The sequence below is a fragment of the Rhodococcus sp. BP-261 genome, assembly GCF_019835205.1.
Lineage (GTDB): Bacteria > Actinomycetota > Actinomycetes > Mycobacteriales > Mycobacteriaceae > Rhodococcoides > Rhodococcoides kyotonensis_B.
The window spans coordinates 57,672-115,342 of the sequence record NZ_JABUCO010000002.1; the positions used below are offsets into that span (position 1 = coordinate 57,672).

The window sequence follows — 57,671 nt, forward strand, 5'->3', positions numbered from 1 at the left end:
AGACCTGCAGCAGGGCGCCGAGACGCTCGTCGCGACGCTGAACGTCCCGGTCTACCGAGCTCTCGTCGAGGGCCGCGGCATGAACCAGGAAGTCATGCTCGGGTACTCGGACTCCAACAAGGACGGCGGGTACCTCGCGGCCAACTGGGCGCTGTACCGCGCCGAACTGGATCTGCTGGAGGCGTCGCGCACCACGGGAATTCGACTGCGGCTGTTCCACGGTCGCGGCGGCACCGTGGGACGCGGCGGCGGCCCCAGCTACGACGCGATCCTCGCCCAGCCGCCCGGCGTCGTCCAGGGCTCGCTTCGACTCACCGAGCAGGGCGAGATCATCGCGGCGAAGTACGCCGAACCGTCGATGGCACGGCGCAACCTCGAATCGCTCGTCGCGGGCACGCTGGAATCGACGTTGCTCGACGTCGAAGGTCTGGGCGACGGGGCCGAACCGGCCTACGCCGTGCTCGACGACCTGGCGGCCAGAGCCCGTGCCGCCTACGGCCGTCTGGTGCACGAGGAGCCCGGGTTCGTCGAGTACTTCCGGACGTCGACGCCCGTCGCCGAGGTCGGGGAGTTGAACATCGGTAGCAGGCCCGCATCGCGGAAGCCCACCAACTCGGTCTACGACCTCCGGGCGATCCCGTGGGTCATGTCCTGGAGTCAGTGCCGCGTCATGCTTCCGGGGTGGTACGGAACCGGCTCGGCGTTCGAGGAATGGGTCGACGGCGACGACGAGAAGCTGGCCGTGCTGACCGACCTGTACCGGAAGTGGCCGTTCTTCCAGACGGTGCTGTCCAATCTCGCTCAGGTCATGGCGAAGTCGGATCTCGGCATTGCCGCTCGATACGCCGAGCTGGTGCCGGACACGGCTTTGCGTGATCGCATCTTCGGCATGATCGAGACCGAACACGCGAAGACCATCGAGATGTACCTGAAGATCACCGGTCATTCCCGATTGCTCGAGGACAACCCGGCGCTGGAACGGTCGGTGCACAACCGGTTCCCGTATCTCGAGCCGCTGAACCAGATGCAGGTCGAAATGCTGCGGCGCTTCCGTGCAGGCGACGACGACGAGCGCGTCAAGCGCGGAATTCTGTTGACGATGAACGGTCTAGCGACGGCGTTGCGCAACAGCGGGTAATAGTTCTCGATGGGCTGTCGAGGACCGAAGCCGTCCTCGACAGCCCATACCGTGCGTGGCATGACTTCGTTCAAGGCATCACCGTTCCGTGTCGACATTCCTCAGGCCGAACTCGACGACCTTCGACGGCGTCTGACCGGCACCCGCTGGCCGGACGACCTTCCCGGTGTCGGATGGGAGTACGGCGTCCCTGTCACGTATCTGCGCGAACTCGCCGAGTACTGGGCCACGGCGTTCGACTGGCGTGCCCACGAGAAGAGACTGAATCGGTACCCGCAGTTCGTCGCAGACATCGACGGCCGAACGCTCCACTACGTCCACGTCGCGTCGCCGGATCCCGACGCGGTTCCGTTGGTTCTCGTTCACGGATGGCCGTTCGAGGACTTCGGCGACGTGATCGGACCGCTCACGGATCCGCGTGGCCACGGCGACGATACGGCGCAGGCGTTCCACGTCGTGGTGCCCACACTCCCCGGATTCGGCTTCTCGGGCCCCACGACCCGGCGCGGTGACGCAGACACGGTGTGTTCGGCCGAGCTGATCGCGCGGCTCATGGCCGAACTCGGCTACGACCGCTACGGTGCACAAGGCGGAGACGCCGGTTCGTTCATCGCCCCGCAGCTCGGGCGGATTGCGCCGGACAAGGTCATCGGAGTGCACATGAACGGACCGATCACCATCCCGTCGTGGGACGACGACGGTAGCGGATACAGTGCCGAGGATCGGAAAAAAGTTGCGGCGCTGGCAGATTGGAGCAATTCCGAGACAGCGTCGTATGCGTCTGTTCATTCGACGCGGCCCGCAACGCTTGCACCCGCACTGACCGATTCACCGGTCGGATTGCTGTCCTGGGTGATCGACGTCGTGAACACCTACATCGACCCGGCGAAGACCCTATCCGACGCGATCGACCGCGACATGCTGCTCGCGAACGTCAGCATTCTGTGGTTCACCGAGACCATCGGGTCGTCGATGCGCCTGTACAAGGAGTCGACGCAGTGGGGAGCAGAGCTGACCTCGTCGGGTGTGCCTACCGCTGCCGCAGTGTTCGCGCGTGACAACAGTATTCGTGGAATCGCCGAGAAGCAGAACCACATCGTCCGGTGGACCGAGTTCGATCACGGCGGACATTTCGCAGCGATGGAAACGCCGGGCGAGTTGATCGACGATCTCCGGACCTTCTTCTCGTCGCTGTCGCGGTGAGTCCGCTGGTGGAACCGTTTCCTCGGCGGCCGCGTCAGAAGGGATAGGAAGCCGGGTCGAGGCAAAGGGGGACAAGGCCGTGGCACAGTGCTCGAGCGACGCCCGATCGTGGCGTGACGGGACCGCGTATCGCGTGCACGGACGTCGGTCTCTCGGTGGTCGCGCGCAGATGTCGGCCGGCACGGACGCCACGGATTCGAGCCTTGCGACGCCGCCCGCCGGGGACCTGTCGAGAGACGGCGACGGCGTCGAACCTGCTTGACGGACAAGCAGATTCGACGCCGTCGTGGTTCTCGCCGCTCGTACTACGTGTCCAGCTTCGACGCGGCCGCCGTGTCGACGAACCACACCGTCGACTCGGATCCGACGGCTCCGGCCGATGGCACGTCGTCCGGGGAGGCGCCGCCGACCGCTGCAGCCACGGCCTCGGCCTTTGCTTCGCCGGACACCAGTAGCCAGACATGCTTCGCACGTCGAATCGCGGGCAGAGTCAACGTGATTCGCACGGGTGGCGGCTTGGGGGAGTCCTCGACCGCGATGACGTACTGCGTCGTCTCGCGCACCGCGTCGGTATGGGGGAACAGGGAATTGATGTGTCCCTCGCCTCCCATGCCGAGCAGGTGCACGTCGAACTCCGGCGCCCGCTCACCCTCGTCGGCGTGGGCTGCGAGAACCCGGGCGTACGACGCCGCAGCCACCTCGGGGTCGCTCTCGTGCGGACCGTCCGACGCGGCCATGCGGAACACTCGATCTGGGTGCACGTCGACGTGATTCAGCAGGGCGTCCGACGCTTGAACTTCGTTGCGTTCGGGATCGCCCGCCGGCAGGAACCGCTCGTCGCCGAAATAGACGTCGACGCGGCTCCAGTCGATGTTCCCCGAGTCCTTGCGCAGAGCTTCGAGCAGTGCGATGCCGGTTCCACCACCGGTCAGTACGACCGAGGCGGATCCACGCTCGGCCTGCGCCGAGGTGACGACGTCGACGAACCTCGAACGTGCCGCGTCGACGAGCGCGTCGGCGTCGAGAAAATGCAGAACCGATGTCTCACTCATAAGTCACCTTCGACAGTCCGTTCAGGGCCAGTTCGTAGATCTCGTCCGTGTCGAGGCGACGCAGCTCCTCGGCGAGGCATTCACGCGTGTCCCGACGCGCCAGCGCGACCTCGGCGTCGGGCTGTCCCGTGCGCCGAAGCGTGGCAGTCTTGCCGGTCTGGGGCCGGGTGATCGAGATGCTGCTGTTCTCGCGATGCAGCTCGACTCTCAGCTCGCCCGTCGTCCGGTGGACCGGCACGTCGAGCTTCGCGGCCAGCCAGCCGGCGAGGATGTCCAACGCGGGCTCCTCGGCCAAACCGGAGACCGACACGGACACGACCTTCTCGTGCGGCGGCTGGTCGAGTGCCGTCGCGAGCAGCCCACGCCAGTACGTGATGCGGCTCCACGACAGGTCGGTATCGCCCTGCCGGTAACTGGTGACGCGGCTCTTGATCGCCGCGGTCGTGTCCGGAGCGTTCGTCGCGTCGGTGATGCGACGAATAGCCAAGCGGCCCAACGGATTCTTCGCAGGAACCGCAGGAGCCTCGTCCGGCCACCACGCCACAATCGGCGTGTCCGGCAGCAGGAACGGGATGACGACGCTGTGTTCGTGATCCGCCAGTTCGCCGTTGAGCCTGAGCACGACGACCTCCGACGCGCCTGCATCGCCTCCGACGCGAATCTGGGCGTCCAGACTCGACTCGGCGGCGCGGTCACCGTGGGTCAGCACGATGACACGACACGGGTGCTCACGACTGGCGTCGTTCGCGGCCTCGATGGCACGCTCTGCCTTCTCGGCGTCCGGGCTGGCGACGATGAGCGTGAGTACGCGCCCGATGGTGACGGCACCACCGGACTCGCGCAGCTCGACCAGCTGTTTGCCGACCTCGGCCGTGGTGGTGCGGGGGATGTCGACGATCACGGCCTTCTCCATTCGCGTCCGGTGCGGTGCATCATCTCGTCACCGGAGGTCGGTCCCCACGTGCCGGCCTCGTACGGCTCGGCGGTGCCGCCGGACGCCCAGTACTCGAGAATCGGGTCGAGAATCTTCCAGGACAGTTCGACCTCGGCGTTGACGGGAAACAGCGACGGCTCGCCGAGCAGAACGTCGAGGATCAGACGTTCGTAGGCCTCGGGGGACGACTCGGTGAACGCCTGCCCGTAGCTGAAGTCCATGCTGACGTCGCGCACCTGCATGCTCGAGCCCGGCACCTTCGATCCGAAGCGCATGGTGACGCCCTCGTCCGGCTGGACGCGGATGACGAGCGCGTTCTGGCCGAGTTCCTCGGTCATGGTGGCGTCGAACGGCAGGTGCGGTGCACGCTTGAACACCATGGCGATCTCGGTGACCCTGCGCCCCAACGCTTTTCCGGTGCGCAGGTAGAACGGGACGCCGCCCCAGCGCCTGGTGTCGACCTGCAGGGTGATCGCCGCGTACGTCTCGGTGTTGGATTCGGAGTCGAATCCCTCTTCTTCCTTGAGCCCCTTGACCTTCTGGCTGCCCTGCCACCCCGCGGTGTACTGGCCGCGGGCGGTGGTTTCCCCGAGAGGGAGTGCAGGCTTGGTCGCCGACAGCACCTTGATCTTCTCGGACTGCAGTTCCGACGGGCTGAAACTGACCGGTTCCTCCATCGCGGTGATCGCGAGCAGCTGCAGCAGGTGGTTCTGGATCACGTCACGGGCCGCGCCGATGCCGTCGTAATAGCCTGCGCGGCCGCCCAATCCGATGTCCTCGGCCATCGTGATCTGAACGTGGTCGACGTAGTGCGCATTCCAGATCGGATCGAACAGCTGGTTCGCGAAGCGCAGCGCCAGGATGTTCTGAACCGTCTCCTTGCCGAGGTAGTGATCGATCCGAAAGACGGTGTCCTCCGGGAACACTCGGTTCACGACGGCGTTGAGCTCCTGAGCGCTCCGAAGGTCGTGGCCGAACGGCTTCTCGATGACGACGCGTCGCCACTGGTCGTCCTTGCCCTGGGACAGCCCGGAGCGAGAGAGCTGTTCGAGGACGACGGGAAACGCGCCGGGTGGGATCGACAGATAGAACGCGTGATTGCCGCCCGTCCCGCGGGTCTCGTCCAGCTCGGTGAGCGTGCGGGACAGTTCGTCGAATGCAGCGTCGTCGTCGAAGGACCCCTGCACGAACCGGAACCCTTCGGCCAGGGTGTTCCAGACTTCTTCGCTGAAGGGTGTACGCGCGTGATCCCGGACCGCGTCGTGCACGATCGTGGCGAAATCTTCCTTGCCCCACTCACGTCGAGCGAAGCCGACCAGGGCGAAACCGGGGGGCAGAAGCCCCCGGTTCGCCAGGTCGTACACCGCAGGCATGAGCTTCTTACGAGCGAGATCGCCAGTGACGCCGAAGATCACGAGACTGCACGGTCCGGCGATTCGCGGAAGACGCTTGTCACTTCGATCGCGGAGCGGGTTGGTCCACTCCGAGGAACTGTTCTGCGCAGGATCCTTGTGTTCGGTGTCTGCGGTGGTCACGTCTCTAGCTCTTCTGGCCCGCTTGGCGGAGCTGTTCGCCGGTGGCGTCGAGCAACTCGGTCCACGACGCCTCGAACTTGGCGACACCCTCGTTCTCGAGCGTCAGGAACACGTCGGTGACGTCGATGCCGATGGCGGAGAGCTTGTCGAAGACTTCCTGCGACTCCTGACCCTTGCCCGAGATCGTGTCACCGGTGATCTCACCGTGGTCGGCGACAGCATCGAGAGTCTTCTCGGGCATCGTGTTGACGGTGTTCGGCGACACCAGGTCGGTGACGTAGAGCGTGTCCGGGTACGCGGGGTTCTTGACACCGGTCGACGCCCACAGCGGGCGCTGCGGACGTCCGCCGGATCCGGCGAGCTCGTGGAAACGCGGTCCGACCTCGAACGCCTGCTGGTACGCGACGTAGGCCAGGCGAGCGTTCGCCAGAGCAGCCTTGCCCTTGAGTTCCTCGGCCTCGGGGGTGCCGATCTTGTCCAGGCGTGCATCGATCTCGGTGTCGACGCGCGAGACGAAGAACGAAGCGACCGAGTGGATTCTGGACAGATCGTGGCCTGCGGCGCGCGCAGCCTCCAGTCCCTCGAGGTAGGCGCCGATGACCGCCTCGTACCGCTCGACGGAGAAGATCAGTGTGACGTTGACGCTGATGCCCTCTCCGATGACCTTGGCGATCGCGGGAATGCCGGCTTCGGTCGCGGGAATCTTGATGAGCACGTTCGGGCGGTCGACGATCTTCCACAGCTCGACGGCCTGCGCGACGGTCTTCTCGGTGTCGTGCGCCAGGCGGGGATCGACCTCGATGGAGACGCGGCCGTCGACTCCTGCCGTCGACTCGAAGACGGGAGCGAAGATGTCGCACGCGTTGCGCACGTCGTCGGTGGTGACCGTGCGGATGGTGGCGTCGACGTCGGCGCCTCGCTCGGCCAGCTCACGAACCTGCGCGTCGTAGGCGTCGCCCTTGCTCAGCGCTGCCTGGAAGATCGACGGGTTGGTCGTCACGCCGACGACGCTCTTGCTCTCGATCAGCTCCTGCAGGTTGCCGGAGTTGATGCGGTCGCGGGACAGGTCGTCGAGCCAGACGGATACGCCTGCTGCGGACAGATCTGCGAGGTTCTTGTTCTGGGTCATGGGTTATCCCTTCACATTGGTGATCGAGCGCTGTGCGGCAGCGACCACGGCCTCGGCCGTGAATCCGTACTCGCGGAACAGCGTCTTGGCGTCCGCCGACTCGCCGTAGTGCTCGAGCGAGATGATCTCGCCGAAGCCGCCGACGATCCGGTACCACGGCATCGCGATGCCCGCCTCGATGGAGACGCGCGCCTTGACGGTGGGCGGAATGACCTGGTCGCGGTAGTTCTGGTCCTGGCTGAAGAACCACTCGACACACGGCATGGACACGACGCGAGCCGCGATGCCCTGCTCCTCGAGAGTCGTCTGCGCCTCGACGGCGTACTGCAGTTCCGAGCCGGTGCCGATGAGGACGACGTCCGGAGCCGCCTTCGAGGACTCGGAGAGGATGTAGGCGCCCTTCGACACACCCTCGTAGCTCGTGCCCTCGAGAATCGGGATGCCCTGACGGGTCAGTGCCAAACCGACGGGGCCGCTGCTGCTGGAGCGCGCCAGCACGGCCTGCCAGGCGAACGCGGTTTCGTTGGCGTCGCCCGGGCGGACGACGGACAGGTTCGGAATGGCACGCAACGCGGCGAGGTGCTCGACGGGCTGGTGCGTCGGGCCGTCCTCACCGAGGCCGATGGAATCGTGGGTCCACACGTAGATCGGATCGATGTCCATCAACGACGCCAGACGCACCGCCGGACGCATGTAGTCGCTGAACTGCATGAACGTACCGCCGTAGGCGCGGGTCGGTCCGTGCATGACGATGCCCGACAGGATCGACCCCATCGCGTGCTCACGGATACCGAAGTGCAGCGTGCGTCCGTAGGGCTCGGCGTCCCAGTCGTCGGTGGAGATCGACGTGGGGCCGAAGGACTTGGCGCCCTTGATGGTCGTGTTGTTGCTGCCCGCGAGGTCGGCGGATCCGCCCCAGAGTTCGGGAAGGACCGGTCCGACGGCGCTCAGCACCTCGCCGGACGCGGCGCGCGTCGCGATGGCCTTGCTACCGGGCTCCCAGGACGGGAGGACGTCGGTCCAGTTCTCGGGCAGGGTGCCCGCGGTCAGCCGGTCGAGCAGCTGCTTGCGCTCGGGCTCACGTGCGGCCCATGCGTCGAACTGGGTGTTCCACTCGGCGTGGGCCTTGCGTCCGCGTTCCTGCAGCGACCGGGTGTGCGCGATGACCTCGTCGGAGACCTCGAACTTCTTCTCGGGGTCGAAGTCGAGCGCCTGCTTGACCTTCGCGACCTCTTCGTCGCCGAGAGCGGCACCGTGCACGGCGCCGGTGTTCATCATCGTCGGAGCAGGGAAGCCGATGATCGTGCGCAGCACGATGATCGACGGCTTGTCGGTGACGGCCTTGGCCTTCTCGATGGCCTCTTCGATCGCCACGACGTTCTCGCCGCCCTCGACGACCTGGACGTGCCAGCCGTACGCCTCGTACCGAGCTGCCGTGTCCTCCGACAGCGCGATGTCGGTGGCGTGCTCGATCGAGATCTTGTTGTCGTCGTAGAACAGGATCAGGTTGCCGAGCTGCTGCGTTCCTGCGAGCGACGACGCCTCGGACGTCACACCTTCTTCGATGTCGCCGTCGGAGGCGATGACGTAGATGAAGTGATCGAAGGGGCTGTCACCGAGCGCGGGCTCGGGGTCGAACAGGCCGCGTTCGCGTCGCGACGCCATGGCCATACCGACAGCGGACGCGAGACCCTGGCCGAGGGGACCCGTCGTGATCTCGACGCCGTCGGTGTGGCGGAACTCCGGGTGGCCGGGGGTCTTGGACTTGAAGGTACGCAGCGACTCGATGTCGATGAGCTCGAGACCGAATCCGCCCAAGTACAGCTGCAGGTAGAGCGTCAGGCTCGAGTGTCCGCACGAGAGGACGAAACGGTCGCGTCCGATCCAGTGGGTGTCGTTGGGGTCGTGGCGCATGGTGCGCTGAAAAAGCGTGTAGGCGAGCGGGGCCAGGCTCATGGCCGTGCCGGGGTGCCCGTTGCCGACCTTCTGTACCGCATCCGCAGCGAGGACTCTGACGGTATCGACCGCCCTGGTGTCCAGGTCCGTCCAGTCGCTGGGGTGGTGCGCCGTGGTGAGGACGTCAATATCGTCTGTGATCGACACGAGCAGAGATCTCCTGACATTGGTACGAGTAAGGCCAGTTGCGCGCACCGATTTCAGCGCATCGGAAACACGTCGCCCACCAGCCTAGTTCCGCGGCGGTCCGATGTCGTGCCTTCCCCCTCCCGGTCGCGTCGGCGTAACCGGGGAGCGACGCATTGCTCACTTTGGGTGCCCTGAGAATTGGAGTCGGGATGGTCGACGTCTACCATCGCTTGTAGTAGTACGCATCCGCACCGAAGTTCTCGGTGTCGACGTGTGCGTGCAGTAGTTCGAGTGTTCATGTGTTTCGAGCCCGTGCAAGGAGACGTAGTGCGAATGGGGCAGCGGCCGGGCGGCCACGGATTCGCAGGCGGCCCTAGCCACCCCGAGGACGACGCACACGGTGCGGACGCCCCGTCGCAGACCACCGGAGAGAAGTCCGCGACCAAGCGGGCGATCGATCTGGTGTTGGCGTACGTCGCGCTGACCAAGCCGCGGGTCATCGAGCTTCTTCTCGTCACGACGATCCCGGCCATGCTGCTCGCCGACCGTGGACACGTGCAGCCGTGGCTGATCCTGACGACGTTGTTCGGCGGAATGATGGCAGCCGCCAGCGCCAACTGCCTCAACATGGTGGCCGACGCGGACATCGACAAGGTCATGGCCAGGACGGCGAAGCGTCCGCTCGCACGCGGCGCGATGCCGGTGTCGCACGCGTTCGTCTTCGGCGTGACACTGGGCATCGTCTCGTTCTTCTGGCTGTGGGCGACGACGAACCTGCTCAGCGGCATTCTCGCCGTCGTCACCATCTGCTTCTACATCTTCGTCTACACGCTCGTCCTCAAGCGGCGGACGTCGCAGAACGTCGTCTGGGGCGGTGCCGCCGGCTGCATGCCCGTGATGATCGGCTGGTCGGCCGTCACCGGGACGATCGGCTGGCAGGCGATCGTCATGTTCCTGGTCATCTTCCTGTGGACGCCGCCGCACACATGGGCGCTGATGCTGCGCTACAAGGAGGACTACCAGGCCGCCAACGTGCCGATGTTGCCTGCGGTTGCGTCGGAAACCAAGGTCACCAAGCACATCGTGATCTACGCCTGGGCCACGGTTCTGGCGACGTTCGCGTTGGCCCCTGGATCCGGCGTCATCTATGCGGCGGTCGCACTGGCGGCGGGCGTGTGGTTCCTCGTCGTCGCGCACCGGTTGTACGCGGGCGTTCGCGGCGGCACACCGGTCAAGCCGCTCAAGCTCTTCATTCTGTCGAACGAGTACCTGGCGCTGGTGTTCTGCGGACTCGCGGTCGACTCGGTCATCGGCTGGGACACGCTCGCACAGCTGTTCTCCTGACGCGCATGTGAGCAGAAATGCGTACCCCGGTACGCATTTCTGCTCACGGGGCGCGCAGCGCCCTCCACGCGTGCACGAGGTTACCGAGCGGTATTGTCGTGCAATGGCTACCGATTCTGAGAAGACGCTCGAAGACATTTCGGATCAGGCTGAGGACGCGCCCCAGACGGAGGTGCCCGCGGGCGCGCTGAAGGCGGTGCGTGAGTTCGTCGGCGAGCACGGGGGATCCGGACATGTCGTCGTTCAGCCGATCGGCCGCGCAGGCACCCGGGTGACCCTCGTGGGCGCCGACGGCGTGTTGGGGGACCAGGTCGTCGCGAACGACGAGATCGCCCGGGCGCTCGTCGACCAGGTGGACAGTCTCAGCGAGTCGGAATGGGACCGTGACCTCGTCAGTTCGGTCAATCCGGCCCCGGGGCACTACCGCCGGATGGCGGGATGGGTTGCGCGCCAGACCCGTTTCCCGAAGGCGCGTAACGCAGCGCTCGAGAAGTAATCCGAACCCGCGAAATTTTCCCCGAAACCGGGGAACCGAATGTTTCCGGGTCGCGTCGAATATGAGTGGAGAGGTAGTCGGTCGTCTGAGGGGGAGACCGGCTGCCTCTCCCCTCGTGAGGTCTGACTTCCAGCTCTAGATCGCTGCGCTGTCCACCAGCTCGTCGGCAGGAGTACGAGCCCGGCATGCCGCCCACACGGCCGCGGTCGCTGCGGTGCAGGCGCCCGCTCCGGCCACGTGCACGGCCACCAGTGCGGCGGGCACGTCCGTGAAGTACTGGACGACACCGACGAGGGCTTGTGCGACGACGGTCGCGATGAGCACCCAGAGGCGCTTCTTGACCGTGTCGGAGGCTCGCACGGCGTACAGCGCGAATCCGAGTCCGACCAGAAGGGCGAGGTAGGCAACGAGCAGCTGTGCATGCAGGTGCACCAGCGTGACGATCTCGATCTCGAGACGCGGAACCGGCTCGTCGATGCTCTTGTCGCCGGCGTGCGGGCCTGCGCCGGTCACCATCGTGCCCGCGACGAGCACGGCTGCGAGCACGATGCCGGACAATCCGGCGAGCATGCGCAGAGGCTCGGGCACGGTTCGCGTGGACACGACGTTCTCGTCGGGTTCGGCGACCTTGAAGTACAACAACGTGGCCAGCCACACCATCGCCATCGAGACCACCAGGTGGATGGCGACGGTCCACCACAGCAGACCGGTGAGAACGGTGAATCCGCCGATGATCGCCTGCACGACGGTTCCGAGCGGCATCAGCCACGCGAAAAGAAGTACGTTGCGACGACGACGCGCCCGCGTCACGGCGAGGACGATCGCTGCAGCGGCGAGCACGACGACGAACGTCAGAAGCCGGTTTCCGAACTCGACTGCCTGGTGCAGCACCGGTACTTCCGACACACCGACCGGCGTGAAACTGCCGGGGAAGCACTGCGGCCACGTCGGGCATCCGAGTCCGGACGCCGTGACGCGCACGATCGCGCCGGTCACGGCGATGCCGCCCTGGGTCAGGATGACGATGAACGCCAGGATCTTCTGCACTCGAAGCGAGGGCAGCGGAAGACGGTCGACGACGCTCAGAAACGCTCGATACAGCACGTGGTGATCGTAGTGGTCGATCAACTACAGGCTGTCGTTGACCCCGGTCAGACGAACTTGAACAGCCGAACGGCCAGCCAGGAACAGACGACGGTCCAGCCGGCGAGCACGGCGACGCCGAACCAGTCCCACGAACCGGACACCGCGTTGCCGAGTGCTTCCGCAAGGGCCCCGGACGGGACGAACCGCGCGATGGTGTGCAGCGCGACCGGCAGGTCGTCGCTCAGCACGACGAGCGAGCCGATTCCGAGCATCACGAACCAGAGGATGTTGGCGAGCGCGAGCACGATCTCCGCGCGCAGAGTTCCGCCGAGCAGCAGACCCATCGTCGCGAACGTGACGGTCCCGAGGGCGATGATCACCGCGCCGAGTACCAGTCCGCCTGCGCCGGGGCGCCACCCCAGCAACGCCCCGATGGCGCCGAGCAGTACCGACTGCAGGACGACGACGAGTACGACGGCCACGGCCTTGCCGCCGATGATGCCCCACTTGGGCAGCGGCGTCGCACCCAGACGTTTCAATGCGCCGTAACGGCGATCGAATCCGACTGCGATGGCCTGTCCGGTGAACGCCGTCGACATGATCGCGACCATCATCACCGCGGGCACGACCTGGTCGACGGGTTCCTTGCCCATCGCGCCGAGGGGCAGAAGAGTGAGACCCACGAGCAACGTGATGGGGATGAACATCGTCAGCAGAAGCTGTTCGCCGTTGCGCAGCAACAACTTCAGCTCGAGCATGGACTGCGACGTCAGCATCGTGAGTGGCGAGTTCGGCGACGGGTCGGGTGTGAAGAGTCCCGCGTCGAAACGGTTGTCGCTGCGTGCGTCCTTGCGCACCGTCATCGTCTGAGCTCCCTGCCGGTCAATTCGAGAAACACGTCTTCCAGGCGACGTTGATCCACCTGGAGTTCCGTCGCGAGAACGTTCTGCTGTGCGCACCACGACGTCACCGTCACGAGGATGTCCGGTTCGATGACGCCCTCGATCACGTACGAGCCGGGCGACTCCTCGGACGGTCGATAGCCGACGGGGAGGGCGGCGTCGAGAAGCGAGAGCTCGAGGCCAGGGGGAGCGGTGAAGCGAAGGCGTCCCTCGGCGCCCTGCTTCGTCAGTTCCGATGCCGTGCCCGACGCCACGATACGGCCGTGGTCGACGATGACGAGCTGGTCGGCGAGCTGTTCGGCCTCGTCCATGAGGTGGGTCGTCAGCAGCACGCTGACGCCGTCCCGCCGCAGCGCCTCGACGAGTTCCCAGACCAACAGACGCGCCTGCGCGTCGAGACCGGCCGTCGGTTCGTCGAGAAAGACCAGTTCGGGCCTACCGACGATGGCGCACGCGAGAGCGAGCCGCTGCTGTTGACCGCCGGACAGCCGTCGATACGGCGTCTTGACGGTGCGGTCCAGGCCGAGACACGTGAGCAGCCAGTCGGGGTCGAGCGGATTCGCGGAGTACGACGCGACCAGGTGCAACATCTCGCCGGCCTTGGCGCCCGGGTAGGCGCCGCCTCCCTGCAACATGACACCGATGCGGGGGCGTAGCTGGGCCGATTGCGTGATCGGGTCGAGGCCGAGCACTCGGACGGTTCCCGAATCAGGGGTGACGAATCCTTCGCACATCTCGACGGTGGTCGTCTTGCCTGCTCCGTTGGGTCCGAGCAGAGCGAGCACCTGACCACGTTCGACGGTGATGTCGAGTCCGTCGACGGCCAGAAGTCCGTTGTACGACTTCCGCACATCGGTCAGCTGTACGGCAGGTTGCGTCGAGGAGTTCGACGAGCGCACGATCACGAGGAACCAGCGTATTCCCCTGCCGATGTCCGGCGTGTCTGCGGTCCGACCTCGGACCGCCACGGCAGCGTCGAGCGGGTCAGGAGATACAGGACGCCGATGGTCAGGATGGTCATGACGGCTGCCTGGACGATCTGGAACGGCAGATACTCGCTGCCGTTCGGCATGAGGATGACGCTGACGATCGTCGAGAAGACGATCGCAGGAACACGGAACGCAGGCCGTGTCGCCCACGCCGCGAGCGGGATGACCGCCCACAGCAGGTACCACGGCTGGACCACCGGGAACAGCAGTACGAGCGCACCGAGCGAGACGCCGAGCGCGCCGACCGGGTGCAACCGTCCCTTCAGGACCGCGACCAGCATCCTGATCGCGACGAAGCCTGCGACGACCGACGCGATCGGTCGTGTGAGACTCAGCATAGCCGTCGTGTGGTCGCCGAGGCCGAGGAGCACGCCGACGAACCCGGTGCCGACGCCCAGGATGGTCGGGATCGACATCCAGCTGCGCACGACGCTCGCGGTCCCGAGGGTGTGCACCCACCCGAAGCCGAGGCCACTCGCGAGACTGACCCCGACGTGCACGATCACCGCCACGACACCGAGCAGCGCTGCCGCCGAGACGACGGCCTTGACCGTTCCGCCCCATCGTCGGGCGAGTGCCATCCCGACGAACCCGAGCGCGAGCAGCGACGGGATCTTCACCGTCGACGACAGGGCGATCAGCGCCGCGCCGGACAGCAGAAGAGCCAACGACGCGTTCCTGATGGGCGACGCGGATTCGATGGCGCGCAACGCGAGCTCGGTACCGGCGAGCATCAGTCCGATCATCAGGGCTTCGTTGTGGATGCCCGCCACCAGGTGGAAGAGCAGCAGGGGGTTGGCGGCACCGAGCCACAACGCGCTGACCGCGGCGACACCGCAGCGCCGAGCGAGGCGGGGTAGCGCCCAGACGATCAACGCGACACCGACGAGGGCAAGCAACCGATGCAGGAAGATGCCCGCGACGATGTTCTCACCCGTCAGCCACGTGATGCCGCGCCCGATCCAGAGGAAGAACGGGCCGTACGGCGCAGGCGTGTCTCGCCAGATGTTGGGAACGGTCCGCGTCAGGACGTTGTCGACGCCGAGTGCCCCTGCCGGCCCGATCTCGTAGGGGTCGAGGCCTCGCGCGGTGATCTCGCTCTGGGCGAGGTAGGAGTAGACGTCGCGGGAGAACATCGGCGGTGCGACGCACAGCGGAAGGATCCACAGCAGCAGGGTGCGATCGAGTTGGGAACGCGTCATTCGTCGGGGGACCGATCCGTCGCGCAGACGCCCGACGGCGAAGCGGCCGAGCAACAGCCATGCCAACACGACGATGACGGTTCCGGTCATGGTGATCGTCAGAGCCGAGCTCGCCATGCGCGACGGCAGGCTCAGCACCCGGACTCCGGCGACCGGATTCTGCAGGACCGGTTGCGCTCCTGCGCCGAGCGCGCCGACGGCCATGAGAATCGCGCCTGCCGCGCCGAACCGTCGTATCGCCCGTAGCTGCGACGTTTCCGACGCGTTCAGACCGGGCGCCTCGGGCTCGTCACCGTGCAGCGCAGCCACACTCGCCGACGACGGGTGGCGTGTGTCGAGGCCGACGAGTCGCCGCGCCGAGTGGACTACCGTGCGCGGGAGTTGCCCGAGGCGTCGTCCGGGATGATCGGTCGGGGTGACCGAGGAGTCCGCGAAGTTCTCGTCGTCGGCGGTCTGTGGCACGTGTGAAGCGTAACCGTGCGGGCCGCACGCGCGGTCGGTCCGGTCCGAGGGCACTCCAACAACGGGTGGACGACGGATATTCCCTGGTGCCGCCGGTCGGTGAAGAAGGGCACCCTTGGTGGACCGGTGCGGGTAATTCCGTCACACTGGTGTTGTGAAAACATCCGTCAGTCGCATGCGCGCCGCCGAGAACAGCCGTTCTCGTGCCGACGTGTCCGCGTCCGAGCAGGCTGTCGTCACGTCGAGTTCGCCGTCGTCGGTAGCCGCGCCCGTCGGTCACGAGGGGCAGACGCGGAACGCCGTCGTCACATTACTGCTCGAAGAAGGACCGATCACGGCGTCGGACATCGGGTCGCGGCTCGGTGTGAGCGCGGCAGGGGTCAGGCGCCATCTCGACGCACTCATCGAGACCGGCGAAGCGCGCGTCGCATCCTCGGCAGCCGTTCGGCATCGGGGCCGCGGTCGCCCCGCGAAGCACTTCCAGCTGACGGCCGTCGGACGGAACAGGCTGGGCCACACGTACGACGACCTGGCCGGTGCCGCGATGCGTCAGCTGCGCAAGATCGGTGGCGACGCCGCGATCGAGACGTTCGCCCGGCAACGCGTCGACGCCATCGTCGCCGACGTCGAGCCCGCGGCAGGTGAACGTGCAGTCGACGTCACCGAGGCAGCGGACCGGATCGCCGACGCGTTCACCGCCGCCGGTTTCGCCGCGTCCACCCGAAAGGTGGGCAACGGGGTGCAGATCTGCCAGCACCACTGCCCGGTCTCGCACGTGGCATCGGAGTTTCCGGAGTTGTGCGACGCCGAACGTCGTGCATTCTCCGAACTGCTCGGCACGCACGTCCAACGACTCGCGACCATCGCCAACGGCGATTGCGCATGCACCACCCACGTTCCACTGAACACCCCGCACGTTCGTTCCACCCCCTCCAGAACATCCGGTGCACAGCCCAGTGCCGGAGAACGTACAAGCCTCCGGAAGGAGCTCGCATGACCGTCTCACCAGACCAGGTGACCCCAGCTGCGCCCGCAGCCCCGCTGACGCAGGACGAGACCATTGCGTCACTCGGTAACTACGGATACGGATGGGCGGATTCGGACGTCGCCGGGGCAAGCGCTCAGCGCGGACTGTCCGAAGCGGTGGTTCGCGACATCTCGGCCAAGAAGAACGAGCCCGAGTGGATGCTCGAGGCCCGGCTGAAGGCCCTCAAGACCTTCGATCGCAAGCCGATGCCGTCGTGGGGTTCCGACCTCGACGGAATCGACTTCGACAACATCAAGTACTTCGTCCGCTCCAGCGAGAAGCAGGCAGCGACGTGGGACGATCTGCCGTCGGACATCAAGAACACCTACGACAAGCTCGGCATCCCCGAGGCCGAGAAGCAGCGCCTCGTGTCGGGCGTCGCGGCACAGTACGAGTCCGAGGTCGTCTACCACTCCATCCGTGAGGATCTCGAAGCTCAGGGTGTGCTGTTCCTCGACACCGACACCGCTCTGAAGGAGCAGCCGGAGCTGTTCCGCGAGTACTTCGGAACCGTCATTCCCGCCGGTGACAACAAGTTCTCGGCGCTCAACACGGCCGTGTGGTCGGGTGGCTCGTTCATCTACGTGCCGCCGGGCGTCCACGTCGACATCCCGCTGCAGGCGTACTTCCGCATCAACACCGAGAACATGGGTCAGTTCGAGCGCACGCTGATCATCGTCGACGAGGGTGCGTACGTGCACTACGTCGAGGGATGCACCGCGCCGATCTACAAGTCGGACTCGCTGCACTCCGCCGTCGTCGAGATCATCGTCAAGAAGGGCGGTCGCTGCCGCTACACGACCATCCAGAACTGGTCGAACAACGTCTACAACCTCGTCACCAAGCGCGCCAAGGCAGAAGCAGGGGCGACGATGGAGTGGATCGACGGCAACATCGGTTCCAAGGTCACGATGAAGTACCCGGCCGTCTGGATGACGGGCGAGCACGCCAAGGGCGAGGTTCTGTCGGTGGCGTTCGCCGGTCCGGACCAGCACCAGGACACCGGGTCGAAGATGCTGCACCTCGCGCCGCACACGTCGTCGAACATCGTCAGCAAGTCCGTCGCACGCGGTGGTGGACGCACGTCCTACCGCGGTCTGATCCAGATCAACAAGGGCGCACACGGCTCGCGTTCGACGGTCAAGTGCGACGCACTGCTCGTCGACACGATCTCCCGCTCGGACACCTACCCGTACGTCGACATCCGTGAGGACGACGTCTCGATGGGACACGAGGCGACGGTCTCGAAGGTCAGCGACGATCAGCTCTTCTACCTGATGAGCCGCGGCCTCACCGAGGACGAGGCGATGGCGATGGTCGTTCGCGGATTCGTCGAGCCGATCGCTCGCGAGCTCCCCATGGAATACGCGCTCGAGCTCAACCGGCTCATCGAGCTTCAGATGGAAGGATCGGTCGGTTAAGTGACCAACCCCGCAACAGGCGCGCAGGGTCCCCTCACGGGAGTGCAGGGCGCAGTGGCGTCCGAGAACCCCGGCGCGAAGGAAGACAAGTCGAAGCTGGTCGCCAACAAGGGCGCTCAGTTCACCTCCTACGACGTGAACGCGTTCGAGGTGCCGTCGGGACGTGACGAGCTGTGGCGGTTCACGCCTCTGCGTCGACTCCGTGGCCTGCACGACGGTTCCGCTGTCGCCACCGCCGGCTCCGACATCGCGGTCACCGCGGTGGACGGCGTCACCGTCGAGAAGGTCGGTCGCGACGACGACCGTCTCGGCGTGGCCGGTGTGCCCGCCGATCGTATTGCGGCGCAAGCGTTTTCGTCGTTCGCCGATGCGACCGTCGTGACCGTGGCGCGCGAGCAGGAGATCGCCGAGCCGATCGACGTCACCGTCACCGGCCCGGGTGCCGACGCGATCGCATTCGGTCACCTGCAGATTCGGCTCGAACCGTTTGCGAAGGCAACCGTCGTCGTCGACCAGGTCGGCAGCGGCACGTATGCCGAGAACATCGAGTTCGTCGTCGGCGACAGCGCGCAGCTCACCGTGGTGCTGCTGCAGAGTTGGCAGCAGGACGCCGTCCACGTCGCGGCACATCACGCTCGGCTCGGGCGCGATGCGGTGTTGCGGCACTTCAACGTCAGCCTGGGTGGCGATCTGGTTCGCGTCAGCCCGACGGTGCACTACGACGCACCCGGTGGCGACGCCGAACTCCTCGGCCTCTACTTCGCCGACGCCGGCCAGCACCTCGAGCAGCGACTGCTGGTCGATCACACGGCGCCGAAGTGCAAGTCCAACGTTCTCTACAAGGGTGCGCTGCAGGGCGAGACCGGTCCGGGCAAGCAGGACGCGCACACCGTTTGGATCGGCGACGTGCTCATTCGCGCCGAGGCCGAGGACACCAGCACGTTCGAGTTCAACCGGAACCTCGTTCTGACGGACGGTGCGCGCGCCGATTCGGTGCCGAACCTCGAGATCGAGACCGGCGAGATCCTCGGTGCAGGACACGCCAGTGCAACGGGACGATTCGACGACGAGCAGCTGTTCTATCTGCGCGCTCGCGGAATCTCCGAGGACGCAGCCCGACGTCTGATCGTCCGCGGCTTCTTCCACGAGATCATCGAACGTATTCCGGTGCCCGCCGTGCGCGAGCGTCTCGACGCCGCCATCGAGATCGAACTCGCCGTCACCGGCGCTTGAGCCCACCTCTCACACTTCGAAGGAACTACAGATGTCCACGCTCGAAATCCGCGACCTGCACGTCAGCGTCGCGCAGTCGGATCCGACCGCCCCGTCCATCGACATCCTCAAGGGCGTCGATCTGACCGTGAAGTCCGGCGAGACCCACGCGATCATGGGTCCGAACGGATCCGGCAAGTCGACGCTGTCGTACGCGATCGCCGGCCACCCCAAGTACACCGTGACGTCGGGCAGCATCACCCTCGACGGTGAAGACGTGCTCGAGATGTCCGTCGACGAGCGGGCTCGCGCAGGACTCTTCCTGGCGATGCAGTACCCGGTCGAGGTGCCCGGCGTCTCGATGTCGAACTTCCTGCGCACCGCCGCGACCGCGGTCCGCGGCGAGGCGCCGAAGCTGCGTCACTGGGTCAAGGAAGTCAAGACCGCCATGGGCGAACTCGAGATCAAGGAAGAGTTCGCCGAGCGCAGCGTCAACGAAGGCTTCTCCGGTGGCGAGAAGAAGCGCCACGAGATCCTGCAGCTCGGTCTGCTCAAGCCGAAGATCGCGATCCTCGACGAGACCGACTCCGGCTTGGACGTCGACGCGCTGCGCGTCGTGTCCGAGGGCGTCAACACCTACCGGGAGCGCGAGGACGGCGGCGTTCTGCTGATCACGCACTACACGCGAATCCTGCGCTACATCAAGCCCGATTTCGTGCATGTGTTCGTCGGCGGCAAGGTCGTCCAGTCGGGCGGCGCCGAGCTGGCCGACGAGCTCGAGACGAACGGATACGCAGGATTCACGCAGACCGCGACATTGTGAGGACGGAGGCACCGGTGGCTTCGAAGGACGATGCGTTCGACGTCGACACGATTCGCGCCGACTTTCCGATCCTCGGGCGAACCGTCCGCGACGACAAGCCTTTGGTGTACCTCGATTCCGGCGCGACATCGCAGCGTCCGGTACAGGTGCTCGACGCCGAACGTGACTTTCTGGTGACGTGCAACGCCGCGGTTCACCGCGGCGCGCATCAGCTGGCCGAAGAGGCAACCGACGCGTACGAAGGTGCCCGCGCGGCCATCGCGTCGTTCGTCGGCGCCGACGTGAACGAGTTGGTGTTCACCAAGAACGCCACCGAGTCGTTGAACCTCGTCACGCATGTGTTCGGAGACGATCGGTTCGAGCACCGGGTCGGTCCCGGTGACGAGATCGTGATCACCGAACTCGAGCACCACGCCAACCTCGTTCCGTGGCAGGAACTCGCGCGTCGAACGGGTGCCACACTGCGCTGGTACGGCGTCACCGACGACGGACGCATCGATCTCGATTCGCTCGAGCTGACCGACGCCGTCAAGGTCGTCGCGTTCACTCACCAGTCGAACGTGACCGGTGCCGTTGCACCGGTGGCCGAGCTGGTTCGCCGTGCTCGAGCCGTCGGCGCGCTCGTCGTGCTCGACGCGTGCCAGTCGGTTCCGCACATGACCGTCGACTTCCATGCACTCGACGTCGACTACGCGGCGTTCTCCGGGCACAAGATGCTCGGCCCGTCCGGCGTCGGCGTCCTGTACGGCAAGGCCGCCTTGCTCGACGCGATGCCGCCGTTCATCACCGGCGGGTCGATGATCGAGACCGTGACGATGGAGAAGACCACGTACGCGCCGCCGCCGCAGCGTTTCGAGGCCGGCGTGCCGATGACGTCGCAGGTCGTCGGTCTCGGTGCCGCGGTCGACTACCTCGGCAAGATCGGTATGTCACGCATCGCCGGTCACGAGCACAGCTTGGTCGGCGCGACCTTGGAGCGGTTCGCCGCACTCGACGGGGTACGGGTCGTCGGCCCGACGGACAACGTCGATCGGGGTTCGGCCATCTCGTTCGTCGTCGACGGAATCCACGCGCACGACCTCGGTCAGATTCTCGACGACGAGGGCGTCGCCATCCGCGTCGGACATCACTGCGCGTGGCCACTGCATCGTCGATTCGGGGTCGCGGCCACCGCCAGGGCGTCGTTCGCGCTCTACAACACGCTCGACGAAGTCGATGCCCTGGTCGCCGCCATCGAGCGAGCGCAGAGGTTCTTCGGAACCGGTGAGGTGGCCTGAGATGCGAATGGAACAGATGTACCAGGACGTGATCCTGGACCACTACAAACACCCGCACGGCCGCGGCCTACGTGAGCCGTTCGGTGCCGAGGTGCATCACGTCAACCCGACGTGCGGTGACGAGGTCACTCTCCGCGTGCACATCGACGACGCGGGCACCGTCGCGGACGTGTCCTACGACGGTCAGGGCTGCTCCATCAGCCAGGCGGCGACGTCCGTCCTCACCGATCAGGTCGTCGGATTGGCGGTCCCCGAGGCTCTGCGCATCGTCGACGCGTTCGGCGAGATGGTCGGAAGCCGGGGTAGCGTCGAGGGTGACGAGGACGTCCTGGGCGACGGAATCGCATTCGCCGGAGTGTCGAAGTACCCCGCACGCGTCAAGTGCGCGCTGCTCGGGTGGATGGCTTTCAAGGACGCGGTTGTTCGAATAGTAGAAGAAGCTCCCGCTCGATCCGGAGGACAGGCATGACCGAACCACAAGCACCCGAGACAGCAGCAGAGGACACGACCGCCGCTGCTCCGCTCACCCCCGAAGAGATCAAGGTTCTCGAGGACCTCGAAGAAGCCATGCGCGACGTCGTCGACCCCGAGCTCGGCATCAACGTCGTCGACCTGGGCCTCGTCTACGACATCAAGGTCGACGACGAAGAGATCGTCACGATCGACATGACGCTGACGTCGGCGGCGTGCCCGCTGACGGACGTCATCGAGGACCAGGCCCGCGGTGCTCTCGTGCGCAGCGGCCTGTGCGCGGATCTGAAGATCAACTGGGTCTGGATGCCGCCGTGGGGCCCGGACAAGATCACCGAGGACGGACGCGAGCAGCTCCGCGCACTCGGCTTCACCGTCTAGCGATCGAAACGCTTCACCTCAGCACGAGAAACGCTCCGCGTCGGAAACATGACGCGGAGCGTTCTTCGTTCTGCCACTACGTTCTGCTCAGGCGCCCTTGCGCGTCTCGCTCGTGCCACCGGACGACTTCTTGGCGGCAGTTTTCTTCGCTGCCGTCTTCTTGGCGGGGGCCTTCTTCGCGGGTGTCTTCTTCGCCGCTGCCTTCTTGGCAGGTGCCTTCTTCGCGGCGGACTTCCCGGACGATTCCGTGGACGAACTCTTGGCGTTCCGGCCCGCGGCCTCGACACTGCGCTGCAGTGCCGCGACCAGGTCGACCACCTCGGCGTCCTCGCCGTCGTCGGACGTCTCTTCCTCGGTGTGGATGACCTTTTCACCACCGTTCGCGATGGTGTCGTCGAGCAGCTTGCGGAGTTCGATCTGGTAGTCGTCGGTGAACTCGGTCGGATCGAAGTCCGACGACATGCTCTCCACCAGCGACGTCGCCATCTTCACTTCCTGCGGACGTGCCTCGGGTGCGTCGTCGAGCGACGGGAACTCCGCTGCACGCACCTCGTCGGGCCACAGAAGAGTTTGAATGACCAGTGTCTCGTCGCGGACGCGCAGCGCGGCGAGCCTGGTCTTCTGGCGCAGCGTGAAGTGCACGAGCGCGGTCCGTTCGGTTTCGAGAAGGGTCTGCCTCAACAGCACGTAGGCCTTCGGCGACGTCGAATCGGGCTCGAGAAAATAGCTCTTGTCGTAGAGAATCGGATCGATCTGATCGGTCGGAACGAATTCGAGCACCGGTATCTCGTGCTTCTCCGCTGCCGGTAGTTTGTCGAAGTCCTCGTCGGTCAGGACGACCCGATCACCGTCGGGGGAGTCGTACGCCTTGTCGATGTCGGCGAACTGCACCGACTTTCCGCATTCGGAGCACACCCGGTCGTACTTGATGCGGCCGCCGTCCTTCGCGTGCACCTGGTGGAACCTGATGTCGTGGGTCTCCGTCGCCGAATAGACCTTCACCGGCACGTTGACGAGTCCGAAGGCGATCGATCCTTTCCAGATGCTACGCATGGGGTTCATGATTCCCGAGAAACGACAGCCGTGTCGAGCGAAGGGACCGATTCATCTGCCGGCGACCGTTCTCGCGATCGCCAACCGCGCACTCGGGGGCAGCGTCGGAAACATGCGCATCATGGCGCCCAGCGTGCCGCGCAGGTCGTTTCCGCCCGACAGATAGGCCGTCTGAAGGGGTACCGACAACTCGAAGAAACTCGCGAAGAAATCCGGAATCTGACGAGCCTCCAGATTCAGCGCCGTCCGCAGGCCCAGGTTGCGCAGACGTTGAACGGCCCAGATGGACGGCGAATGTCCAGAGCGGCCGCTCGTCACCGTGGCGAGGAATGCATCCGTCGTCGCGAGCGATGCGGCGACGCTGTATCCGGTGGCCGGGTGCATCGACGCCGAGCGTGCTCCGAACCGCCGCACCCCGCGATCCGCCCGGTCGCGCGGAGGGGGCTGGACCGCGAATTTCACGCGTTCGACGGCTTCGTCGCCGGTCAGGTCGAGTCCGCGTGTGCTCAGGCGCTGGACAAGCCTGTCGCGCAACACATCCGACGTGAGCGCAGGCGCTCCGACGAGGCACGTCTCCTCGAGCAGGATTCGGTGTTCGTCGAGCGCGACGGCGTAGAGGAAGCTCGGTGTGTCGGCGGGGTCGGATCCGTTGTCGGACCGCCAGTCCATGAACCAGGCGCCCTCACCTTCGAGCAGTTTCTCGCCCACATGCCGCTCGACGACGACGCCGTATGCCGTTTGTTCCGCGAGGCCGGCCATTCCGACCGAACCCCGCGCGTCGACGACGGTGCGCCCGTGGATGACTCGTCCGTCTGCGAGCGTCACCTGATGGCAGCGCACGTCGGTCGCGGTGGCGGCGACGACCCTGGCGGGATCCACGACGAGAGCACGCTGCAGCGCCGGCGTGTCCAGGACGCAGTAGGTGCGCTCGATCGCCTGCCTGCGCGTCGTCCATGCCGCCGGCCGCGTGGTGGACGACGCCGCAACGGACAGAGGAAGCCAACTCGGTAGCTCGTCCGCCCACGCGGAATAGGTGGGAGTCCACGTTCGATTCGGATGCGCGTCGATGCCCAGGACATCGATGCCGGACGCCTCGGCGCGGTGCATCAGAGACCGGCCTGCCGGCCCCATGCCGATGACGACGAGGTCGGCCGATCGCCGGTGCGGTGCGGGCTCGTTCACAGCCCGCCGGTTGCCAGCAGGCCGCCGTCGACGCGAATCGTCTCGCCGGTGATCCACGACGACGCGTCGGACACGAGGAACCCGACCAGCGACGCGACATCCTCGGGAGTCCCGAGCCTCTTCATCGGGTACATCGCCGCGGCCTTGTCCTCGCCCGCCGCGACCAGCGCCTCCGCGAACTTGGTCTTCACGACGCCGGGTGCGACTGCGTTGACGCGAATCGACGGGCCGAGCTGCCAGGCGAGTTCTTCGGTCAACCGGATCAGCGCAGCTTTCGACGCACCGTAGGCGGCGATCACACCGGTGGACCGAAGGCCTGCCACGCTGGCGAGATTGACGACCGCCCCGCCGTGCTCGCCCATCCACTGGCGATAGGCCTCCTGCACGAATCCGAGGGTGGCGACGACGTTGGTGTCGAAGATCTTCTTGACGCCGTCGAGGTCGGCGTCCATCAGCGAGCCGTACACGGGGTTGATGCCGGTGTTGTTGACGAGAATGTCGATCGAGCCGAACTGCTCGATCGTCTGCGTCACCGCGTCACGTCGTGAATCCGCGTCGCCCGCGTTTCCCGGTACGGCGTGCACCCTCGCTGCGTCGCCGGCCTCGGCGCCGAGGTCGCGGGCCGCGTCGGCCAGCGGTTCCGGCTTTCGCGCGGTGATCGTGACCGAGGCGCCGCGGGCGAGCAACTCGGCCGCTATCGCCTTTCCGATGCCTCGACTCGCCCCTGTGACCAGAGCAACTCGTCCGGCAAGGTCCTTCTCGTCTGCTGTGTTCGCGGTGGTCATGCGCCAGACGTTACCGGGGTCACGGCCCATAGTGGCGGGAGCACACTCCGGGAGCGGCTAAAATGAGTGGTTGCTCGGGTCACCGTCCGGGCACCATTCGTAGCAAAGCCGATCGCGTCGACGTTCGGACCTGCCCGCTATCGCTAGGAGCTCATGCGTGATCACCGCCACCGACTTGGAAGTTCGTGCCGGTGTCCGCACGTTGCTCTCAGCCCCTGGACCTGCACTGCGCGTCCAGGCAGGTGACAGGATCGGTCTCGTCGGCCGTAACGGTGCAGGCAAGACCACCACGCTCCGGATTCTGGCGGGCGAGGGCGAACCGTACGCCGGCCAGGTCGTGCGTACGGGCGAGCTCGGGTACCTGCCGCAGGATCCGAAAGAAGGAGACCTCGACGTCCTGGCCAAGGACCGGGTGCTCTCCGCTCGCGGCCTGGACACGCTGCTGCGCCAGATGGAGAAGCAGCAAGCTCTGATGGCCGAGCTCGTCGACGACAACCGCCTCGACAAGGCCGTGCGCAAATACAGCTCCCTCGAAGAGCGGTTCGCGTCGCTGGGCGGGTACGAGGCGGAGAGCGAGGCCGCACGCATCTCGAACAGTCTCGGTCTGCCCGACCGCATCCTGGCTCAGCCGCTGCGCACATTGTCGGGTGGTCAGCGTCGTCGCGTGGAATTGGCGCGCATCCTGTTCGCGGCGTCCGACGGTAGCGGCGGTCGATCCACCACCACGTTGCTGCTCGACGAGCCGACGAACCACCTCGACGCGGACTCGATCAACTGGCTTCGTAGCTTCCTGCAGAACCACGAGGGCGGTCTGATCGTGATCAGCCACGACGTCGAACTGCTGGGGGACGTCGTCAACCGTGTTTGGTTCCTCGACGCCGTCCGCGGCGAGGCCGACATCTACAACATGAACTGGAAGAAGTACATCGACGCCCGGGCGACCGACGAGCAGCGTCGACGCCGCGAGCGCGCCAACGCCGAGAAGAAGGCGGGCGCGCTGCGCGCCCAGGCGGCCAAGATGGGCGCCAAGGCGACGAAAGCCGTTGCAGCACAGAACATGGCGAAGCGGGCCGACAAGTTGCTGGCCAACCTCGATGCCGAGCGCGTGTCGGACAAGGTCGCCCACATCCGCTTCCCCGAACCGGCACCGTGCGGCAAGACCCCGCTGATGGCCTCGAACCTGACGAAGATGTACGGATCGCTCGAGATCTTCGCCGGTGTCGACCTCGCCATCGACCGCGGCAGCCGCGTCGTCGTGCTCGGACTGAACGGTGCGGGCAAGACGACGCTCCTGCGCATCCTGGCCGGATCGGAGAAATCCGATTCCGGTCAGCTGGAACCCGGCCACGGTCTACGCGTCGGGTACTTCGCGCAGGAGCACGACACCCTCGACGACAACGCGTCGGTGTGGGAGAACATCCGACACGCGGCGCCGGACACGGGGGAGCAGGAGCTCAGGTCGCTGTTGGGTGCGTTCATGTTCACCGGCCCGCAGTTGGAGCAGCCCGCAGGCACGCTGTCCGGTGGTGAGAAGACTCGCCTCGCCCTGGCGGGTCTGGTGTCGTCGGCCGCCAACGTGCTGCTGCTCGACGAGCCCACCAACAACCTCGATCCGATCTCGCGAGAGCAGGTTCTCGACGCGCTGCGCAGCTACAAGGGTGCCGTCGTCCTCGTGACGCACGACCCGGGTGCAGCCGAGGCGCTCTCGCCCGAGCGTGTGATCCTGCTGCCCGACGGTACCGAGGATCACTGGTCTCAGGACTACCTGGAGCTCATTCAGCTGGCCTGACCGGTCGCTTCGGACGATTCGGCTGTTCTCCGATGGCGTCCGGTGACCTCCTCTACCCTGAAGTCACGGGGGGTTTTCGGTGAGTGAGGTTCGCTGACTGGAGGACGCCATGGGCCGCGCACAACCACGAGGGACCATCCCGAACGGTGATCCACGTGCGGGAGCTGTGTCCGCGGTCGGTGCCGAGTACACGAAAGGCACTCGTATCACCGGGGATTCGCGTGATCGGCTGCGGGCGATGCTCGTGGACCGGTACGCGTCGGGTGCGAGCATTCGATCGCTCGCCGAGCAGACCGGTCGCTCCTACGGATTCGTGCACAAGGTGTTGGCCGAGTCGGACACACCGCTGCGTACGCGCGGTGGTCCGAACCGACGTAAGTCCGCGCGGCCGGATTAGTTGTTCGTGTCCGACTTCCGCACGGACTCCTCGACGAGATCGAGAACTGCGGACAGGTTGCTGCCGTTCTGTCCCGACGCGATGCGCGCGACGAGGCCGTCCAGCACCAGATCCAGGTATTCGAGCACCACATCTTTCGGGACGTCGTCGCGTAGACGGCCCGCGGTCTTCTGCCGCTCGAGGCGGGCGAGAGTCGCATCGGTGAGTTCGGCCGACTGTTCCGACCAGCTCTCCCGGAACTCGCGGTCGGTCCTCAGTCGGCGCGCGATCTCCAACCTGGTTCCGAGCCACTCGAACCGATCGGGCTCGGCGAGCATGTCTCTCATGACCTGGACGAGACCCTGGTTCGCCGCGACCTCGGCCATGCGTCGGGCATCCTCCTGCGCAAGCGCGAGGAACAGGCCGTCCTTGTCCTTGAAATGGTGGAAGATCGCCCCTCGCGACAGCCCGGTGGCCTCTTCCAAGCGCCGTACCGTCGCGCCTTCGTAGCCGAACTCGCCGAAGCATCGTCGGGCGCCGTCGAGTATCTCGCTTCGTCTGGCGGCCAACTGATCTTCACTGACCTTGGGCACTTTGTCGTTCCTACTCTCGATGAAATCTCCGCCGAACGGCGATGGACCCGGAAGAAGCCACTTCCGGGTCCATCGCCGTGACGGAGCAGATCACTACTGCGGTCGAGGAACCGATCAGCCGCGAATCATGTTGCGCAGCACGTATTGCAGGATGCCACCGTTGCGGTAGTAGTCCGCCTCACCGGGGGTATCGATGCGCACGACGGCGTCGAACTCGATCTTGGTGCCGTCTTCCTTCGTGGCGGTCACGGCCATCGTCTTCGGCGTGACGCCCTCGTTCAGCTTCTCGATGCCGACGATGTCGAACGTCTCGGTGCCGTCGAGCTTCAGCGACGCGGCGCTCTCACCGGCCGGGAACTGAAGCGGGACAACGCCCATGCCGATGAGGTTCGAGCGGTGGATGCGCTCGAACGACTCGGTGATGACGGCCTTGACGCCGAGCAGACGGGTGCCCTTGGCGGCCCAGTCACGCGACGATCCCGAGCCGTACTCCTTGCCACCCAGCACGACGAGCGGGATGCCCGCTGCCTGGTAGTTCTGCGACGCGTCGTAGATGAACGCCTGCGGGCCGCCGTCCTGCGTGAAGTCGCGGGTGTAACCGCCCGAGACGTCGTCGAGGAGCTGGTTGCGCAGACGGATGTTCGCGAACGTTCCGCGAATCATCACCTCGTGGTTACCGCGACGCGAGCCGAGGGAGTTGTAGTCCTTGCGCTCGACGCCGTGCGCGTCGAGGTACTGCGCGGCCGGGGTACCGGACTTGATCGGGCCTGCCGGGCTGATGTGGTCGGTGGTGACCGAGTCGCCGAGCAGTGCCAGAACGCGTGCACCCTTGATGTCCTCGACGGGGGCCGGGTCCATCGTCATGCCGTCGAAGTACGGAGCCTTGCGGACGTACGTCGAGTTCTCGTCCCACGCGAAGGTGTCGCCCTCGGGCGTCTCGAGGTTCTGCCAACGGCTGTCGCCGGCGAAGATCGTCTCGTAGGACTTGCTGAACATGTCCCGACTGATCGCGGACTGGATGGTCTCCTCGATCTCCTGCGAGGACGGCCAGATGTCCTTCAGGTAGACGGGGTTGCCGTCCTGATCCGTTCCGAGCGAGTCGCTCTCGAAGTCGAAGTCCATCGTTCCGGCGAGACCGTACGCGATGACCAACGGAGGCGAAGCCAGGTAGTTCATCTTGACGTCGGGGGAGATGCGACCCTCGAAGTTACGGTTTCCGGAGAGAACCGCGGTGACGGACAGGTCGTTGTCGTTGATCGCCTTGGAGATCGGCTCGAGCAGCGGGCCGGTGTTGCCGATGCACGTGGTGCATCCGTAGCCGCCGAGGTAGTAGCCGAGCTTCTCGAGGTACGGCCACAGGCCGGCCTTCTCGTAGTAGTCGGTGACGACCTGCGAGCCCGGAGCCATGTTGGTCTTGACCCACGGCTTGGTCGACAGACCCTTCTCGACGGCGTTGCGTGCGAGCAGCGCAGCTCCGAGCATGACCGACGGGTTGGAGGTGTTGGTGCACGAGGTGATACCCGCGACGACCACGGCGCCGTGGTCGAGAACGAACTCTCCGGCCTCGTCGGTGACGACCTTGACCGGCTTGGTCGGGCGACCCTCGGAGCCGTTGGCGGCCGACTGAACGTCGACGGCACCGTCGTCGGCGAAGGACAGCACGGCCGGATCGCTCGCCGGGAACGACTCTTCGACTGCCTCGTCGAGCTGGGTGTGCTCGGCCGGGTAGTTCTCCTCCACGTAGTTGTGGATGTCCTTGCGGAACGCGACCTTGGAGTCCGACAGCAGGATTCGGTCCTGCGGACGCTTCGGGCCTGCGATCGAGGGGACGACAGTGCTGAGGTCGAGCTCGATGTACTCGGAGTACTCGGCTTCGTTGTCCGGGTCGTGCCAGAGGCCCTGCTCCTTGGCGTACGCCTCGACGAGAGCGATCTGCTCGTCGCTGCGGCCGGTGAGGCGCAGGTAGTTGATGGTCTCGTCGTCGATCGGGAAGATCGCTGCGGTGGAACCGAATTCGGGGCTCATGTTGCCCAGCGTCGCGCGGTTGGCCAGAGGAACCTCGGCCACGCCCTTGCCGTAGAACTCGACGAACTTGCCGACCACGCCGTGCTTGCGCAGCATGTCGGTAGCGGTCAGCACGACGTCGGTCGCGGTGACGCCCGGCTGGATCTCACCGGAGAGCTTGAACCCGACGACGCGGGGGATGAGCATCGAGACGGGCTGGCCCAGCATGGCTGCCTCGGCCTCGATACCGCCGACGCCCCAGCCCAGCACGCCGAGGCCGTTGACCATCGTGGTGTGCGAGTCGGTGCCGACACAGGTGTCGGGGTAGGCCTGGCCCTTGCGGGTCATGACCGTCGGTGCCAGGTATTCGATGTTGACCTGGTGGACGATGCCCATGCCGGGGGGGACGACCTTGAAGTCGTCGAACGCGCCCTGGCCCCAACGCAGGAACTGGTAACGCTCGCCGTTGCGCTCGTATTCGAGGTCGACGTTGCGCTCAAGGGCGTCGGCCTTGCCGAAGACGTCGAGGATGACCGAGTGGTCGATGACCATGTCGGCGGGCGACAGCGGGTTGACCTTGTTCGGGTCGCCGCCGAGGGTCGTCACAGCTTCGCGCATGGTGGCGAGGTCGACGACGCAGGGAACGCCGGTGAAGTCCTGCATGATGACACGTGCAGGGGTGAACTGGATTTCGATGCTGGGGTCCGCGGACGGGTCCCACGACGCGATCGAACGAATGTGGTCGGCGGTGATGTTGGCACCGTCCTCGGTGCGAAGGAGGTTCTCCGCGAGGACCTTCAGCGCGTAGGGCAACTTCTCGGCGCCGGGCAGGGCCGACAGACGGAAGATCTCGTACGAGTTCTCTCCGACTTCGAGGGTGCCCTTTGCACCGAATGAATCATTACTGGCGGTCACTTCAGCTCCACTCGTCTATGAGGCACACCGCCGACGGGGCTGTGTCGACGGTTGAAGCGAGGCGTACGTCGCGGGCCGGTTGGCGCGGGTGAACGTCTCGTTCTCGAGTCTAACAGTACGCTTGTCCGGTTGAAACGAAGGGCAGCCTACATGTTCGTACGGTTGCCGTTCGGAGTCGATTTTCGTGTAGTTGCTGTGGGTTCGCAATGCAGGGCAGCCTCAGTCTCTCCGGCGTGGACCGGCGGGCCGACGACTCGAAGACGCCCCGTGACGCTATGGTCTGTGCGGTGCGGTCGCTTCCGCCCCCGACATTCCTTTCCTAGATCCGACTGGACGAGAGATGCCTGAACCGATCCACGCCATTGCTCCGCTCGCGGCCTTCGTTCCCCTTGCCGCGGACATCCCGCCGGGCGTCGACGTGGATTCGATCGTGGCTGCGGTCGAGGCGACCGGAGTGAGCGCACCTGCTTCCGTCGAAGACGGTTTGCTCGATGCGGTCCAGCGCGCGGAGGACAACGGCATCGATCTGAGCATCGTCGTCGTCGAACAGAACGCGTCGCACGATTCGCAGCTCCGAGATCTGGCGACGGCCGTGGGCGCGCAGGACGGCGGCACGGTTCTCGTGCTGAGTCCGGGACAGGTCGGATCGTTCAGCGATTCCGTCTCGCGCGTCGTGCTGGAAGCCGGACAGGACCGCACGTACACCGGTGACCCCGTCGTGGCGGCGGACAACTTCGTCGACACACTGACCGGAGACCAGACGCCGTGGGCACTGATGACCGGCGTCATCGTGGTCGTCGTCGCCGGTGCAGCCGCGGCCACTGCGGTCGCCAAAGTTCGTCGGCACACGTCGGTCGAGCAGCGGCCGACAGTCGACCGGTAGCAGCCGTTCACAACAGCGCCCCGACCACGCGGTCGGGGCGTTCGTCGTGTCGGGGTCACGATCCCCGGAAAAAGACCGAAGAACTGTTTTCGTCATAACCCGAGTTCAGCGCGTTTTCGCTGGTCGAATTACAAATGTGTTCTTTGTGACTGGAGTTTCATTAGTGGGCGAAGTGTCGTACGGTGCCATTGGCACTGCTGGGGAAGGAGTGTCGCAGAGGGCAGAGGTCTATCCGTGGGGAAACGGTCGACCGATGCTTCGGGTGTGACCGACGTGGTCTGCACCTGTCGTGTTGCTGCGTGCTTTCTTCCTGCTCGGCGAGTGAGCAGACGCATCCGACGTGGATGCGACGGGCCGCTCGACCGGCGACGACGTTCATCGAACGCCGCGAGTGCCGGGACCGAGGGAGACATTTGTGAGGCGACGGGCATTCCGCAGTACTCGCCGTAGGACATTCTCGGGTTCTGCTCGACTACTGGTCGGGGTCGGCCTGGTCGTTTCGCTGATGAGCGCAGTGTCCGGTACCGCAGCCGCAGTTCCACCGCCACCTCCCAACCCGTCCGATTCGGACCTCGCCGCAGCCGGCTCGCGCGTCGACTCGTCGCTCGGTGCGGTCGGCGACCTGATCAATCAGGTTGCGGCCGCGAACCAGCAGTTGGCGCAGCTCGACAACGACGTCGCCATCAAGCGCGAGGACGTCAACAAAGCGCTCGTCGACCTCCAGAACGCTCGCGACGCGGCGGATCTGGCGGCGCAGGTAGTGGCGACGGCGCAACAGGCTCTCGCCGACGCCGGTGGCCGAATTCAAGCCGCGCAGCTGAAATTCGACGAATTCGCGCGGTCGAGCTACACGCAGGGCTCGGGAGTCGCGTCGGTCGCGTCGTTCCTCGGTTCGACGGGCCCGGACGACATCCTCGACCGCGCGCAGGTGTTGCGGGTGTTGTCGAACAGCCAGAATGCGGTGCTCGACGGTCTGCAGCGTGCACGTGCCGAGGAGGCCAACAAGGAGTCGACGGCGCGCGAATCCAAGCAGCAGGCCGACGCCGCGTCCGCCGAGGCCGAGAACAAGAAGGCCGAAGCGGAAGAAGCGATCGCCGTCGCCCGCGCCGCGTTGCAGGCCCAGGCCGATCAGAAGGCCGCGATCGAGAGCCAGCGTGACGCTGCCCAGGTGCAGCTCGACGCGGCTCGGTCCGACGTCGCCGGTCTGCAAGGCCAGCGTGCGGCGTATTCGGCGTGGGAGCAGCAGAAGGCTGCAGAAGACGCCGCCATCGCCGCCGCGGCCGCCGCAGCGAGAGAAGCTGCTGTTCAGGCCGCCGCGAGGGTCGCAGCGAACCAGGCGGCGGCAGCAGCTGCCGCGGCTGCTGCCGCCGGCCAGCGAGCCCACACCGACATCGACGACGACGAATCCAGCAGCATCGGTGACACCGACACCGACACCGACAGCAGTTCGGGAACCCCCGCGACGCCGACGCCGAAGAAGCCGCGCAGTTCGGGCCAGTCGAACCCGTCGCTCACCGGAAGCGCCGCCATCGAGCTCGCGATCGACCGCGGTATGTCGCAGCTCGGCGTTCCGTATTCGTGGGGCGGCGGCGACGAGAACGGCCCGACGAAGGGCATCCGCGACGGTGGCGTCGCCGACAGTTACGGCGACTACAACAAGGTCGGATTCGACTGCTCCGGCCTCATGATCTACGCGTTCGCAGGTCTCGGGATCTCGCTCCCGCATTACACCGGCTACCAGTACACGGCAGGCAAGCAGGTGCCGTCCTCGGACATGAAGAGGGGCGACATGCTCTTCTACGGTCCCAACGCGAGCCAGCACGTCGCGTTGTATCTCGGCGACGGCAAGATGCTCGAGGCGCCCCAATCGGGTGACGTCGTCAAAGTTTCACCCGTCCGATACGACGGCATGACGCCGTACGCCGTGCGTATGGTGTCCTGAGCGGGTGTAGTTCGCCGGTGGCCTCGGCCTTCCGGCACGCGAGAGAATCACCTGGAATAGTTGGCGGGGGGACACCGACGTGCCCGAGAGACGATGCGAATGAAAGCGGTGAATTCTTGGTGACATCACGTGACGGCAGCGAACCGAACGGCAGTGTGCCGAGCGGGGGCGGTTCGAGCCGGACGGACACCTCGGCTCTCGCCCAGGATGTTCAGACGCTCGAGAAGGCCGTGTACGAGGTCAAGCGTGTGATCGTCGGCCAGGATCGGCTGGTCGAGCGCATTCTGGTCGGCCTGTTGGCCCGTGGCCACGTTCTTCTCGAAGGCGTTCCCGGCGTGGCGAAGACGCTCGCGGTCGAGACTTTCGCGAAGGTGGTCGGCGGATCGTTCTCTCGTGTTCAGTTCACGCCCGACCTCGTACCGACCGACCTGATCGGTACGCGCATCTACCGGCAGGGCCGCGAAGAGTTCGACACCGAACTCGGCCCCGTGGTCGCCAACTTCGTTCTCGCCGACGAGATCAACCGCGCACCTGCGAAGGTGCAGTCGGCGCTGCTCGAAGTCATGGCCGAGCGGCACGTGTCCATCGGCGGCAAGACGTTCCCGATGCCCGATCCGTTCCTCGTGATGGCGACGCAGAACCCGATCGAGAACGAGGGTGTGTACCCGCTTCCCGAGGCGCAGCGCGACCGCTTCCTGTTCAAGATCGTCGTCGACTACCCGTCGGTCGAGGAAGAACGCGAGATCGTCTACCGCATGGGAACGGCAGTGCCGACACCCAAGCAGATCCTCGACCCCGTCGAGCTGGTCAGGCTGCAGAACGTCGCGAGCCAGGTGTTCGTGCATCATGCGCTCGTCGACTACGTCGTCCGAGTCATCGCCGCCACCAGGACCCCGGAACAGCTGGGCCTCGACGACGTCGCCAGTTGGATCGCGTACGGCGCGTCACCACGAGCCACGCTGGGCATCATCTCGGCGTCCCGCGCGCTTGCGCTGCTCCGTGGACGCGACTACGTCGTTCCGCAGGACGTCCTCGAAGTGATCCCCGACGTGCTGCGTCACCGTCTCGTGCTGTCGTACGACGCGCTCGCCGACGAGGTCACACCCGAGGACGTCATCACGCGCGTGCTGCAGACGGTGGGTCTGCCTCAGGTGTCACCGCAGGCCGTTCCCGTTCCGCAGCAACAGGTTTCGCAGCAAGCGGTTACGCAGCAGCAGGGGCCGCATCAGGCGCCTGCCCACCCGCACGCCCCGCAGCAGCCGCACGCACAGCAGCCCGGACCGCACCAGCAGGGACCGCAGCAGCAGCACGGACCGCAACAGCCGGGCCAGGCGCCGTTCCCCGGTAACGGGCAGCAGGGTGCACCGGCGCCGAACCTGGACAAGTCCGCTGGCAATTCTCCGGCCGTGGGTAGCCAGAAGCAGTGAGTGGGGCAGCAGCCGGCGCGGCCGCTCGGTCGTCCGACGCGCGTCCGCCCTCGTTTCGCAGCGGTGAGCTTCGGGACCCGACGCTGACGGCGGCGCTCCGCACTCTCGAGCTGACGGTGCGTCGTCGACTCGACGGTGTGCTGCACGGAGACCACCTCGGGTTGATTCCCGGGCCGGGCTCCGAGCCCGGTGACGCACGCGAGTACCAGCCGGGCGACGACGTACGCCAGATGGACTGGTCCGTCACCGCTCGCACGACGCATCCACACGTCCGGCAGTCGGTCGCGGACCGGGAGCTCGAGACCTGGATGGTCGTCGACCTGTCGGCCAGCCTCGACTTCGGCACCACCGGATGTGAGAAGCGCGATCTCGCGGTCGCCGCGGCGGCGGCCATCACGCATCTGACGAGTGGTGGAGGCAATCGGATCGGCGCGGTGGTCGCAACGGGCGAGAACACGACGCGAATTCCGGCGCGCGGTGGCCGAGTGCACCTTCAGTCGATGCTTCGAACCATCGCGACGACGCCGAGTGCGGCGGACGGTGTTCGCGGAGATCTGCGGGGTGCCATCGAGTCGTTGCGTCGGCCGCAGCGGCGGCGCGGTATGGCTGTCGTCATCAGCGACTTCCTCGGTGAGATCGACTGGGAGCGTTCGCTCCGTGCCATCGCGGCTCGGCACGACGTGCTCGCCATCGAAATTCTGGACCCGCGGGATCTCGAACTACCCGATATCGGAGATGTGGTGTTGCACGATCCCGAATCCGGTCGCACGCGCGAGTTCAGCGTGACTCCGCGTCTCCGCGAGGACTTCGCGGAGGCCGCAGCGAATCATCGGTCCGAGGTCGAACGAGCGTTGCGTCGCTGCGGAGCACCGCGGATGACGCTCCGCACCGACGGGGACTGGATCGCCGACGTCGTCCGCTTCGTCTCGTCGCGGCGGCACACGCTCGGTGCGGGTGCCGTCACCAACGCTCGGGTGGGTCGCCGGTGAGTCTGTCGGATTTCACGTCACCGTGGTGGTTGCTGTTCCTGCTCGTCGTGATCGGCCTCGTCGTCGGTTACGTTCTCGTGCAACGCGCGCGCCACAGGCACACGTTGCGCTTCTCCAACATGGACCTGCTGGAGAAGGTCGCGCCGACGCGTCCCGGCTACTGGCGGCATGTTCCGACCGCGCTCGTACTCGTCGGCTTGCTGCTGTTGACGGTTGCCCTCGCCGGTCCCACATCGGATCAGAAGGTTCCACGGAACCGGGCGACCGTCATGCTCGTCATCGACGTGTCGCTGTCGATGGAGGCCACCGACGTCGAACCGTCGCGCCTGGCTGCTGCGCAGGAGGCAGGCAAGTCGTTCGCCGACGGGTTGACGCCCGGCATCAACCTCGGTCTCGTGGCGTTCGCGGGCACCGCGTCGGTGCTGGTCTCGCCGACGGCGAATCGTGAAGCGACCAAGACGGCCATCGACAAGCTGCAGCTGAGCGAACGTACCGCGACGGGCGAGGCGATCTTCACGTCACTGCAGTCCATCGACACACTCGGTGCCGTCCTGGGCGGCGGTGACGCGGCGCCGCCCGCACGCATCGTGCTGTTGTCCGACGGCAAACAGACCGTTCCCGAGAGCCCGGACGATCCGCGCGGCGGCTACACGGCCGCACGTGCGGCCAAGGACAAGAACGTTCCGATCTCGACCATCTCGTTCGGCACCAGCTACGGCACCGTCGACATCGAGGACGATTCCGGTGTCGAACGTGTCCCCGTTCCCGTGGACGACCCGTCGCTTCGAGAGATCGCGAACCTGTCGGGCGGAAGTTTCTTCACGGCGTCGTCGCTCGAGGAACTGCGCGCGGTGTACGACACTCTCGAAGAGCAGATCGGATTCGAGATCACACGGGGCGACGCGAGTCGCCCGTGGCTGATTCTCGGAGTCCTTTTCACCGCAACAGGATTGGGCACGGCTTTGGTCCTGCGGCAAAGATTGCCGTGATTCCCTGTTACTACTCACCAGTAGCTCTGCTTTGTCATTTCCGCACGAACAGATAGGTTGCAGACATGTCAACACCCGACTTCACTGCTCGATCCGTACTCGTCACCGGAGGTAACCGGGGCATCGGCCTCGCCATCGCACAACGGCTCGCCGCCGACGGTCACAAGGTCGCCGTCACGCACCGCGGATCCGGAGCGCCCGAGGGTCTTCTCGGCGTGAAGTGCGACGTCACCGATTCCGAGTCGGTCGACGCTGCGTTCAAGGAGGTCGAGGAGAAGCAGGGCCCCGTCGAGGTGCTCGTGGCCAACGCTGGAATCACCGACGACACGCTGCTGATGCGCATGACCGAGGAGCAGTTCGAGCGGGTGCTCGACGCGAACCTGACGGGTGCGTTCCGAGTTGCCAAGCGTGCCAACCGCGCGATGCTGCGTGCGCGCTGGGGCCGCATGGTGTTCCTGAGTTCCGTCGTCGCGCTCGGCGGTGGCCCGGGCCAGATCAACTACGCGGCGTCCAAGGCCGGTGTCATCGGCATGGCTCGTTCCATCACGCGTGAACTCGGCTCGCGCTCGATCACGGCGAACGTCGTCTCGCCGGGATTCATCGAGACCGACATGACCGCCGATCTGCCCGACGATTTGCGCGGCAAGGCAAAGGAATTCATTCCGCTGCAGCGTCTCGGCCAGCCCGAGGACGTGGCGGCCGTCGTCAGCTTCCTCGCGGGCCCCGACTCGGCGTACGTGTCCGGTGCGGTCATCCCCGTCGACGGCGGCATGGGCATGGGCCACTGAGCCCTCGTCGGTCATCCGGCTTTTCATTTCTCGATTCGTTTCCGATTTCGACAAGGAAGACACATGGGCGGACTGCTCGAAGGTAAGACAATTCTCGTCACCGGCATCATCACCGATGCCTCGATCGCGTTCCACGCTGCCGCCATGGCGCAGAACCAGGGCGCCAAGGTCATCATCACCGGGTTCGATCGACTGCGTCTGATCGACCGCATCGCACAGCGACTGCCGCAACCCGTTCCGCCGGCCATCGAGCTCGATGCGACCAACGAGGAACACCTTGCGGCGCTTGCCGATCGCGTCCGGGAGGTCGCACCCGAGGGCCTCGACGGCGTTCTGCACTCCATCGCGTTCGCTCCGCGCACGCTGATGGGTCCGGACGCCAAGCCGTTCCTCGACGGCCCAGGCCCCGACGCCGCCAAGGCATTCGAGATCTCGGCGTGGAGCTACGCGTCGTTGGCTCGCGCTGCACTGCCCGTCATGAACGAGGGCGGTTCGATCGTCGGCATGAACTTCGATCCGCGCACCGCGATGCCGTACTACAACTGGATGGGCGTCGCGAAGGCCGCTCTCGAGTCGGTCAACCGCTACGTCGCTCGCGAGGTCGGCGAGGCGAAGAAGATCCGCTCGAATCTCGTTGCGGCAGGCCCTATTCGCACGCTCGCCGCGAAAGCCATCGCAGGCACCGCGACCGGTGATGCGAAGAAGATGAACCAGCTCAACGAGTACTGGGATGCCGCTTCGCCCATCGGCTGGAACTACGACGACCCGACGGTCGTCGCCAAGTCGGTCGTCGCGCTGCTGTCCGATTGGCTCCCCGGCACTACCGGTTCCATCGTCTACGTCGACGGCGGTGCCAGCCACAACACCTACCTGCCGGAAGGCATGTAGGACTCGTCGACTACCGGAAATGCGCGCTGCGGCGCGCATTTCCCGTATTCGGGGTCGGTGCGTGTCCGGTCACACGAGGGCCAGGCGCACAATGGAGCACATGACGACGACGTCCCCCGGCTACGACGCTCTTCTCGTTCTCTCGTTCGGCGGCCCCGAGGAGCCTGCTCACGTCCGACCGTTTCTGGAGAACGTCACGCGTGGGCGCGGAGTGCCCCCCGAGCGCCTCGACGCGGTCGTCGAGCACTACATGCATTTCGGTGGAGTTTCTCCCATCAATGCTCTGAACCGCGACATCATCGCGGCGATCGAGACCGAGTTGGCCGCGGCCGGGATCGAATTGCCGATCTACTTCGGCAATCGGAACTGGCATCCGATGGTGGAGGACACCGTCGCGCAGATGGCATCCGACGGCGTCGAGCGTGCACTCGTCTTCCCGACGTCGGCGTGGGGCGGTTACTCGGGCTGCAGGCAGTATCACGAGGACGTCGCGCGCGCCCGTGACGCCGCGGGTGACGGCGCCCCGGACCTGGTGAAGATTCGGCAGTACTACGACCATCCGGCGATGATCGCAGCGTTCGCCGATGCCATTTCCGCGGCGCGGGAATCCCTTCCCGACGAGCACAGGCAGACCGCCCGGGTCGTGTTCACCGCGCACTCCATTCCGAGCGCCGCCGACGCGAACGCAGGCCCGCCGGAAGACGGTGGCCATCTGTACAGCAGGCAGGTCGCCGAGGCGTCGCGACTCGTGGCGGCCGCGTCGGGCATCGACGACTTCGATCTCGTGTGGCAGTCCCGCTCGGGTCCACCGCAGGTGCCGTGGCTCGAACCGGACATCTGCGATCATCTGGAATCGTTGTCGCGTGACGGGGTCGACGCCGTCGTCGTCTGCCCGATCGGGTTCGTCTCCGACCACCTCGAAGTGGTGTGGGATCTCGACACCGAGGCGAAGGACAAAGCGCGCGAGCTGAACATGGCGTTCGCGCGGGCGGCGACGCCGGGTACCGATGCACGGTTCGCGCAGATGGTCGTCGAGCTGGTCCGCGAGCACATCGCAGGTGCCGACGAACGTGGCCGGGGCACGGTTCCGCGCTACGGATCGACGCTCAACGGGTCTCGCTGCGCGTTCCGGTGCTGCGAACAACCGGCACGTCCCACTCGTGCGGGGGCTGCGACCTGAGGGCAGCGGCGACACCGCCCGCAGGCGTCAGCGTCGGGGAACGCTCGACGCGATACTCGCGGAGATCGCGCCGAGTCGTGCGGAGCGAACCGCGTTCCACAGCGGTCTGATCAGGTCCTCGCGCGCAGCCGCCGAGTGCGCGGTGGGTTCCTCGGTGGGCGACGAATGGCGAGCCACCGACAGGATCGCTGCGACACGGTCGGCGGATTCGAGAACGCGCAGCGCGCGTTCGGGCGTCTCGTCGGGGTAGCGGTGCCGAGAGAGTTCGGCGAGTTCGGCCGCGATGCGGGCACGCGGGTCACCGAGCTCGGATCGCGTGGGCAGTGACTGCATCGTCCCGAGCGCATCAGCTGCGCCGCGAACGGCCTCACGCATGGCGTATTCGGCTTCACCCAACGTGAAATCGGTGCCTGCGTGCAGTGGGACATCGATGACGAACACCGTCCAACGCAGGACGTCAGGGCCCTCGACCGTGGGGACGATGCCGAGACCGCGGGCTCCGGGATCGCCGACGACGACTGCCTGCTCCGCTCCGATGGCGCTGCGCGCGAACGGCGTTCCCGGCGGCAGATGGGTGGTCGTGGCCCCGGGCCCCGGCAGCAACAGCTCGATGCCGGGTTCGGTGCGCTCGGCGGGTAGGTGACGTCGAATCACGGTGAGCAGTCCCGCGACGCCGTCGGCGCGCGGACTGGGCCACGACAAGCCGGTGGCGTCGGCGGACGGGCCGTCGCCTGCAACGAGCAGATGCATCGGCGCCCATTCGGTCAGGGCGTCGATCACGTCGTCGGGCGCGCCGATTCCGGCCAGCCACGAACTGGCCCACACGGCGAGGCTTGCACTGGGAGAACTCACGACTCACGAGCATAGGACGGCGTGGCGACAGGCGCACAAAGGTGGCCTTCGATACCGTGATCCGCCGTGGACATGTACGGCGGAGACATTCTTGCGGGGCACAGCCGGATGCGAAAGGTGCCCGCACCTCGCGTGCCGGCCGAGCGCGGACTGGTCGTGGAGGACGCAGCCAGCGGGTTCTGCGGCGCGGTCGTCGGGTTCGAGCGCACCTACGACGGCGATTTCGTCCGACTGGAAGATGCGGCACGCACGACGCGGTTGTTCGCGCTCCGCGAGGCGGCGTTCATGATCGACGGCAAACGCGTCACGCTCGAGCGCGCGGTGGCACCGAAGAAGCAGGAATCGACGCGATCGGCGTCCGGTTCGACGAAGGTGGAGAATCTGCGGGCTCGTACCGCGCGTGCCAGCCGAATCTGGGTCGAGGGAGTGCACGACGCGGCCCTCGTGGAACGTGTGTGGGGCCACGATCTTCGGGTCGAGGGTGTGGTCGTCGAACACTTGGAGGGACTCGACAATCTGGGGGAGCGGCTCGCCGACTTCCAGCCGGGGCCGGGTCGTCGTGTCGGTGTGCTGGTCGACCACCTCGTCGAGGGCTCGAAGGAGTCTCGGCTGACGACCTCGCTCGGGGAGCACGTTCTCGTCACCGGCCATCCGTACATCGACGTGTGGGAAGCGGTGCGCCCGAAGGCGGTCGGGATCGCCGCGTGGCCGAAGATCCCTCGCGGTGAGGACTGGAAGACCGGTATCTGCCGCGAACTCGGATGGGGGACACCCAAGGACGGTTGGCGACACGTGTACGGGTCGGTGTCGACGTTCCGCGATCTCGAGGCGCCGCTGATTGGCGCGGTGGAGCGTCTCGTCGATTTCGTCACCGAGGTCTGATCGGCGTTCGTTTCCGAACACCGCCGTACGCAGCGACGCTGCCGCCGGATGTCCGGTTTGTGGTTGTATGGTCGGTGTGGCGGCGATCATCTGGCTCATCGCAGGAGTGGTACTCGCGGCTGCCGAAGCACTGACGGGCGATTTCTTCCTGCTCATGCTCGCCGGTGGCGCACTGGCCACCGCCGGGGTTTCGGCCGTGACGGACTTTCCGGTGTGGGCCGACGCGCTCGTGTTCGGCGTCGTGTCGCTGGCCCTCGTTCTCGGCGTGAGGCCGATTCTGCTCCGCAAGTTCGCGAAGCCGCCGCTTCTGCCGACCAACGCTGCCGCGTTGACCGGCAAGAGTGCCCTTGTGCTGGAACAGGTTTCGGCGCACGAAGGACAGATCAAGCTCGCCGGCGAAGTGTGGACGGCTCGTCCGCTCGACGAGACCGAGGTGTATGCGCCGGGCACCACCGTGACCGTGATGGAAATAGACGGCGCTACCGCCGTCGTGTGGAGGGGACCGTAGCTTCATGGCAGCACTGATAGTTCTCGGCGTGATCGTTCTGCTCGTCGTCGTTCTGGTCGCGAAATCCGTTGCGCTCGTTCCGCAAGCGGACGCAGCGGTCATCGAGCGGCTCGGGCGCTATTCGAAGACGGTGTCCGGTCAGTTGACGTTCCTCGTACCGTTCGTCGATCGCATCAGGGCCAAGGTCGATCTGCGTGAGCGCGTCGTGTCGTTCCCTCCGCAGCCGGTCATCACGAAGGACAACCTGACGGTGTCGATCGACACCGTCGTGTACTTCCAGGTCACCAATCCCCAGGCTGCGGTCTACGAGATCAACAACTACATCGTGGGTGTCGAGCAGCTCACGACGACCACGTTGCGCAACGTCGTCGGTGGTATGACGCTGGAAGAGACGCTGACGTCGCGCGATTCGATCAACGGCCAGCTGCGCGGCGTGCTCGACGAAGCCACGGGTCGGTGGGGCCTGCGCGTCGCCCGCGTCGAACTGAAGAGCATCGATCCACCGCCGTCGATCCAGGAGTCGATGGAGAAGCAGATGAAGGCCGACCGAGAGAAGCGGGCGACCATTCTGACGGCCGAAGGCCACCGAGAGTCGGCCATCAAGACGGCCGAGGGCGACAAGCAGAGCCGCATCCTCGCAGCCGAAGGCGCCAAGCAGGCCGCCATTCTGACGGCCGAGGGTGAACGCCAGTCGCGCATCCTTCGCGCTCAGGGTGACCGTGCCGCGAAATACCTTCAGGCGCAGGGCCAGGCGAAGGCCATCGAGAAGGTGTTCGCCGCGATCAAGGCAGGCAAGCCGACTCCCGAGCTGCTCGCGTACCAGTACATGCAGACGCTTCCCCAGATGGCGCAGGGCGATGCGAACAAGGTCTGGATGATCCCCAGCGATTTCGGGGATGCGTTGAAGGGGTTCGCGAAGAATCTCGGCGCGCAGGGCGAGGACGGAGTCTTCCGTTTCGAGCCCAGTGCCGACGGCGGTGTCGCGCCCAAGCCGGAGGACGATTCGGCGGAGGTCGCCGACTGGTTCGAGGCCAAGACCGACCCGGCCGTGGCGGAAGCCGTCAAGGCAGCCGAGGCCGTCGCCCGGACACCGGTCGACACGTCTCTCGCGCCCGACCCGAGTCTGACGAAGGGTCTCGATCTGGGCGAATTGTCCGCCCGTCAGCCGGAGACCGGACCGCTCACGCCGTCGATGGATCCCGAACAGCAGCGGTGACGCCGACGTCGGGCCGCTGGTGTCACGTCACCAGCGCCTGACCGACGCCGCACACCGCTACGGCCCACATGACGCTCGTGAACGTGCCGATGATGAACTGCTCCGAGGCTGCCGACGCCTGAGCCCCGCGTAGCTCGGGATAGCGTGCAAGACCCTTGACCGCCAGCACGATGGCGATGCCCTCGGGCCATCCGGCCAGGATCGACGCCGCGACCGCGCTGCGTTCCAGGATTCCGATCGTGCGACCACCGTGCAGAGGCTGATCCGCGGCGTCGGGAGCCGGACCGTTCGTCCGACGTGCCAGTCGGAAGACCGCCGTGACGACGGGTGAGCCACCGGTCAGCGCTGCCGCGACGGTGAGCACGTACGTGGCGGCCAGCGCGAATCCTGTCGCCGGGTGTGTGTTCGCGCCGGTGACGGCCGCCGCTGCGAGCAGGATCGTCGCTGCGGCCGCCGGAAACCAGTGCGGGACGGGCCGACGCGGCGGTACGACGGCTGCAGCAGCCGCGGCTCCGAGCAGAACCAACGTCACGACCGTCATGTATCCCCCTGTGTTGTGTGACCCGGTGCCGTGTCCAATTCGGCGAGCAGACGTTCGGCCAAGACCCGTCCGCCCGCCTCGATGGTCCACCGGGCCACCGACAGTCGTTGCGACATGGCCTGCTTGCTGATCCCCAATACTTCGGCGGCGCTCTTCTGGGTATGACCGTCGGCCATCAGATCGACCGCGGCGTGACCCTGGTCGGTGCGGTCAATGACGAGCAGGGCAACCAGCGTGAGGGCCGTTTCGGCGTCTCGGCTGCGGCCTTCCGACGCGGCGTCGGCTGCGGTGATCGCGATCGACGCGGGCGCGTTCTTGGCCCGGGTAACGGCGTCGCGCGCCGCCTCGAACGCCGGGCCCCGACCTGCGCGCGTACTCTCCGGCAGCGGCTGTTCGACGGAACCGACGCCGATGCCCACGCTCCACCACCCCTGCCTGACCAACGACAGCGCGATGTCGACCACCGTGCGGGCGTCGGCTGCGACAGCTTGTACCTCGTCGCCCGCAGTTCGGTCGAACGGCCGGACCAGCCGGGAGTCCTGCATGCTGTCGAGCAGCCGACCGACGCGGTCGACGTCCCGGCGGCTACCGCGTTGGTCGACCGTCAATACGTACATTGCGACAAGGCTAGAGACTGGATTCCGCCAAGTCAATGCATTTAGCTTGACTGACGAGAATCAAGCATCCAAGCTTGACGGTGATGTATCGGCCGAACGCCTGTGCGACGTCACCGACAACCTCCAGTCGACGACGAGGCCCACCACGCCCACCGCGATGCACACGCCCGACAGCGCCAACAGCAGTGGATCGGTGTGGCCGCCCAACGCGTCCCCGAGTACGACGATGCCGATCGTGCCGGGTACGACGCCGACCGCCGTCGCGGCCGCGAACGGAAGCACTCGAATCGACGACACCCCACAGCAGTAGTTGACGACGGAGAACGGGACAGGGGCGATCAACCTGAGGGAGCCAACGGCCAACCAGCCGCGACGAATCAGGCTGTCGTCGATAGCCTTCACCGCCGGGTGGGTCAAACGCGTCGCGAACCATTCGCGGCCGACCGCGCGCACCAACAGCAGCGCCAGGACTGCGCTGACGGTGGTGGCGCCGACGGTGACGGTCAGTCCGATCGCCGGGCCGAACAGCACACCGGCGGACAGCGTGAACAGAGTTCGCGGAACCGGTGCGATGGTGACGATGGTGTGGACCGCGAAGAACACGACAGGGAACAGGGGGCCGATCGACTGCGCCCACGCGCGGACCTGCGCGATGGACGGGTGCGGCACGATCAGGGCCGCGGCGGTCAGAACGACGACGAGAACGACGAGTCCGATGAACCTCGGATCACGCAGTCGCTTCGCCACGTTCACCGAGACTACCGGCGCGAACGATGCTGTCGATCGCTGGAAAGGGCTACCGACGAGAACGTGAGGTGTTCCTCACGATAATGTCGGATCGATCGCGGTTAACATCAATGCCTACTGTCGATCGGCTCTCGCCGATCAATCGAGGAGCAGATCGTGCCCAGTGCTACACAGGAGGACGCTGCGCGCAGCGCGTACGAGGCGTGGCAGAAGGCCGTCGCGACGGTGCTGGCCAAGTCGCGTCGTGTCGACGTCGCCGACCTGCCTCCCGAGCCCGAGCGTCTGTTGGAGACCCACACCTACGACGGTGTGACGGTGTCGCCGTTGTACGGGCCGCAGGACGAACTCGTGGACCGTCCGTTGCCGGGCGTGTTCCCGTTCGTTCGCGGTCGTGACTCCGGTCGTGACGTCAACGCAGGCTGGAAGGTCAGCGCGCGGTACGGCATCGGACAGACCGATGCAGGGGCGGTGAACGAGTCGATCCTCGACGGTTTGAACAACGGCGTCAGTGCGCTGTGGCTGCGGCTCGGGGGAGCCGATCTGGCCGTCGAAGCGTTGCCGGTGGCCCTGAACGGCGTGCTGTGGGATCTGGCTCCGGTCGTCCTGGACGCGAAGGCGGGAACGAGCGACGCCGCCGACGTCGTCTTCGGGATCCTCGACGGAGTCACCGCCGAGGATCGAGGCGCCATCGACGTACGCCTGGGCGCGGCGTCGTTGACGTCGCGCTTCGCCGGGACCGAGTCCGTGGATCTGGACGAGACGGTACGACTGGCTTCTCGTGCGGCGCAGCGGGCGGAGACCGTGCGCGCGATCACGATCGACGGCACTGTCTTTCACAACGCCGGAGCGAGTGACGCCCAAGAGGTCGGGGCTGCGGTCGCGGCGGGTCTCGACTACCTTCGCGCGCTGACCGACGTGGGCATGTCGGTCGGAGATGCGTTGCGGCAGATCGAATTTCGCTTTGCAGCGACCGACGATCAGTTCCAGACGATCGCGAAGTTCCGTGCGGCGCGGTCGGTCTGGGCGCGCGTCGCGCAGGTGTGCGGCGCACCGGCCGACGGTGGCGCGCCGCAGCACGCGGTGACGTCGGAAGCGATGATGGCACAACGTGATCCGTGGGTGAACATGCTGCGTACGACGTTGGCCGCGTTCGGCGCGGGTGTCGGCGGTGCCGATGCGGTGACGGTCCTGCCCTTCGACGCCGCGATCGACGGTGGCGCCGCGGGTGTGTCGAAGACGTTCGCGGCCAGGATCGCCCGCAACACCCAGCTGTTGCTGCTCGAGGAATCGCATCTGGGCCGTGTCCTGGATCCGGGTGCCGGCTCGTGGTACATCGAGCAGCTGACCGACGACGTCGCAGCCAAGGCGTGGGAATTCACCCAGGCGATCGAGTCGAACGGTGGCTACGTGAGTGCGCTGGATTCGGGCTTCGTCTCGCGCGAGATCGACCGGGTCCGAGCGCTGCGCGATTCCGATATCGCGCACCGACGTACCCCGGTCACGGGCGTCAACGAGTTCCCGAACCTCGCCGAGGAGCCGTTGCCGCCGCAGTCGACCGACACGGGTGTCGCTCGGTACGGCGCGGCATTCGAGGCGCTGCGGGACCGATCCGATGCATACCTGAAGGCGCACGGTTCGCGGCCCGAGATACTGCTCGTTCCACTTGGGCCGATCGCCGAGCACAACGTGCGTACGACGTTCGCGGCGAATCTCCTTGCTTCGGGCGGCATTCATACCGAGAACCCGGGTCCGCTGACGGCCGACGCCGTCGCGGCCGCTGTCGCTGCGTCGGGAGCGACGACCGCGGTGTTGTGCGGTACCGACAAGCGTTACGCGGACGAAGCACGTGCTGCGGTGCTTGCGCTGCGGAAGGCGGGCATCGAGCGGGTCCTGCTCGCCGGCCCGGACAAGATCTTCGCCGATGTCACGGGGGACGAGCGTCCCGACGGCTTCCTGACCATGAAGGTCGACGCCGTCGCTGTCCTGTCCGACCTCCTCGACACGCTGGGAGCGTAGAGCCATGACCAGTCAGGATGAGCGCATCTCGCACACGATCGGCAGTTTCGCCGATGTGCCGCTGAAGGATCCGTCCGAGCCGGCACCGTCCGCGCCGACGCCGGACGAGGCATCGGCGCACATCGCCGCAGGCGCGCGAGCGAACAACTACACGGCCGAGCAGGTGGTCTGGTCGACTCCCGAGGGAATCGACGTCAAGCCCGTCTACACGAAGGCCGATCGCGACGAAGCCGAAGCGCAGGGGTATCCGGTCGACAGCTACCCGGGTGCACCGCCGTTCGTTCGCGGCCCGTACCCGACGATGTACGTCAATCAGCCGTGGACGATTCGTCAGTACGCAGGCTTCTCGACGGCGGCGGAATCGAATGCGTTCTACCGCCGCAACCTCGCCGCCGGACAGAAGGGTCTGTCGGTCGCGTTCGACCTCGCGACGCACCGCGGCTACGACTCCGATCACCCGCGCGTGCAGGGTGACGTCGGAATGGCCGGTGTTGCAATCGATTCCATCTACGACATGCGTCAGTTGTTCGACGGCATCGACCTGGGCAGCGTCTCGGTGTCGATGACGATGAACGGCGCTGTGCTGCCGATTCTCGCGCTGTACGTGGCGGCCGCCGAGGAGCAGGGTGTGCCCCCGGAGAAGCTGGCCGGGACCATCCAGAACGACATCCTCAAGGAGTTCATGGTCCGCAACACCTACATCTACCCGCCGAAGCCGTCGATGCGGATCATCTCCGACATCTTCGCCTACACCAGCGAGAAGATGCCGAAGTACAACTCGATCTCGATCTCCGGCTATCACATCCAAGAGGCCGGTGCGACAGCCGATCTGGAGCTCGCGTACACACTCGCCGACGGTGTGGAGTACATCCGCGCGGGACTGGATGCAGGCATGGACATCGACACGTTCGCGCCGCGTCTGTCGTTCTTCTGGGCGATCGGCATGAACTTCTTCATGGAGGTCGCCAAGCTGCGGGCCGGGCGTCTGTTGTGGTCGGAGCTGGTACAGAAGTTCGAGCCGAAGAGCGCGAAATCACGGTCGCTGCGGACACATTCGCAGACGTCCGGATGGTCGCTGACGGCGCAGGACGTGTTCAACAACGTCGCTCGTACGTGTGTCGAGGCGATGGCCGCGACGCAGGGACACACTCAGTCGCTGCACACCAACGCCCTCGACGAGGCTCTGGCGTTGCCGACGGACTTCTCCGCACGTATCGCGCGCAACACGCAGTTGTTGATCCAGCAGGAGTCGAACACCGTTCGGCCGATCGACCCGTGGGGCGGCTCGCACTACGTCGAGTGGCTGACCCACCAGCTCGCGAACCGGGCGCGCGCACACATCGCCGAGGTCGAGGCGGCCGGCGGTATGGCGCAGGCCATCAACGAGGGCATCCCGAAGCTGCGCATCGAGGAAGCCGCGGCCCGCACCCAGGCTCGCATCGACTCCGGCCGTCAGCCCCTGGTCGGCGTGAACAAGTACGTCCCGGACGAGCCGGACACCATCGAAGTGCTCAAGGTCGAGAACTCGAAGGTACGACGCGAGCAGATCGAAAAGCTCGAGCGTCTGCGCGGCGAGCGTGACACCGCGGCCGTCGAGGAAGCGCTGGCGAACCTGACCCGAGCTGCCGCGTCGAGCGAATCGGGGCTGGAGAACAACCTGCTGCACCTCGCGATCGATGCGGCGCGCAAGATGGCCACCGTCGGCGAGATCTCCGACGCGCTCGAGAAGGTCTACGGGCGTCATCAGGCGGAAATCCGGACAATCAGTGGTGTGTACCGCGACGAGGCAGGCAAATCCCAGAACATCGCCACGGCGACCGAACTGGCCAGGAAGTTCGCCGAGGACGAGGGCCGTCGTCCCCGCGTGCTGGTCTGCAAGATGGGCCAGGACGGGCACGACCGAGGTCAGAAGGTCATCGCGACGGCCTTCGCGGACATCGGCTTCGACGTCGATGTCGGCCCGTTGTTCCAGACACCCGAGGAGGTCGCACGTCAGGCGGCCGACAACGACGTTCACGTCGTCGGAGTGTCCTCGTTGGCCGCAGGCCATCTGACGCTGGTTCCCGCACTGCGGGACGCACTCGCGGCGGTGGATCGTCCCGACATCATGATCGTCGTCGGTGGCGTCATCCCGCCCGGGGATTTCGACGAGCTCTACGCCGCGGGCGCGTCGGCGATCTTCCCACCCGGAACGGTCATCGCCGACGCGGCGATCGGGCTGGTGCAGAAGCTCTCGGAGCAACTCGGACACGGCCCTGCCGCCGAATCCGGTGAGGCGTCCGCCTGAGCATGACGTCTGCGAACAAGCCTGGCAGGCAGATCGACATCGACGCGGTTGCCGAGTCGGTTCTGAGGGGCGAACGGTCGGGTCTTGCCCGGGCGATCACGTTGGTCGAATCGACGCGCACCGATCACCGCGAGTTGGCGCAGCAGCTGCTTCTGCAGCTGCTGCCCAAGGCGGGTGGGTCGCATCGGGTGGGCATCACCGGTGTTCCCGGCGTCGGAAAGTCGACGTTCATCGATGCGCTCGGGATGTATCTGATCGGGAAGGGACACCGGGTTGCGGTGTTGGCGGTGGATCCGTCGTCGACGCGTACCGGTGGCTCGATTCTCGGTGACAAGACGCGCATGGCCCGGCTGACCGTCGAGGACAACGCCTACATCCGGCCGTCTCCGACGTCGGGCACTCTCGGTGGCGTCGCCCGTGCGACGCGCGAGACCATCGTGCTGCTCGAGGCCGCCGGGTTCGACGTCATTCTCGTGGAGACCGTCGGCGTCGGGCAGTCCGAGGTCACCGTCGCGAACATGGTCGATTGCTTCGCGTTCCTGACGTTGGCACGCACCGGTGACCAACTGCAGGGCATCAAGAAGGGCGTGCTCGAGCTCGCCGATCTTGTGGCCGTCAACAAGGCCGACGGCAAGCACGCGATCGAGGCGAAGAGTGCCGCGCGCGAACTGCAGGGTGCGCTGCGGATGATCTACCCGCACGACGCGATCTGGAAGCCGCCTGTGCTGACGATGAGCGCGCTCGAAGGAGTCGGACTCGACGACTTCTGGGACACCGTACTGCGGCATCGTGAAGTCCTCACCGACGCAGGCGAATTCGCCGAGAAGCGCCGCACGCAACAGGTGGACTGGACGTGGACGATGGTCGACGATCAGTTGCTCCGGCGGCTGGCGCAGAACCCGGCTGTCAAGAAGATCCGCGCGGACGTCGAACAAAGCGTCCGCGACGGATCTCTCACGGCGGCGTTGGCCGCCCAGAAACTCCTCGATGCATTCGATTCGGGGGAGAGTTAGGGGTACAGGCGCGCAGCCAGCCCGCCCACTCGTTCGATCAGATCGTCGAAGAAGGCGCTGGGGTCGGTTGCATACGCGATGGATGCATTGTGCTCGCGTCCCCACATTCCCCGGTAGTCCGCGACCGTCGTTCCGCGCGTGAGCTTTCCGTCGAGTTCGACGTCGACGGTCGCGGTGCGCTGCACGGCGATGCTCGGATCCAACGCCACGGCAGCCGCGAAGGGATCGTGCATGTGCGCGAGAAACCCCTGATCGTGGTCGCGATGGAACTCGAAGTAGAACCGAACGGCGTCGGAGAAGTGTCTGACGACGGGGTTCGACGCCGAGGACCGTGTCGTCGACGCGTCGTCCTCCGACAGAACCTCTCGCGGTGTGCTTCCGGCGCGTTCCGCGAGCCGCGCGATGTGCTCGGGGAACATCTCCACCGTCTCGGTGACGTCCAGCGGGCACAGGATCGGTAGTCGGTTTTCGGGCAGACCGGAGAACGCCGCGAAGACCTCGGCCGCTGCCTCGGGGTCGACCGCGATGTTCCATTCGCTCGTCGGGGTCGTGTTGCCGGGATGGTGGAACGCCCCGCCCATGACGACCAATCGTTTCAACAGCCGCGGCAGTTCGGGCTCGACGCGAATGGCCGTCGCGAGGTTGGTCAGAGGGCCTGTCACGAGACCGGTGACCTCGCCAGGACGTTCACGGACGATTTCGACCCAGGCGGTCGCGGCGTCACGATCCGACAGCGGACGCGTCGAGAGTGGTAGTTCGGCGTGTCCGATTCCCTGCGGGCCGTGTGTCTCCTCGGTCGTCATGAGCGGCGCGACGAGTGGCTTCTGCGCGCCGAGTGTGACTTCGATGTCGGTGGCGCCGCAGAGGTCGAGCCACGCCAGGTTGTTCGCCGCGACCTGGTTCACCGGGACGTTGCCCGCGGTGGATGCGATCGACAGAATCTCGGCCTCGGGACTCGACAACAGGTAGAGCAGAGCGAGAGAGTCGTCGATTCCGGTGTCGACGTCGACGATCAGGGGGACGGTCACGCGATCACCCGCTTTCGGGCTGTGGGATTCGGGGAGCATGGAAGTGCGCACCGAATCATCGTGCCCGGTTCGAGGTGTTCGCGGTGTTTCGGGGTGTGCACCGACGACCAGGCCGCGTCCGAATTGACCGAAATGGCCCAATTGTGCAGTGCGCGAACCAAATTGAGGTTTAGGTCGGATGACCTGCGGGGATGCAGAGGAATCCGACTCATCGACCGCTGAACGGTTTGAAACCTGATAATTATGCTGGCTAACGTTAAGAAAATGACGGTTGCGAAGGATTCCGAGTCATCCCAGACGCCACCGGAGGACACCCGGTGGGGACACGAACATGTCCGGCATCTGCGGCGGGGCGTGTTCGCCCGCCTGATGCACCGTAAACCAAAGCTGACCGAAGACGGCATCACGGTCGTCGACCAGCCGATGCTCAAGCGCGCGGTCTCCGCCGCCGCGCTCGGCAACACGATGGAGTGGTTCGACTTCGGCGTGTACGGCTATCTGGCCGCGACACTCGGCAAGGTCTTCTATCCCGACGCCTCGCCCGGCGTTCAGCTTCTCAGTACGTTCGCGACGTTCGCTGCGGCCTTCCTCGTCCGACCGCTGGGTGGTCTGTTCTTCGGTCCGCTCGGTGACCGCATCGGCAGGCAGAAGGTTCTCGCCGCGACGATGATCCTGATGTCCATCGGAACCCTCGCAGTCGGTTTGATTCCGAGCTACGCCACCATCGGGATCTGGGCTCCGATTCTGCTTCTGGTCGCGCGTCTCGTTCAGGGTTTCTCGACGGGCGGCGAATACGGCGGTGCCACGACGTTCATCGCCGAGTATTCGCCCGACAAACGACGTGGCTTCTTCGGAAGTTGGCTCGACTTCGGCACTTTCGTCGGTTACGCGATGGGCTCGGGTCTCGTGACGATCCTCAACGCGGCGCTCGGCGACGCCACGATGGTCGAATGGGGTTGGCGCATACCGTTCTTCATCGCAGGCCCGATGGGAATCATCGGCCTCTACCTGCGCCTCAAGCTCGAGGACACTCCTGCATTCCGGAAGCAGCTCGACGACCACGACTCCAAGGTCAAGGAGCAGGAAAGCGGAGCGAAGGAGATCGGCAAGATCTTCACGCAGCACTGGCGCGCGCTGCTCATCTGCATGGGAATCGTGTTGCTGTACAACGTGTCCAACTACATGGTCACGAGCTACCTTCCGACCTACTTCACCGAGGTGCTCGGTCGTTCGCAGCTCAGCGCCGACCTGCTGGTGCTGTCCGCGATGGTCATCGTGGTCTCGATCATCGTGGGCGTCGGACGCCTCACCGACTGGATCGGGCGCAAGCCCGTCTTCGTCTTCGGTGCCGTCGCGCAGATCGTCCTCGCGATTCCGTGCTTCCTGTTGATCCAACGGACAGGCTTCGTCGGACCGTTGATCGGATGTCTGGTTCTCGGTGTCATCCTGGCGTGCTTCGCGGCGCCGAGCGCATCGACGCTGCCTGCACTGTTCCCCACCCGGGTCCGCTACGCATCCCTGTCGATCGGCTTCAACCTGTCGGTTTCGCTGTTCGGCGGCACGACCCCGCTCGTCACATCGGCGCTGGTCTCGGCGACGGGCAGTGCCATGGTCCCCGCGTTCTATCTGATCCTCAGTGGCGTCATCGGCCTCGTCGCGGTCGGATTCCTTCGCGAGTCCGCGACACAGCCGCTCGAGGGATCCCCGCCGCAGGTCGATTCGCCGAAGGAGGCGAAGACGCTCTACCAGGAGGCGTCCAAGCTGCCTGCTCCCGCGTCCTGAGTCGGGTTCTCAGGTCACCGGAAGGCCGGTTCGTCGAACCCGAATCGACGAGCCGGCGACGGATAGTCGGAGTACTCGATCAACGCGGGCCGTGCGGCCCTGATCGAACCGTGCTGGACTGTCGTCTCGTCGCCGGGCAGCGTCGACGCCACCGGATGTGTGACGCGTCCCCGTCGGCCCCGTAGCCACGCACCGGTCCGTGCCAACGAGACCGACACATCGAGCGCGTCGTTGCCCGAGCGTTGCGCTGTCAGCGCGTCGACGACCGCGGCGGCGAGCAGGTAACCACTCGCGTGGTCGAGCGCTTGCGCCGGCAGGGCTCCGGGTTTCTCGGAGGTGCCTTCGACGAGCGAAATCCCGGTGGCCGCCTGGACGATGCTGTCGAACCCGCGTCGCTCCGCCCATGGCCCGTGTCCCCACGCCGACACGCGACCGTGTACGACGCCCGCAGGCAGGACGTCGAGCCCGAACGCCTCCAGCGCACCGGGCCGGTATCCGGTGACGACGACGTCGGCAGTAGCGACGAGATCGCGAAGTACCTCGGCGTCGTCGGACGCACGGATGTCGAGAAGTGCGGACCGCTTACCCTGTCCGTTCTCGAGATGCTGCCACTCGATCTCCGGCATCTGCGGAGGGTCGACGCGGAGCACGTCCGCACCCAGCAGCGCGAGGGCCCGCGTCGAGACGGGCCCGGCGATCACACGCGTCATGTCGAGCACCCGGATGCCGCGCATCGGCTCGTCGGCCGTCGCGTCGGACCGAACGCCCGAACGCCGTCTTCCCGATGATCGAGACCCGGCCGCGGTTCGTATCAGTGGGCCGGAATCGGCGACCGACGCAGCGTCGCGGGCCCACTCTGCCTCCGTGCGCACCCGGACGGCGACAGCCGAGGCGGCGGCACACCGATCCTCGATGTCCTGTCCCGTCAGCTCGCCGATGCGCGACGCCGCCACCCCGCGGTCGGCATCGTCCGGCAGGCCGAGAGCGGCCAGCAGAGCACGCCGGTGATGCGGATAGTTCGCATGCGTGCGGACCCAGCCGTCGGCGCTGCGGAAGAACCCGGACAACTCTGCGAATCCCTGAACCGGAGCGTCGTCGATCCGCAACATCCGATCGCCGGAGAACGATGCGGTGATTCGTCCCGGGGCGAGGTGCCACGCACTCGTCGAAAGACCGTGGGCCACCCGGTAGCGGTCGACCGCCGCAGCGAACGACGCGACTGCTCCACTCGCCAGTTCTGCTACGGGGAGCGTCGCGGACAGCATCGAACCGAAGTTGCCGACGGTGAAACAGCTTGCGCTGGAATCGGTCCCGAGGGCAGCGTCGTACGACCGCGTGAGGTCGTCGACGGTCACGCCTTCTCGGCTCGAATCTCGAATCCGGCGTCGCGCAGGCGGGTCACCAGGGCGTCGCCGATCGCAGTCGCGGGCGTCAGCACCCCTGCCGCGTCGGGCAGACGATCCCGGTCGAACGCCAAGGCAAGAGCGGATTCGGAGAGCATGACCGAGGTCGCCTTGTATCCAGGATCGCCCTTCGCCTTCACGCGCGAACGGTAGCGGGCACCGGTTGTCGTGGTCGTGTAGATGTCGACCGTGAAGTGTCCGTTCTCCTGAGCTTTCGTGCTCGGACCGCTGCCGGGCGCAACCAGAACACGATCGAGAAGCTTCTTCGGCGCGACCGTCATCGCGAACACCATCGCGCCCAACCCGGCGGACACGGCGCCGGCGACGAGCGGGGAAGCAACGGACGAGCCGACGCTCATGACCTCGCGATAGCGAAACTTCCTGCCGTAGGCCCAGTCTCGTAGTGCGTTGCTGCGTCGCACGACACGGGTGTTGGCCGACGCCATGACGAACGGCGCCTTCCACCCCTTCACGCCGGGAGCGATGTCCTTGCCGTCGACCAGTTGCACGTCGGACTGCCGACCCAGGTCGGGTTCACGAGACCGGTCCGGGCTCAACGTGTACGGACTCGCGGCCAGACGTCGCAGTTTCTTGTCCTTCTTGACGACCTCGATCTGTGTGCGCAACGAGTCGATGGTTCCGCCGCTGACGCCGCCGCGCATCGAGGTGACCACGAGGGTGGTGTCGGTCATCTCGCCCGCACCGTCGGCTGCGACGGCCGCGTGCAGGACATGGACACCGAGATCGGAAGGGATGGAATCGAATCCGCAGGCGTGCACGATCCGTGCGCCCGTGCGTCGGGCGATCTCCTCGTTGGTGTCGATGCTCTCGCGCGTGAACAGCACCTCACCGGTGAGGTCGACGTAGTCCGTCCCTGCCTCGGCGCACGCGGTGGTCAGCGGCAGGCCGTACTTCGCATACGGGCCGACCGTCGTGATGACGACACGCGTGCTCTCGGCCATCGCGCGAAGTGCGTCGGTGTCGGCGGCATCGGCCTGGATCAACGGCCACTCGGCCGCGGAAGCGGGAAGCGAACGACGGACTTCCTCCAGCTTCGACAGCGACCGTCCGGCCAGGGCGATCGACGTGTTCGCGGGGGCATGGGACGCAAGGTAGGCGGCGGTGAGCTTGCCGACGAATCCGGTTGCACCGTAGACGACGATGTCGTGCTCGCGTGACGAAGTCATGTACTGGACAGTAACGCGGATCTCCACCGGAGTCGAAGACCCCCTCGGTCACTCCGCAGGCTCCATCCCCGCACCTCGGGTCATTCCGCAGGCTCCACTCCCGCACCTCGGGTCATTCCGCAGGCTCCACTCCCGCACCCCGGTGGGAGTGGACCCGCAGATGCGCGTATCCGATCCAGGAGACGAGCACCGCGAACGCAGCGGCCAGCCTCACGGCGCCCAGCGCGCTCTCGGGGTACACGACGCCGGTCAGGTAGTGGCTGATGAAGCCCGTCGACGGCAGTTCCGCGACGCCTGCACGGACCCGCGCCCAGTTCTCCACCGCCGTCAGCGGGCAGTCGACGCCGACGACGATCGACGTGAAACCCCATGCGACGGCGCAGACGTGGAGCCAGATCGTTCTCGGTAGACGCCACGCCAGGAACCCGCCCGCGACGACGTAGGCGATGAATGCCAGATGCACCACCACCGTGACGTCGGCGACAGCTCGGTAGAGCATGTGTCGATCGTAGGCGCTAGAACGACCAGGTGTGTACGGGTCCGCCCTCGTTCATCTGCGTGACGTAGTCGGCCAACATGCCCGAGAGCGCGTCGTCACGAGACTGCCCGGCGCGTTCGCGGTCGACGACGGAGTTCCGTTGCCACACCGAACCGGAGACCTTCGCCAGGCACCGGCCCTCGATCACACCGAGATAGCGGTCCCGCACCTCCGCGTCGACGCCGTACGCCGCGAGACCGGCATCGGCCATCGGCAGCAGGCGTCGCAACACCAGTTCCTGCGGACTGACCCACCCGACCTCGGGCCAGTACAGACGCGCATCGAATCCGCTGCGGGCCGCGGAATGTAGATTCTCGGCGGCCGCGTCGTACGACATCTGCGACCACAGCGGACGATCGGCTTCTGCGAGAGTCCGTAGCGTTCCGTAATAGAACGCGGCATCGGCGAGGCTGTCGACGACCGTCGGCGCGGCGGGCAGTACTCGGTTCTCCAGCCTGATGTGGTGCCCGCCGTCGGAGCGATCGTAGATCGGGCGGTTCCAGCGGTACACCGTCCCGTTGTGCATCCGCAGCTCCGACAATTCAGGTGTACCACCCTGCGCGAGAACCTCTTTCGGGTCCTCGTCGCTGCAGACCGGGAGCAGGGCGGGGAAGTAGCGCGAATTCTCCTCGAACAGATCGAAGATGGACGTGATCCAGCGTTCCCCGAACCACACGCGGGGGCGGACGCCCTGGTTCTTCAGCTCCAGCGGGCGGGTGTCGGTCGCCTGCTCGAACAACGGAATTCGAGTTTCGTGCCACAGCGCGCGGCCCGCGAGGAACGGTGAATTCGCCGCCAGCGCAACCTGAATGCCCGCGAGCGCCTGCGCACCGTTCCAGTACGAGGCGAAGTCGTCGGGGGAGACCTGCAGGTGCAGTTGCATCGACGTGCATGCAGCCTCGGGAAGAATGGTGTCGGTGATCGTGTTCAGATCTTCGGCGGCGGTCGATCCCGGCAGGCGAACGCCGGGAATCTGCAACTCGATGTCCTCACCTCGCGCGGCGAAGATCTGCTGATTGAGCAGATCGTATCGAGGATTCGACGAGAGCCACCGATGCTCGAAGTGCTTCTCGGTCAACGTCGGAAGCATTCCGATCATGAC

At 66.1% G+C, this 57,671-nt stretch carries 52 protein-coding genes (2 of these 52 cut by a window edge); 29 read left to right on the plus strand and 23 right to left on the minus strand.

Annotation, left to right across the window (positions count from 1 at the left end; all coding sequences use genetic code 11):
- From ppc to HQ354_RS02695, 3 genes are all read left to right on the plus strand, one after another.
- On the plus strand, positions 1-1,138 hold the 3' end of the coding sequence (gene ppc, locus HQ354_RS02685) for a phosphoenolpyruvate carboxylase (protein WP_167676719.1). It extends 1,691 nt beyond the left edge of the window; only the last 1,138 of its 2,829 coding nucleotides appear in the window; the start codon falls outside the window, past its left edge; its stop codon occupies positions 1,136-1,138.
- Positions 1,139-1,198: 60 nt separating this feature from the next.
- Positions 1,199-2,341: an epoxide hydrolase family protein gene (locus HQ354_RS02690; protein ID WP_068424256.1), complete on the plus strand. Its 1,143-nt coding sequence runs from the start codon at positions 1,199-1,201 to the stop codon at positions 2,339-2,341.
- Positions 2,342-2,420: 79 nt separating this feature from the next.
- Positions 2,421-2,603 carry a hypothetical protein gene (locus HQ354_RS02695; protein ID WP_068424254.1) on the plus strand — a complete coding sequence of 61 codons (183 nt, stop codon included), beginning with the start codon at positions 2,421-2,423 and terminating at the stop codon, positions 2,601-2,603.
- Positions 2,604-2,646: 43 nt separating this feature from the next.
- Here the strand turns inward: HQ354_RS02695 and pgl are convergent, their stop codons facing one another.
- The 5 genes from pgl to tkt are packed head-to-tail and all read right to left on the minus strand — an operon-like array spanning position 2,647 to position 9,094.
- Complete coding sequence (gene pgl, locus HQ354_RS02700) at positions 2,647-3,393, minus strand: 6-phosphogluconolactonase (protein ID WP_068424252.1); 747 nt, start codon at positions 3,391-3,393, stop codon at positions 2,647-2,649.
- Positions 3,386-4,294, minus strand: coding sequence for a glucose-6-phosphate dehydrogenase assembly protein OpcA (gene opcA, locus HQ354_RS02705; protein ID WP_346764391.1), 909 nt, complete (start codon positions 4,292-4,294; stop codon positions 3,386-3,388). The genes pgl and opcA overlap by 8 nt, the downstream gene beginning before the upstream one ends.
- The gene (zwf, locus tag HQ354_RS02710; RefSeq protein ID WP_222634117.1) at positions 4,291-5,862 is read right to left on the minus strand and encodes a glucose-6-phosphate dehydrogenase; all 1,572 of its coding nucleotides are present in this window, start codon (positions 5,860-5,862) and stop codon (positions 4,291-4,293) included. Before zwf ends, opcA begins: the two co-directional genes overlap by 4 nt.
- Positions 5,863-5,866: 4 nt before the next feature.
- Positions 5,867-6,991 (minus strand): transaldolase, encoded by a 1,125-nt coding sequence (gene tal, locus HQ354_RS02715; protein ID WP_068424246.1) that lies wholly within the window; start codon positions 6,989-6,991, stop codon positions 5,867-5,869.
- Positions 6,992-6,994: 3 nt separating this feature from the next.
- A complete protein-coding gene (gene tkt / locus HQ354_RS02720) occupies positions 6,995-9,094 on the minus strand; it encodes a transketolase (protein ID WP_068424245.1) in 2,100 nt (699 codons plus the stop codon).
- Positions 9,095-9,403: 309 nt separating this feature from the next.
- Here tkt and HQ354_RS02725 point away from each other — a divergent pair, with 309 nt between their 5' ends.
- Together HQ354_RS02725 and HQ354_RS02730 are read left to right on the plus strand one after the other, a co-directional pair.
- On the plus strand, positions 9,404-10,420 hold the full coding sequence (locus HQ354_RS02725; RefSeq protein ID WP_068424243.1) for a heme o synthase: 1,017 nt from the start codon (positions 9,404-9,406) through the stop codon (positions 10,418-10,420).
- Positions 10,421-10,523: 103 nt separating this feature from the next.
- Positions 10,524-10,916 carry a hypothetical protein gene (locus tag HQ354_RS02730; protein ID WP_068424241.1) on the plus strand — a complete coding sequence of 131 codons (393 nt, stop codon included), beginning with the start codon at positions 10,524-10,526 and terminating at the stop codon, positions 10,914-10,916.
- Between the two features lie 135 nt (positions 10,917-11,051).
- Here the strand turns inward: HQ354_RS02730 and HQ354_RS02735 are convergent, their stop codons facing one another.
- The 4 genes from HQ354_RS02735 to mptB are packed head-to-tail and all read right to left on the minus strand — an operon-like array spanning position 11,052 to position 15,404.
- Positions 11,052-12,020: a heme A synthase gene (locus HQ354_RS02735; protein ID WP_068425931.1), complete on the minus strand. Its 969-nt coding sequence runs from the start codon at positions 12,018-12,020 to the stop codon at positions 11,052-11,054.
- A gap of 47 nt (positions 12,021-12,067) precedes the next feature.
- Entirely contained in the window at positions 12,068-12,865 is a 798-nt protein-coding gene (locus HQ354_RS02740) for an ABC transporter permease (protein ID WP_068424240.1), read from the minus strand.
- A complete protein-coding gene (locus tag HQ354_RS02745; protein WP_371828797.1) occupies positions 12,862-13,806 on the minus strand; it encodes an ABC transporter ATP-binding protein in 945 nt (314 codons plus the stop codon). Before HQ354_RS02745 ends, HQ354_RS02740 begins: the two co-directional genes overlap by 4 nt.
- Entirely contained in the window at positions 13,806-15,404 is a 1,599-nt protein-coding gene (gene mptB, locus HQ354_RS02750) for a polyprenol phosphomannose-dependent alpha 1,6 mannosyltransferase MptB (protein WP_068425928.1), read from the minus strand. The genes HQ354_RS02745 and mptB overlap by 1 nt, the downstream gene beginning before the upstream one ends.
- A 328-nt stretch (positions 15,405-15,732) precedes the next feature.
- Here mptB and HQ354_RS02755 point away from each other — a divergent pair, with 328 nt between their 5' ends.
- From HQ354_RS02755 to HQ354_RS02785, 7 genes are read left to right on the plus strand one after another with little or no spacing between them, the layout of a single operon-like run.
- Positions 15,733-16,554, plus strand: a complete 822-nt coding sequence (locus HQ354_RS02755) for a metalloregulator ArsR/SmtB family transcription factor (protein WP_167676760.1) — start codon at positions 15,733-15,735, stop codon at positions 16,552-16,554.
- Positions 16,551-18,005 (plus strand): Fe-S cluster assembly protein SufB, encoded by a 1,455-nt coding sequence (gene sufB, locus HQ354_RS02760; protein WP_068424238.1) that lies wholly within the window; start codon positions 16,551-16,553, stop codon positions 18,003-18,005. The genes HQ354_RS02755 and sufB overlap by 4 nt, the downstream gene beginning before the upstream one ends.
- Complete coding sequence (sufD, locus tag HQ354_RS02765; protein WP_068424236.1) at positions 18,006-19,238, plus strand: Fe-S cluster assembly protein SufD; 1,233 nt, start codon at positions 18,006-18,008, stop codon at positions 19,236-19,238.
- A gap of 31 nt (positions 19,239-19,269) precedes the next feature.
- Complete coding sequence (gene sufC, locus HQ354_RS02770; RefSeq protein ID WP_068424234.1) at positions 19,270-20,040, plus strand: Fe-S cluster assembly ATPase SufC; 771 nt, start codon at positions 19,270-19,272, stop codon at positions 20,038-20,040.
- 14 nt (positions 20,041-20,054) lie between these two features.
- Positions 20,055-21,317, plus strand: a complete 1,263-nt coding sequence (locus tag HQ354_RS02775; protein WP_068425920.1) for a cysteine desulfurase — start codon at positions 20,055-20,057, stop codon at positions 21,315-21,317.
- A 1-nt stretch (position 21,318) separates the two neighbouring features.
- Positions 21,319-21,786: a Fe-S cluster assembly sulfur transfer protein SufU gene (gene sufU, locus HQ354_RS02780; RefSeq protein WP_068424232.1), complete on the plus strand. Its 468-nt coding sequence runs from the start codon at positions 21,319-21,321 to the stop codon at positions 21,784-21,786.
- Positions 21,783-22,169, plus strand: a complete 387-nt coding sequence (locus HQ354_RS02785; RefSeq protein ID WP_068424231.1) for a metal-sulfur cluster assembly factor — start codon at positions 21,783-21,785, stop codon at positions 22,167-22,169. Before sufU ends, HQ354_RS02785 begins: the two co-directional genes overlap by 4 nt.
- A gap of 87 nt (positions 22,170-22,256) precedes the next feature.
- On the opposite strand, the gene HQ354_RS02790 is transcribed toward HQ354_RS02785, so the two are convergent.
- Genes HQ354_RS02790 through HQ354_RS02800 form a run of 3 tightly spaced genes read right to left on the minus strand, consistent with a single transcriptional unit; the run spans position 22,257 to position 25,189 of the window.
- Positions 22,257-23,222 carry a Ku protein gene (locus HQ354_RS02790; RefSeq protein ID WP_068424230.1) on the minus strand — a complete coding sequence of 322 codons (966 nt, stop codon included), beginning with the start codon at positions 23,220-23,222 and terminating at the stop codon, positions 22,257-22,259.
- Positions 23,223-23,273: 51 nt separating this feature from the next.
- Positions 23,274-24,404 carry a lycopene cyclase family protein gene (locus tag HQ354_RS02795; RefSeq protein ID WP_254303474.1) on the minus strand — a complete coding sequence of 377 codons (1,131 nt, stop codon included), beginning with the start codon at positions 24,402-24,404 and terminating at the stop codon, positions 23,274-23,276.
- Positions 24,401-25,189: an SDR family oxidoreductase gene (locus HQ354_RS02800; RefSeq protein ID WP_068424224.1), complete on the minus strand. Its 789-nt coding sequence runs from the start codon at positions 25,187-25,189 to the stop codon at positions 24,401-24,403. Before HQ354_RS02800 ends, HQ354_RS02795 begins: the two co-directional genes overlap by 4 nt.
- Positions 25,190-25,346: 157 nt before the next feature.
- Here HQ354_RS02800 and HQ354_RS02805 point away from each other — a divergent pair, with 157 nt between their 5' ends.
- Together HQ354_RS02805 and HQ354_RS02810 are read left to right on the plus strand one after the other, a co-directional pair.
- Positions 25,347-26,978, plus strand: coding sequence for an ABC-F family ATP-binding cassette domain-containing protein (locus HQ354_RS02805; protein WP_068424222.1), 1,632 nt, complete (start codon positions 25,347-25,349; stop codon positions 26,976-26,978).
- Positions 26,979-27,087: 109 nt separating this feature from the next.
- Positions 27,088-27,375, plus strand: a complete 288-nt coding sequence (locus HQ354_RS02810; RefSeq protein ID WP_222634118.1) for a helix-turn-helix domain-containing protein — start codon at positions 27,088-27,090, stop codon at positions 27,373-27,375.
- Here HQ354_RS02810 and HQ354_RS02815 read toward each other — a convergent pair.
- Both HQ354_RS02815 and acnA read right to left on the minus strand, forming a co-directional pair.
- Positions 27,372-27,947 (minus strand): TetR/AcrR family transcriptional regulator, encoded by a 576-nt coding sequence (locus HQ354_RS02815; RefSeq protein WP_068424218.1) that lies wholly within the window; start codon positions 27,945-27,947, stop codon positions 27,372-27,374. The genes HQ354_RS02810 and HQ354_RS02815 overlap by 4 nt on opposite strands.
- A gap of 114 nt (positions 27,948-28,061) precedes the next feature.
- Positions 28,062-30,866: an aconitate hydratase AcnA gene (gene acnA, locus HQ354_RS02820; RefSeq protein ID WP_068424217.1), complete on the minus strand. Its 2,805-nt coding sequence runs from the start codon at positions 30,864-30,866 to the stop codon at positions 28,062-28,064.
- 340 nt (positions 30,867-31,206) lie between these two features.
- Between acnA and HQ354_RS02825 the strand changes: the two genes are divergently transcribed.
- The 8 genes from HQ354_RS02825 (at position 31,207) to HQ354_RS02860 (ending at position 39,952) form a co-directional block, all read left to right on the plus strand.
- The gene (locus tag HQ354_RS02825) at positions 31,207-31,749 is read left to right on the plus strand and encodes a DUF6676 family protein (protein ID WP_222634119.1); all 543 of its coding nucleotides are present in this window, start codon (positions 31,207-31,209) and stop codon (positions 31,747-31,749) included.
- A 415-nt stretch (positions 31,750-32,164) separates the two neighbouring features.
- Positions 32,165-33,691: an NlpC/P60 family protein gene (locus HQ354_RS02830; RefSeq protein WP_374107284.1), complete on the plus strand. Its 1,527-nt coding sequence runs from the start codon at positions 32,165-32,167 to the stop codon at positions 33,689-33,691.
- Between the two features lie 119 nt (positions 33,692-33,810).
- Complete coding sequence (locus HQ354_RS02835) at positions 33,811-35,118, plus strand: AAA family ATPase (RefSeq protein WP_374107285.1); 1,308 nt, start codon at positions 33,811-33,813, stop codon at positions 35,116-35,118.
- Positions 35,115-36,107, plus strand: a complete 993-nt coding sequence (locus HQ354_RS02840; RefSeq protein ID WP_222634121.1) for a DUF58 domain-containing protein — start codon at positions 35,115-35,117, stop codon at positions 36,105-36,107. Before HQ354_RS02835 ends, HQ354_RS02840 begins: the two co-directional genes overlap by 4 nt.
- Positions 36,104-37,096, plus strand: a complete 993-nt coding sequence (locus HQ354_RS02845) for a VWA domain-containing protein (RefSeq protein WP_222634122.1) — start codon at positions 36,104-36,106, stop codon at positions 37,094-37,096. The genes HQ354_RS02840 and HQ354_RS02845 overlap by 4 nt, the downstream gene beginning before the upstream one ends.
- Before the next feature lie 65 nt (positions 37,097-37,161).
- Positions 37,162-37,884, plus strand: coding sequence for a 3-oxoacyl-ACP reductase FabG1 (gene fabG1 / locus HQ354_RS02850; RefSeq protein WP_068424205.1), 723 nt, complete (start codon positions 37,162-37,164; stop codon positions 37,882-37,884).
- A gap of 63 nt (positions 37,885-37,947) precedes the next feature.
- Positions 37,948-38,772: an NADH-dependent enoyl-ACP reductase InhA gene (gene inhA, locus HQ354_RS02855; RefSeq protein WP_068424203.1), complete on the plus strand. Its 825-nt coding sequence runs from the start codon at positions 37,948-37,950 to the stop codon at positions 38,770-38,772.
- Positions 38,773-38,872: 100 nt separating this feature from the next.
- Positions 38,873-39,952 (plus strand): ferrochelatase, encoded by a 1,080-nt coding sequence (locus HQ354_RS02860; protein WP_222634123.1) that lies wholly within the window; start codon positions 38,873-38,875, stop codon positions 39,950-39,952.
- A 27-nt stretch (positions 39,953-39,979) separates the two neighbouring features.
- Here HQ354_RS02860 and HQ354_RS02865 read toward each other — a convergent pair whose 3' ends face one another.
- Positions 39,980-40,804 carry a hypothetical protein gene (locus tag HQ354_RS02865; RefSeq protein ID WP_068424201.1) on the minus strand — a complete coding sequence of 275 codons (825 nt, stop codon included), beginning with the start codon at positions 40,802-40,804 and terminating at the stop codon, positions 39,980-39,982.
- 72 nt (positions 40,805-40,876) lie between these two features.
- Between HQ354_RS02865 and HQ354_RS02870 the strand changes: the two genes are divergently transcribed.
- The 3 genes from HQ354_RS02870 (at position 40,877) to HQ354_RS02880 (ending at position 43,410) form a co-directional block, all read left to right on the plus strand.
- A complete protein-coding gene (locus HQ354_RS02870) occupies positions 40,877-41,686 on the plus strand; it encodes a DUF3097 domain-containing protein (protein WP_068425910.1) in 810 nt (269 codons plus the stop codon).
- Positions 41,687-41,762: 76 nt separating this feature from the next.
- Entirely contained in the window at positions 41,763-42,194 is a 432-nt protein-coding gene (locus tag HQ354_RS02875; RefSeq protein WP_167676712.1) for an NfeD family protein, read from the plus strand.
- Positions 42,195-42,198: 4 nt separating this feature from the next.
- Positions 42,199-43,410: an SPFH domain-containing protein gene (locus HQ354_RS02880; protein WP_068424199.1), complete on the plus strand. Its 1,212-nt coding sequence runs from the start codon at positions 42,199-42,201 to the stop codon at positions 43,408-43,410.
- Between the two features lie 22 nt (positions 43,411-43,432).
- Here the strand turns inward: HQ354_RS02880 and HQ354_RS02885 are convergent, their stop codons facing one another.
- Genes HQ354_RS02885 through HQ354_RS02895 form a run of 3 tightly spaced genes read right to left on the minus strand, consistent with a single transcriptional unit; the run spans position 43,433 to position 45,315 of the window.
- Positions 43,433-43,951, minus strand: a complete 519-nt coding sequence (locus HQ354_RS02885) for a hypothetical protein (RefSeq protein ID WP_068424197.1) — start codon at positions 43,949-43,951, stop codon at positions 43,433-43,435.
- Positions 43,948-44,568 carry a SatD family protein gene (locus tag HQ354_RS02890; RefSeq protein WP_222634124.1) on the minus strand — a complete coding sequence of 207 codons (621 nt, stop codon included), beginning with the start codon at positions 44,566-44,568 and terminating at the stop codon, positions 43,948-43,950. The genes HQ354_RS02885 and HQ354_RS02890 overlap by 4 nt, the downstream gene beginning before the upstream one ends.
- 60 nt (positions 44,569-44,628) lie before the next feature.
- A complete protein-coding gene (locus HQ354_RS02895; RefSeq protein ID WP_068425905.1) occupies positions 44,629-45,315 on the minus strand; it encodes a TVP38/TMEM64 family protein in 687 nt (228 codons plus the stop codon).
- Between the two features lie 156 nt (positions 45,316-45,471).
- Here HQ354_RS02895 and mutA point away from each other — a divergent pair, with 156 nt between their 5' ends.
- The 3 genes from mutA to meaB are packed head-to-tail and all read left to right on the plus strand — an operon-like array spanning position 45,472 to position 50,631.
- Positions 45,472-47,331 carry a methylmalonyl-CoA mutase small subunit gene (gene mutA / locus HQ354_RS02900; protein WP_222634125.1) on the plus strand — a complete coding sequence of 620 codons (1,860 nt, stop codon included), beginning with the start codon at positions 45,472-45,474 and terminating at the stop codon, positions 47,329-47,331.
- Between the two features lie 4 nt (positions 47,332-47,335).
- Positions 47,336-49,618, plus strand: coding sequence for a methylmalonyl-CoA mutase (scpA, locus tag HQ354_RS02905; RefSeq protein ID WP_222634126.1), 2,283 nt, complete (start codon positions 47,336-47,338; stop codon positions 49,616-49,618).
- Between the two features lie 2 nt (positions 49,619-49,620).
- Positions 49,621-50,631, plus strand: coding sequence for a methylmalonyl Co-A mutase-associated GTPase MeaB (meaB, locus tag HQ354_RS02910; protein WP_114329502.1), 1,011 nt, complete (start codon positions 49,621-49,623; stop codon positions 50,629-50,631).
- On the opposite strand, the gene HQ354_RS02915 is transcribed toward meaB, so the two are convergent.
- Positions 50,628-51,698 (minus strand): nucleoside hydrolase, encoded by a 1,071-nt coding sequence (locus HQ354_RS02915; RefSeq protein WP_222634225.1) that lies wholly within the window; start codon positions 51,696-51,698, stop codon positions 50,628-50,630. The genes meaB and HQ354_RS02915 overlap by 4 nt on opposite strands.
- Positions 51,699-51,923: 225 nt before the next feature.
- Here HQ354_RS02915 and proP point away from each other — a divergent pair, with 225 nt between their 5' ends.
- On the plus strand, positions 51,924-53,441 hold the full coding sequence (gene proP / locus HQ354_RS02920; RefSeq protein WP_222634127.1) for a glycine betaine/L-proline transporter ProP: 1,518 nt from the start codon (positions 51,924-51,926) through the stop codon (positions 53,439-53,441).
- A gap of 14 nt (positions 53,442-53,455) precedes the next feature.
- On the opposite strand, the gene HQ354_RS02925 is transcribed toward proP, so the two are convergent.
- The 4 genes from HQ354_RS02925 to HQ354_RS02940 all read right to left on the minus strand — a co-directional run.
- A complete protein-coding gene (locus HQ354_RS02925) occupies positions 53,456-54,706 on the minus strand; it encodes a CoA transferase (RefSeq protein ID WP_222634226.1) in 1,251 nt (416 codons plus the stop codon).
- A gap of 86 nt (positions 54,707-54,792) precedes the next feature.
- Entirely contained in the window at positions 54,793-56,031 is a 1,239-nt protein-coding gene (locus HQ354_RS02930; RefSeq protein ID WP_222634128.1) for a trans-acting enoyl reductase family protein, read from the minus strand.
- Between the two features lie 112 nt (positions 56,032-56,143).
- A complete protein-coding gene (locus HQ354_RS02935) occupies positions 56,144-56,530 on the minus strand; it encodes a DUF2784 domain-containing protein (protein ID WP_222634129.1) in 387 nt (128 codons plus the stop codon).
- A 16-nt stretch (positions 56,531-56,546) separates the two neighbouring features.
- On the minus strand, positions 56,547-57,671 hold the 3' portion of the coding sequence (locus tag HQ354_RS02940; protein ID WP_222634130.1) for a glutamate-cysteine ligase family protein. 372 nt of this gene lie beyond the right edge of the window; only the last 1,125 of its 1,497 coding nucleotides appear in the window; its start codon lies off the right edge, out of view — the gene reads right to left on this strand; the stop codon is at positions 56,547-56,549.

Bases quoted from the DNA above. Each gene is read 5' to 3' on its own strand.
- HQ354_RS02925 (WP_222634226.1), bottom strand. From the start codon at position 54,706: ATGCTGTCCGCGACGCTCCCCGTAGCAGAACTGGCGAGTGGAGCAGTC.
- inhA (WP_068424203.1), top strand. From the start codon at position 37,948: ATGGGCGGACTGCTCGAAGGTAAGACAATTCTCGTCACCGGCATCATC.
- HQ354_RS02790 (WP_068424230.1), bottom strand. From the start codon at position 23,222: ATGCGTAGCATCTGGAAAGGATCGATCGCCTTCGGACTCGTCAACGTG.
- HQ354_RS02915 (WP_222634225.1), bottom strand. From the start codon at position 51,698: ATGCTCCCCGAATCCCACAGCCCGAAAGCGGGTGATCGCGTGACCGTC.
- HQ354_RS02810 (WP_222634118.1), top strand. From the start codon at position 27,088: ATGGGCCGCGCACAACCACGAGGGACCATCCCGAACGGTGATCCACGT.
- HQ354_RS02935 (WP_222634129.1), bottom strand. From the start codon at position 56,530: ATGCTCTACCGAGCTGTCGCCGACGTCACGGTGGTGGTGCATCTGGCA.
- HQ354_RS02825 (WP_222634119.1), top strand. From the start codon at position 31,207: ATGCCTGAACCGATCCACGCCATTGCTCCGCTCGCGGCCTTCGTTCCC.
- HQ354_RS02755 (WP_167676760.1), top strand. From the start codon at position 15,733: ATGCGCGCCGCCGAGAACAGCCGTTCTCGTGCCGACGTGTCCGCGTCC.
- HQ354_RS02870 (WP_068425910.1), top strand. From the start codon at position 40,877: ATGTACGGCGGAGACATTCTTGCGGGGCACAGCCGGATGCGAAAGGTG.
- HQ354_RS02800 (WP_068424224.1), bottom strand. From the start codon at position 25,189: ATGACCACCGCGAACACAGCAGACGAGAAGGACCTTGCCGGACGAGTT.
- HQ354_RS02880 (WP_068424199.1), top strand. From the start codon at position 42,199: ATGGCAGCACTGATAGTTCTCGGCGTGATCGTTCTGCTCGTCGTCGTT.
- scpA (WP_222634126.1), top strand. From the start codon at position 47,336: ATGACCAGTCAGGATGAGCGCATCTCGCACACGATCGGCAGTTTCGCC.
- meaB (WP_114329502.1), top strand. From the start codon at position 49,621: ATGACGTCTGCGAACAAGCCTGGCAGGCAGATCGACATCGACGCGGTT.
- HQ354_RS02740 (WP_068424240.1), bottom strand. From the start codon at position 12,865: ATGACGGTGCGCAAGGACGCACGCAGCGACAACCGTTTCGACGCGGGA.
- HQ354_RS02730 (WP_068424241.1), top strand. From the start codon at position 10,524: ATGGCTACCGATTCTGAGAAGACGCTCGAAGACATTTCGGATCAGGCT.
- pgl (WP_068424252.1), bottom strand. From the start codon at position 3,393: ATGAGTGAGACATCGGTTCTGCATTTTCTCGACGCCGACGCGCTCGTC.
- tal (WP_068424246.1), bottom strand. From the start codon at position 6,991: ATGACCCAGAACAAGAACCTCGCAGATCTGTCCGCAGCAGGCGTATCC.
- HQ354_RS02690 (WP_068424256.1), top strand. From the start codon at position 1,199: ATGACTTCGTTCAAGGCATCACCGTTCCGTGTCGACATTCCTCAGGCC.
- HQ354_RS02860 (WP_222634123.1), top strand. From the start codon at position 38,873: ATGACGACGACGTCCCCCGGCTACGACGCTCTTCTCGTTCTCTCGTTC.
- sufB (WP_068424238.1), top strand. From the start codon at position 16,551: ATGACCGTCTCACCAGACCAGGTGACCCCAGCTGCGCCCGCAGCCCCG.
- HQ354_RS02785 (WP_068424231.1), top strand. From the start codon at position 21,783: ATGACCGAACCACAAGCACCCGAGACAGCAGCAGAGGACACGACCGCC.
- sufC (WP_068424234.1), top strand. From the start codon at position 19,270: ATGTCCACGCTCGAAATCCGCGACCTGCACGTCAGCGTCGCGCAGTCG.
- sufU (WP_068424232.1), top strand. From the start codon at position 21,319: ATGCGAATGGAACAGATGTACCAGGACGTGATCCTGGACCACTACAAA.
- HQ354_RS02890 (WP_222634124.1), bottom strand. From the start codon at position 44,568: ATGTACGTATTGACGGTCGACCAACGCGGTAGCCGCCGGGACGTCGAC.
- HQ354_RS02930 (WP_222634128.1), bottom strand. From the start codon at position 56,031: ATGACTTCGTCACGCGAGCACGACATCGTCGTCTACGGTGCAACCGGA.
- HQ354_RS02885 (WP_068424197.1), bottom strand. From the start codon at position 43,951: ATGACGGTCGTGACGTTGGTTCTGCTCGGAGCCGCGGCTGCTGCAGCC.
- fabG1 (WP_068424205.1), top strand. From the start codon at position 37,162: ATGTCAACACCCGACTTCACTGCTCGATCCGTACTCGTCACCGGAGGT.
- proP (WP_222634127.1), top strand. From the start codon at position 51,924: ATGACGGTTGCGAAGGATTCCGAGTCATCCCAGACGCCACCGGAGGAC.